This is a genomic window from Arenimonas donghaensis DSM 18148 = HO3-R19 (assembly GCF_000743535.1).
In the GTDB taxonomy this organism is placed as follows: Bacteria; Pseudomonadota; Gammaproteobacteria; order Xanthomonadales; family Xanthomonadaceae; genus Arenimonas; species Arenimonas donghaensis.
Genome location: NZ_AVCJ01000003.1, coordinates 1 through 55,853 on the forward strand (window position 1 = coordinate 1; position 55,853 = coordinate 55,853).

Here is a 55,853-nt window from a genome sequence, read left to right on the forward strand (position 1 = left end):
CTCTTTCGCTACGTCGGCCGCACCTTCGTGCGGAAATACACGTCAATGCGAGCCCGCCGTCGCGTCGAACCTCCTTGTCCGACCCGGGTAGAAGCCAGAACCCACACGATCGCGCCTACAGGTCGACCGACGAGGTCCGATGCCGCGCTGGGCTCGCGCAGAGGTTTATTTCCGCACGAAGGTGCGGCCGACGTAGCGAGAACCCACGAGGCGAGGCAGTGGCCCGCACGATAGCGTCGCCAGGCGTTTGTCCGTATCGCCTTGCGGGACCGGCGGTTCCGCATGCCAGGACGCGAGGGAAAGGGTGTTCCGAACAGCCGGCGAACCCCCATCCACACCCGCCGTGATGATGAGTGCCCCGTTTGCGAAAGAGCGGGCGGGGTGCTCATCAGCGCGGTGGGTGTGGCGATGATGTCTCCGGTCGCCTCGTACAACCTCGCGAAAACCCAGCCCCATATCCCGCGGAACCAAACGCGTGCTTCGGGACTGAAGTCCCTCCCACAAGCAGCACGGGTTACAGGTCTTCGTCGTCGCCGACGAGGCCGAACAGGTCGTGTTCGTCGCTGCCCATGATGCGCACGTCGCAGAAGTCGCCGGGCTTGAGACCCGCCGCTTCGCCGTCCTGGATCTGGACCAGGCCGTCAATCTCCGGGGCATCGGCCATCGAACGGGCGATCGCCAGCTCGCCGTCGATCGCGTCGACCAGGCAGCGCTGCACCGTGCCGACCTTGCGCTCGAGCTTTTCCTCGCTGATCTCGGCCTGCAGCGCCATGAAGCGCGCCAGGCGCTCCTGCTTCACTTCCTCGGGCACCGGGTCGGGCAAGGCGTTGGCTGCCGCGCCGTCCACCGGCGAGTACGCGAAGGCACCGACGCGGTCGAGCTCGGCCTGGTCGATGAAGGCCAGCAGCTGCTCGAAGTCCTCGTCGGTTTCGCCGGGGAAACCCACGATGAAGGTGCTGCGGATGGTCAGCTCGGGGCAGATGGCGCGCCAGCGCTGCACCCGTTCGAGCGTCTTGTCGACGGCGCCCGGGCGCTTCATCAGCTTCAGGATGCGCGGGCTGGCGTGCTGGAACGGGATGTCCAGGTAGGGCAGCAGCTTGCCTTCCGCCATCAGTGGGATGATGTCGTCCACGTGCGGATACGGGTAGACGTAGTGCAGGCGCGTCCACAGCCCCAGCTCGGACAGGCCTTCGCACAGACCCTTCATGCGCGTGGCGTACTCACGGCCGCGCCACTCGCGCGCCGCGTATTTCATGTCGACGCCGTAGGCGCTGGTGTCCTGGGACACCACCAGCAGTTCCTTCACGCCGCCGCGCGCCAGCTTCTCGGCTTCGCGCAGGACCTCGTCGACCGGGCGCGAAACCAGGTCGCCGCGCATCGACGGGATGATGCAGAAGCTGCAGCGGTGGTTGCAGCCTTCGGAAATCTTCAGGTAGGCGTAATGCTTCGGGGTCAGCTTCAGGCCGTAGTCGGGCACCAGGTCGATGAACGGATCGTGCTTGGGCGGCAGCGCCAGGTGCACGGCCGACATCACGCTCGCGTAGTCCTGCGGGCCGCTGATCGACAGCACGTCCGGGTGGGCCTGCTGGATCACTTCCGGGCGCTTGCCCAGGCAGCCGGTGACGATGACCTTGCCGTTCTCGGCCAGGGCTTCGCCGATGGCGTCCAGGCTCTCGGCGACGGCTGAATCGATGAAGCCGCAGGTGTTGACCACCACCACGTCGGCGTCGTCGTAGCTGGGCACGATGTCGTAACCCTCGACCCGGAGCTGGGTGAGGATGCGTTCGGAATCGACGAGGGCTTTCGGACAGCCGAGGCTGACGAAGCCCACCTTGGGCTGGCTGGCGGACATGGGACGCGGGCTCGGAGCGGGGGCGCGGAGTATACCCTCCCCCGCCGCCCCGGCCGGTGTAGGCTAGGCGCCGGGGACAGCTGAAGCAGGGGAACCGGCCATGGGCCAATCAATCTCCATCAACACCCGCCACGGCCGGATATCCGGCTACCAGGCCCGGCCGCACATCACGCCGCGCGGGGCCCTGATCCTGGTCCACGAGATCTTCGGCGTGAACCACTACATCCGCGCCCAGGCCGACCGCTTCGCCAACTACGGCTACATCACCGTGGCGCCGTCCCTGTTCGACCGGGTCCAGCCGCGCACCGAGCTGGGCTACGACGAGGCGTCCGTGGCCAAGGGGCGCGCCATCGCCGACGAGGTGGGCTTCAACGGGGCCCTGGACGGCGTGCGCGGCGCCTACGACATGCTCGAAGCCGAGAACCGGGTCGCCGTGCTGGGCTATTGCTGGGGCGGCAGCGTGGCCTTCCTGGCCAATACCCGGCTGGGCCTGCCGGCGATCAGCTACTACGGTGGCCGCACGGTGCCCCTGCTGGGCGAACGGCCGAAAGCGCCGCTGATGCTGCATTTTGGCGAGGACGACCCGCTGATCCCGCCCGAGGACGTGCAAAAGCACCGCGATGCACTTTCAGCGGCCGAAATCCACGTCTGGCCCGGCGCCGGCCACGGGTTCGACTGCGACCAGCGCCCCGACTACAACGCCCATGCGTCCCAACAGGCGCTGCAGCGCACCCTGATGTTCCTGCAAAAGAACCTGCGCTGAGCATGGCCGACGCGTTCAGCCTGGACCCGCGACTGGCGGCAGATTCGGTCCTGGTGGCAGACGGCCCCTTGTCCCAGCTGCGGCTGGTGGACGATGCCCGCTTTCCGTGGCTGCTGCTGGTGCCGCGCGTCGCCGGCGCGGTCGAGTGGGTGGATCTCGACGGTGGCCACCAGCGCCTGCTGCTGGCCGAAATCAACCAGACGGCCCGCGCACTGCGCGAGGTTGCTGATGTGCAGAAGCTCAACATCGGCGCCCTGGGCAACGTCGTGCCGCAGCTGCACGTGCATGTGGTCGGTCGGCGCAGCGACGACGACGCCTGGCCGGGACCGGTCTGGGGCAGCGGCCGCGCCCGGCCCTATCCCGCGGCCGCCCGCGACGCCCTGGTCGCCCGGATCCGGGGTTTGGCGCCGGCGTGAAGGCGCGCATCGACGCCTGGGGTGACCGTGGATGGCTGGTCACGGTGGACGTCGACAGCATCGAAGCGGCGAACCGGCGGGTGCATGCGCTGCGGGCCGCCATCGAAGCCCGGCGTCCGCCCTGGCTGCAGGACCTGGTCCCCGCCTACGCCAGCCTGGCCCTGGTCGTGGACGGTCACGCGGCCCGCGGCCAGGCGGCCTGCCTGGCAGAGGCCAGGGCCTGGCTGGAACGCCTGTTGGCGTCCGCGCCCGACGCGGAGGCGGGCACGTTGGGTCGCCGCGTCGACATCCCGGTCTGCTACGCACCGGAGTTCGGGCCCGACCTGGGCGCGTGGGCCGCGCACTGCGGCCTGGAGGTCGAAGCCGCGATCAGCCGCCACACCGCTGGCGATTACCGGGTGGCCATGCTGGGTTTCTCGCCCGGCTTTCCCTACCTGCTCGGGCTCGACCCCGCCCTGGCGATGCCACGCCTGGCGACGCCGCGCCCGCACGTGGCCGCAGGCAGCGTCGGCGTGGGGGGCTCCCAGACCGGCGCCTACCCGGCGGCCGGACCCGGGGGCTGGCGCCTGCTGGGTCGCACGCCGCTGCGACTGTTCGATCCGCAGCGCGCCGAGCCGGCCTTGCTGGCACCAGGCGACCACGTGCGCTTCGTCCGTATCGACCGCGCCGGCTTCGACGCCCTTTCGGGGGCCGGAGCATGATCGATATCGACGTCCTGGAGCCGGGTTTGCTCAGCAGCGTCCAGGCGGGACCGCGCACCGGGCTGCGGCACCTGGGCGTGGGCGCCGGCGGTGCACTGGACGGTTTTTCCTGGCAGGTCGGCAACGCGCTTCTCGGCAACCCCGGGAACGCCGCATCCCTGGAGTTCACCCTGCGCGGACCGACCCTGCGTTTTCCCCAGGGCGCCCGGATCGCGCTGACCGGCGCCGACGTCGACGCTTTCGCCGACGGCGAACCCGTGCCCGGCTGGCGCGCCGTGGCGCTGCCGGCGGGCTGCACCTTGCGCCTGGGGGCCTGCCGCCGCGGCGCACGCGGGCTGCTGGCCGTGGCCGGCGGACTGGACGTGCGCGACGTACTGGGCAGCGCCAGCACCGACCTGCGCGCCGGGTTCGGCGGCCTGGACGGCCGCGCCCTGCGCACCGGCGACCGGCTGCGGGCGCGAGGCCTGCCGCCTGCGGTCGACGTTGTGACGACGCAGACTGGCTGGATCGATCCGCATCCGGACATCGACCTGGACCGCCCGGCCCGGGTCCGGCTGCTTCCGGGCGCCGACGCGCTGGCGACGCCGACGCCCTGGCGCGATCCGTTCCGGGTGGCGGCGACCAGCAATCGCCAGGGCCTGCGCCTGGAAGGCACGCCGCTTGCGGTGCGTGATCCGGGCGACCGCCTCTCGTCCCCGGTCATCGAAGGCAGCGTGCAGCTTCCCCCCGACGGAAAGCCGATCGTGCTGCTCGCCGATGCCCAGACGGTCGGCGGCTATCCCTGCATCGGCCACGTCGTGCAGTCGGACCTGCCGCGGCTGGCGCAGCTGCGGCCGGGCGATCGCCTGCAGTTCGAAACGATCGACGCCGGGGGCGCGCTGGCCCTGGCTTGCGGCCAGCGCCAACGCCTGGCAAGAATCAGCCTGGCCATCGAACAGGCGCGCCGGCTTGCCGGACGACCGGGCCCATGAAAGAAGCGCTGGACTTCAATGCCGACGTAGGCGAAGGCGACGACGACGCCGGCGTCCTGCCGTGGGTGAGTTCGGCGAGCATCGCCTGCGGCTTCCACGCCGGAAACCCGGAAACCATGCGCGACACCGTGGCCCTGTGCCTGCGCCACGGCGTCGCCATCGGCGCCCACCCCGCCTTCGACGACCGCGCCGGTTTCGGCCGACGCGAACAGTCGGCGACGCCAGACCAGGTGCATGCCCTGGTCACCTGCCAGGTCCGCGCACTGGCGGCGATCGCGCACGCGGCCGGCGCGCGCCTGTCGCACGTCAAACCGCACGGGGCGCTGTACAACCAGGCGGCGCGCGACCCGGCCCTGGCCGACGCAGTCGCGGCCGCCGTTCGCGACACCGACCCCGGCCTGCGCCTGTTCGGCCTGGCCGGCAGCGCCCTGGTCGAAGCCGGTGCACGCCTGGGCCTGGCGGTGGCGCACGAGGTTTTCGCTGAACGCCGGTACCTTGCCGACGGCCGGCTGGCACCGCGCGGCACCGACGGCGCCGTCATCGACACGCTCGACGAAGCCCTGGCGCAGGTCAGGCAATGCCTGCAGACCGGCAGCGTCACCGCCCTGGGCGGCGAACGGGTGCCCCTGCAGGCCGACACGCTGTGCCTGCACGGCGACCGTCCCGACGCCGCCGCCTTCGCCCGGGGCCTGCGGCAGGCGCTTGAACGACTCGGCCTTCAGGTGCGCGCACCGGGACGCGGGGACGCATGAACTACTGGCCCTTGATCGGCGTCGCCTGGGTGGTGGCCGGCTTCGCGCTCCGGCTCAACCCGGCCCTGACGGTGGTCAGCGCGGGCGTGGTCACGGGACTGGCCGCCGGGCAGTCCCTGTTCGGGGTACTGGCCCTGCTCGGCGACGCCTTCGTCCGCAATCGCTACCTTGGCCTGCTGCTGCTGACGCTGCCGGTGATCGGACTGCTCGAGCGGCATGGTCTCAAGGAACACGCCCAGGCCTGGATCGCCCGGCTTCGCGGCGCCACCAGCGGACGCCTGCTGATCGCCTACCTGGCGACCCGGCAGATCGCCTCGGCCATCGGCCTGACCAGCCTGGGCGGCCACCCGCAAACCGTGCGCCCGCTGCTGGTGCCGCTGGCCGAAGGCGCCGCCGAGGCCCGCCATGGCGAGCTGGACCCGGCGCAGCGGCAGTCGCTTCGTGCCCTTTGCGCAGCCACCGACAACGTCGGCCTGTTTTTCGGCGAGGACATCTTCCTGGCGTTCGCCGGCGTTTTGCTGATCCAGGCGACCCTGGCCGAACAGGGCATCGTGCTCGAACCGATCGTCATCGCGCTGTGGGGCATCCCGACCGCACTGTTCGCCTTCGCCATCCACGCCGGACGGCTGTCGCGGCTGGACGCGCGCCTGGCGCGCGAAGCTGCCCGCCTGCAGCGGCCCGCACCGGCCGCGGGCCCATGATCACGCTCCAGTACATCTACTGGCTGGCGGGGGCCTACCTGCTGGTGCTGGCCTGGCGGGGCGGCCGCGATCGCAGCAATCGCAAGCGCTGGGGCAACGCCGGCTTCTGGGGAATCATGGCGCTGATGTTCCTGGCCGGCGAACGGCTTCCGTCGGCCCTGGCCGGCGCGGCGGTGCTGGCCCTGGCCCTGATCGCCGGCCTGGGCGCCATGGGGCGGGGCGGCGCGCCGCAGGCAAGGGACGACCGCAAGCGGGAGCAGGCGCGAGCGCTCGGCAATCGGCTGTTCCTGCCGGCCCTGCTGATCCCGGGCACCACCGTGGCCCTGGTGCTGGCAGCCAAGTACACCGGCTGGGGCAGCTGGCTGCTGGCCGCGGACCAGACCACCGTGATCGCCCTGGGCCTGGCCTGCCTGGCATCGGTGCTGTCGGCCTGCCTGCTGACCCGCCGCTCGCCGATGTACGCGATCGAGTCTTCCCGGCCGCTGGTGGATGCAATTGGCTGGACGGCGATCCTGCCGCTGATGCTTGCCGCGCTGGGCAGCGTGTTCGCCGCGACCGGCGTCGGCGACGCCGTGTCCTCGCTGGTGCAGTGGGCCATTCCGGTCGAGAACCGCCTGGCCGTCGTACTGGCCTATGCCCTGGGCATGGCGCTGTTCACCATGGTCATGGGCAATGCCTTCGCCGCGTTCCCGGTGATGACCGCGGGCATCGGCATTCCCCTGCTGGTGCAGGGGCATGGCGCCGAAGCCGCGTCGATGGCGGCCATTGGCATGCTTTCGGGCTACTGCGGCACGCTGATGACGCCGATGGCGGCGAACTTCAACCTGGTCCCGGTGGCCCTGCTGGAGCTGGACGACCCGTACGCGGTCATCCGCGCGCAGTTGCCGACGGCGCTGCCGCTGCTCGCGGCCAACGTCGTGCTGATGTACCTGGTCATCTTCCGCTGAGCGCGCGGCGGCCCGATCGCCGCCTCAGGTGCGGGGCAGCGTGACGCCGGTCTGGCCCTGGTACTTGCCGCCCCGGTCGCGGTAGCTGGTTTCGCAGACTTCGTCGGACTGGAAGAACAGCATCTGGGCCACGCCTTCACCGGCGTAGATCTTGGCCGGCAGCGGCGTGGTGTTGCTGAACTCCAGGGTCACGTGGCCTTCCCACTCCGGCTCCAGCGGCGTGACGTTGACGATGATGCCGCAGCGGGCGTAGGTGCTCTTGCCCAGGCAAACCACCAGGGTGTCGCGCGGGATGCGGAAGAACTCGACCGTGCGCGCCAGCGCGAAGCTGTTGGGCGGGATGATGCAGACGTCGGCCTCGACGTCGACGAAGCTGGTCGGGTCGAAGGCCTTGGGGTCGACGATGGTCGAGTTGATGTTGGTGAATATCTTGAACTCGCGCGCGCAGCGGACGTCGTAGCCATAACTCGAGGTGCCGTAGCTGACGATGCGGTGGCCGTCGGCCGCATGCTTGACCTGGCCCGGCTCGAAGGGCTCGATCATGCCCTGCTGCTCGGCCATGCGGCGGATCCACTTGTCGGCTTTGATGCTCATTCGGGGGCTCTTGGGGGATGCGGAGGCGAAAGCCGGGATTCTACCGGTCGCGCGGCCCGGGCGGGCCGCTGCCGGCTCAGGTGTTCTGGATGACGATGTTGGGCAGGCCGATGGCCTTGTTCCGGGCCTGCAGCGACAGCTGCGCGGCGGCGCGGCGGGCGATGTCGCGGTAGGCCAGGGCCAGCGGCGAGGCCGGATCGGCGGCCACGGTCGGAATGCCCGAATCCGCCTGCTCGCGGATGCGGATGTCCAGGGGCAGCGAACCCAGCAGGGGCACGTCGTACTGCGCGGCCATGCGCTCGCCGCCGCCGGCGCCGAACACGTGTTCGGTGTGGCCGCAGTTCGAACAGGTGTGCACCGCCATGTTTTCGACGATGCCCAGCACCGGCACCTCGACCTTGGCGAACATCTGCAGGGCCTTGCGTGCGTCCAGGGTGGCGATGTCCTGCGGCGTGGTGACGATGACCGCACCCGACACCGGCACCCGCTGGGCCAGGGTCAGCTGGATGTCGCCGGTGCCTGGCGGCAGGTCGATGACCAGGTAGTCCAGGCCGTCCCAGCGGGTGTCGTTGAGCAGCTGCTGCAGGGCCTGGGTGACCATCGGCCCGCGCCAGATCATCGGCGTGTCCTCGCCGACCAGCAGGCCGATGGACATGGCCTGCAGGCCGTGGTTTCGCTTGGGCTCGATGGACTTGCCATCGGGGCTGTCGGGCCGGCCTTCGAGGCCGAGCATCTTCGGGATGGACGGGCCGTAGATGTCGGCGTCGAGCACGCCCACGGACGCCCCCTCGGCCTGCAGGGCCAGGGCCAGGTTCACCGCGGTGGTGGACTTGCCGACCCCGCCCTTGCCCGAGGCGACGGCGATGATGTTGCGCACCCCGGGCAGCGGCGTCAGTTCCTTCTGGACTTTGTGCGCCTGGACCCGGGAAGCGACCGAGACGGTGGCCCGGGCGACGCCGGGCATCGCCTCGAGCCGGCCCCGGACCTCGGCCGCCAGGGCCTCGTGCCAGCCGGCGGCCGGATAGCCCAGCTGCAGTTCGACCGCCACCCGGTCGCCATCCAGGCCGATGCCCCTGACGCTGCCCTGCGCGACCAGGTCGCTGCCCGTGTGCGGGTCGACGATGGCGGCCAGTTCGGCGCGTACGGCGTTTTCGTTCAAGGGCATCTCAAGCTCCTGTTTCTACTGCGATTTGGGGCGGCACGGGGGGGCCGCAATTCAGCTTTGCGAATAGGCCGGAAGTCATGATGCATTTCGGCCCACCACTGTGTTACGTTCCGGTTAAGGCTTGGCCGGGGATTCAGGCCCGCCGGAACCGCAACAACCATTAAAGCTTCATAAAACAACGCATCCATTCTAGGGGGTCCAATGACTACTGCTCCAATTGCCGGGTACCGTCGTTCGGTGCTTGCGCGTTCCCTTGCCCTTGCCCTGACCATCCCGTTCGCCTGCGGTGCCGCTTTCGCCCAGGAATCGGCCGATGAGGAAGAGGAAGGTACCGCGGGTACCACCCAGCTCGACACCGTCGAGGTCGTGGGTTCGCGCATCAAGCGCGCCGAGATCGAGGGCCCGTCGCCGGTCACCGTCATCACGGCGGCGCAGATCGAGGCCGAAGGCTTCAACACGGTCTATGACGCGCTCAACACGCTGACCCAGACCACCGGTTCGTTCCAGAACGAACTCTTCCAGTCCGGCTTCACCCCCAATGCCCAGGTGCTGAACCTGCGTGGCCTGGGCCCGGGCCGCGTGCTCACCCTGATCAACGGCCGCCGCGCCGCGGACTATCCGCTGCCCTACAACGGCCAGTCGAACTTCGTGAACCTGGCCTCGGTGCCGACCGCCGCGGTCGAGCGCATCGAGCTGCTCGCCGGTGGCGCCTCGGCCATTTATGGTTCCGACGCGGTCGCGGGCGTGATCAACATCGTGCTCAAGACCAATTTCGAAGGCCAGTACCTGTCGTACCTGACCGGCCGGCCGACCCGCGGTGGCGCCCCGACCAACAACATCCAGTGGGTGGGTGGCAATACCGGTGACAACTGGAGCCTGACCTACGCCGTGGAGTACTACGAGCGTGGCGAGATGTTCGCCTCCGAGCGTGACTTCATGGACTCCTACCGCGACGACCCGAGCGTGGACCCGTCCGCCGCCACCGCCGTGCAGGGCATCCGCCTGCGCAACCGCCTGATCGGCACCGGCGCCAACAGCCAGGTCTGGCAGCCCGGCCAGAACCTCGCCTCCACCTGCTCGCGCTGGGGCGGCGACTTCGAGATCGATGCCCGGCCGACCGGTTCGTGGTGCGGCTACTACGGCTACCCGGCGACCCAGGCCATCCGTAACTCGGACGAGAACATCTCCGGTTACATCTACGGCACCCTGGACATCACCGACAACACCCAGGGCTTCATCAGCCTGAACGTCTGGGACTCGGAAGCCTCCACGGCCTCCAACACCCAGTTCTGGTCGGTGCCCCTGTTCTACGACCCGAACTTCGGCACGATCCTCGACGGCCAGCGCATCTTCACCCCGAATGAAACCGGCGGTGCCGGCGCGCAGCGCACGATCTTCAACGAGCAGTCGGTCGAATTCGCCGTGGGCCTGCGTGGCTCCTTCGCCGACAACCGCTTCACCTGGGACGCCACCCTCAGCCACTCGCGCTACGAGACCAACAACGACCGTCCGCGCTTCCTGCGCCAGAACCTGGAAGACTTCTTCCTGGGCCAGCGCCTGCCGGGCCTGGATCCGGTCTTCAACGCCTACCCGGTGTACCAGCTGAACCAGGATCGTTACTTCAACCCGATCACCCCGGCCGAGTTCCAGGCGCTGTCGACCGTGGTCAAGACCCGGGCCGATTCGAGCTCCTCGACCGCGCAGTTCGTGGTCACCGGCGACCTGTTCGAAATGCCGGCCGGCCCGCTGTCGTTCGCCACGGTGTTCGAGCTGGGCAGCCAGGAATACGAGCTCATCGCCGACCCGCGCATCCTCCCGGGCCAGAACGTCATCTACAACCTGACCGGCACCGGCGGCGGCGGCGAGCGTGATCGCTACGCGATCGGCACCGAGTTCGCGATCCCGCTGCACGACACCTTCAAGGCCACCCTGGCGGCGCGTTACGACCTCTACGACGACATCACCGACGTCGATGACGCGTTCACCTGGAATGCCGGCCTGGAATGGCGCCCGATCGACAGCCTGCTGATCCGTGGTTCCTACTCCACGTCCTTCCGCGCCCCGGACATGCACTTCGTGTTCGCGGATGAGAGCGGCTTCTTCTCCACGGTGTTCGACGAGTACACCTGCCGCAACTCCGGGCAGACCGTGACGCAGTGCGGCAACCAGACTGCGTACAACTACTCGGCCTTCGGCGTCCGCCAGGGCAACCCGCAGCTGGAAGAGGAAGAGGGCGAGTCCTACACCTTCGGCTTCGTCTGGGACGTCGTGGACAACCTGTCCCTGACCGTCGACTACTACAGCGTCGAACTCGAGGGCGTGGTCGGCGACATCAGCTCGTCGTACATCCTGCAGAACGAAGCCGACTGCCGCCTGGGCGTGGACCGCCAGGGCAACCCGGTCGACGGCAGCTCCACCTTCTGCCAGTTCATCCTCAGCAGCGTCATCCGCACCGTGGGTGGCCCGAACGACGGCCGCATCGAGCAGGTCAACCGGGGTCCGATCAACCGCTCCTACCTGTCGAACGAGGGCATCGACGCGACCCTGCGTTACACCCTCGACACCGACCGCTGGGGCAACTTCGGCTTCCAGCTGGGCTGGTCGCACGTGCTGGACCAGAAGTTCGCCGAGTTCCAGAACGAGCCGCGGGAAAGCTACCGCGACGACCTGACCAACTTCGACTTCCGCAGCCGCATGCGTGGCAGCGTGTCCTGGCAGTACAAGGACCTGGACGTCACGGTGTTCGGCACCCGCTACGGCTCGCTGCCCAACTGGGCCGAGACCGGTCGCATCGCGCCCTACCACGTGTACAACCTCAACGTTGGCTACGAGTTCACCGAGAACTTCCGCGCCAGCCTGATCGTGAACAACGTGCTCGACAAGCTCGCTCCGAAGGACGATACCTTCTTCACCTATCCGTTCTTCTGGCGCGCTTACAGCCCGATCGGCCGCGAGGTCTTCGTGCGGGCCGAGTTCACCTGGTAAGCGTTTCGAAACTGGTCGTCTGACCAAGGGCCCGGCGAAAGCCGGGCCCTTTTTTCATGGGATAATGCCGGCCCCACCGACCCGCCCGAGCCCCGATGACGCCCCGCCCTGCCCTGGTCACCACCGCCCTGCCCTATGCCAACGGCCCCCTGCACCTGGGCCACCTGGTCGGCTACATCCAGGCCGACATCTGGGTCCGGGCCCGGCGAATGTCCGGCGGCGAGGTGCACTTCGTCTGCGCCGACGACGCCCACGGCACCCCGATCATGCTGGCAGCCGAAAAGGCCGGCATGGCACCGGAAGAATTCATCAAGGCCATCCAGGCCGGGCACGAGGACGACTTCGGGCGTTTCCGTGTCGATTTCGACCACTACCACTCCACCCACTCGGACGAGAACCGCGAACTCGCCAGCCTCGTCTACACCCGGCTGCGCGACGGCAGCCACGGTCCCAAGGCCATTGCCCGCCGGTCGATCCAGCAGCTGTTCGACCCCGAACGGCAGATGTTCCTTCCCGACCGCTACATCAAGGGCGAGTGCCCGAATTGCGGCGCCGCCGACCAGTACGGCGACAACTGCGAAGTCTGCGGCAAGGCCTATGCACCGACCGACCTGAAGAACCCACGTTCGGTGGTGTCGGGCGCGACGCCCGAGCTGCGCGACTCCGAGCACTACTTCTTCGAACTCTGCAAGTTCGAGGCCTTCCTGCGCCAGTGGCTGGCCGGCGACGTGGCGCACCCGGCGGTGAAGGCCAAGCTGGCCGAGTGGCTCGAAGGCGGGCTGCGCGACTGGGACATCAGCCGCGATGCGCCCTACTTCGGATTTCCCATCCCGGATGCCCCGGGCAAGTATTTCTACGTCTGGCTCGACGCCCCCATCGGCTACCTGGCGTCGTTCAAGGCCCACTGCGCCAAGGCCGGACTGGACTTTGGCGCCTTCACCGACGAGGCACGCAACCCCGCCGGCGCCACACCGACCGAGATGCACCACTTCCTGGGCAAGGACATCATCAACTTCCACGGCCTGTTCTGGCCGGCGATGCTGCACGGCGCCGGGCTCAGGCCGCCGACGGCGCTGCACGTCAACGGCTACCTCACCGTCAACGGCGCCAAGATGAGCAAGTCGCGCGGCACTTTTGTCATGGCCCGCACCTATCTCGACCAGGGCCTGGACCCGGAGGCACTGCGCTACTACTTCGCGGTCAAGACCGGCGCCGGCGTCGTCGACCTGGACCTCAACCTCGAGGACTTCGTCGCCCGGGTCAATTCCGACCTGGTGGGCAAGTTCGTCAACATCGCCAGCCGCTGCGCCGGCTTCATCACCAAGCGGTTCGACGGCCAGCTGGCGCCCGCCCTGCCCGACCCGGCCATGTACGAACGTTTCGTCGCCGGTGCCCGCGACATCGCCGCCAGCTACGCACGCGACGAGTATGGCCAGGCCATGCGCCAGGTGATGGCGCTGGCCGACGAGGCCAACCGCTACATCGACGAACACAAGCCCTGGGTGATCGCCAAGCGCGAGGGCGCCGACGCCGAGCTGCAGGCCGTCTGCAGCCAGGGCCTGAACCTGTTCCGCGTGCTGGCGGCGGCGCTCAAGCCGGTGCTGCCGGGCACGGTCGCGCGGGCGGAAGGTTTCCTGCAGGCCCCGGTGCGGCACTGGGACGACGTCGCCCGTCCGTTGCTCGGCCACGCCATCGCACCCTTCGAAGCCCTGATGACCCGAATCGACCCCAAGCAGATCGACGCCATGACCGAAGCAAGCAAGGAAGACCTCAAGCCCGCCGCCGCCCCTGTGGGAGGGACTTCAGTCCCGAAAGCCAGCGCCGGCAAGAGCACCGGGACTGAAGCCTCTCCCACAGGGGAAAACTTCATCGGCATCGAGGACTTCGGCAAACTCGACCTGCGCATCGGCAAGGTGCTCGAGTGCGGTTTCGTCGAAGGCTCGGACAAACTGCTGCGGTTCCTGCTCGACGCCGGCGAACTCGGCCAGCGCCAGATCTTCAGCGGCATCCGCGCCAGCTACGGCGAACCGGATGCGCTGGTCGGCCGCAACGTCGTCTTCATCGCCAACCTGGCGCCGCGCAAGATGCGCTTCGGCCTGAGCGAGGGCATGATCCTGTCGGCCGGCCATGACGGCGGCGCACTGGCCCTGCTGGGCGCCGACGCCAGCGCCGAGGCCGGCATGCCGGTGCGCTGAGGCCGCCATGGACGACATCGCCCTGCTGCTGGTCGGCGCGGTGTTCGTCAATAACTTCGTGTTGGTGAAGTTCCTCGGCCTCTGCCCGTTCATGGGCGTATCGCGGCGGCTGGACGCTGCCTACGGCATGGCCCTGGCCACCGGCTTCGTGCTCACGCTTTCGGCGGCGCTGGCCTGGTGCGTGCACCACTGGCTGCTGGCGCCGCTGGGCCTGGAACACCTGCGCACCCTGGGCTTCATCCTGGTGATCGCGGCGGTCGTGCAATTCACCGAGACGGTGATGAACCGCCAGAGCCCTCGCCTGTACCGCGTGCTGGGCCTGTACCTGCCGCTGATCACCACCAACTGCGCGGTGCTGGGCGTCGCGCTGCTCAACGTGCAGGCGCGCCGGGGCCTGTTCGATGCGGTCGTCTACGGGTTCGGCGCGGCAGTGGGCTTCGGCCTGGTGCTGGTGCTGTTCTCGGCCATGCGCGAACGCCTTGAAGTCGCCGACGTCCCTGCCGCCTGGCGCGGCACGCCGATCGCCCTGGTCACCGCCGGGCTGATGTCCCTGGCCTTCATGGGCTTCACCGGCATGGTGCCGGCCTGATGTGGCTGTCGGTCGGCGTGGTGGTCGGCCTGGCCGCCCTCCTGGGCGCAGTGCTCGGCTGGGCCACCGTGCGGTTTCGCGTGCAGGCCGACCCGATGGTCGAACGCATCGACCGCCTGCTGCCGCAAACCCAGTGCGCCCAATGCGGCTATCCGGGCTGCCGGCCTTATGCCGAAGCCATCGCCCGCGGCGACGCCGACATCAACCAGTGCCCGCCCGGCGGTGATGCCGGCGTCCGCGCCCTCGCCGAACTGCTGGGCCGCGAAGCCAAACCCGTCAACCCCGAAAACGGCAGCATCAAGCCACCGGTCGTGGCGCTGATCGTGGAAGAGGACTGCATCGGCTGCACCAAGTGCATCCAGGCCTGCCCGGTGGACGCGATCATCGGGGCGCCCAAGCGCATGCACACCGTGGTTCCGGAGCTGTGCACCGGCTGCGAGCTATGCCTGCCGCCCTGCCCGGTGGATTGCATCGAGCTGGTCGCGCCAACGCCCCGGGCCAGCGAATACCGCTGGCCCCGGCCGGCGCCGGCTCAGAGCCGTTCGACGGTGTAGCCGGCCTCGCGCAGCAGGTTCACCAGGCCGTCGTCGCCGAGCAGGTGCAGCGCACCGACGATCACCAGCACGTCCTCGTCCTTGCCGCCGCGCTCCAGGCGCTGCTCCAGCACCGGCAGCCAGGCCAGGTTGCGGTCGCGATTGATGCGCCGGTACAGCTCCGGGTATTCCTCGCGCAGGCGCTGGTTGGTTTCGGCTTCGATGCCGGCGTCGTCGCCGTTGCGCCAAAGCTGGTGAAGCCGGTTGATGTTCTCTTCCATCTTCTCGGCATCCGCCAGCACCTCTTCGAGCGACTGCTGCTGGAGGCGGGGGTCGAGACCGTCGAACAGCGCGATCTGCTGGGCGCCGGTCTCCAGGCCTTCGGTGGGCTTGCCGGCTTCGACGGCCCGGCGGGCGAAATGCCGGTCCAGGCCCAGCGCCGGATCCAGGCCCAGCCGCTGCATCTCGAGCAGCGAAACCGTCAGGCTGACGAACCAGGCCTCGAAAGCCTGCAGGTTCTCGATCGGCACGCCGCGGCGCGCCGACCAGGCTTCGAGCCGGGCCCAGGTCTGGGTCGGCAAGGTGTCCTGCAGGCGCTTGCCATCCTCGCGGCGCGCCGCGGCGCCCATCCGCTGGCCCAGCGCGGGATCGTTCATCTCGGCCGGCGAGAGCTCGAACACCAGCGACTCGGCATCCTCGAAGGCCAGGTCGGTGCTGGCGGCCAGCGGGTAGTCGCCCTTTCGCAGCAGATGGAACGAGCCCAGCAGGTAGACGGCATTGTCGGCGTCGCTGACCTTCCAGAGCAGCGGGCGCGGGGCTTCGGCCCGGGCACAGCCGGCGGCGAACGTGAGGGTCAGCAGGCAGGCGATCCAGGCCAGGCGCATTCAGGGGATCCTTCGGGCTTATTGGGGAAACGGCAGGGGCTTTTTTTCGCCCGCTTCGATGCGCAGGTCCAGCCGGTTCTCCGGCGGCGGCATCGGGCAGGTGGAATACGCGGTGAACGCGCAGGGCGGATTGTAGGCACGGTTGAAGTCGAGCACGGTCATGCCGTCGGGCCCCGCCGGTTCAGCGTAGAGGAAACGTGACGCCGAATAGGTCTCGTGCCCGCTGGTGCGGTCGGCGAAGACGAAAAACAGCTGGCCATCCCCCTCGTCCAGGGCTTCGAGCAGGTAGGCCTTGCCGTCTTTCTCGAAGTGCACCCGGCCGGGGTTCGCCATCGGCTCGACCATGCCCAGCATGTTGACGATGTCCATGGTCCTGCCCTCCGGATGCGCTTCGAAGCGCGCCTCGAAGCGGAAGTCGGGATTGATGTCGAAATAGTCGATGCCCGGGAAGCTGGTCCGCGTGCGAGCCATGGCATTTCGCACCCGCAGGGCGTGCCGCCCCGAACGCTCGATCAGCAGGAAACTGGCGTCGCCGCGGTTGAAGCCCACGACCGTCGGCGTGCCCCGCGCATCGGACACCAGTTCCACCCGGCCTTGGGCCGGTTCGCCGTTGATCCAGACCTCGGCGCCCTTGGCGATGTCCAGGCGCGCGCTGCCGTCCTTTTCCAGGGTGAGCATGCCCAGCTGCGGCGGGCCCAGGTCCAGGCGGGTGCCGTTGTCCTTGGCCGAGCCCACGAACGTCGTGCCCGTGCCGACCCAGTGCAGGCCAACCAGGGACAACCAGCCGTCCGGGCGGGTCAGCCGCTCGACGCGCTGCTCGCGCCACTGGCGTATTTCCCGGACGTAGGCCTGGCGCGCAGCCTGCTCGGCGCGTGCCGCGGATTCGGCGTTGGATTCGGCATCGCCGCCGCCGCAGCCGGCGAGTGCGGCGGACAGGGCCAGACCAGGCAGCAGGATAGTGCGCATCAGCGTCCCCTGAGGAAAAGTTTGTCCAACTCGGATTTGCTCAACTGCACCCAGGTCGGGCGCCCGTGGTTGCATTGGCCGCTGCGCTCGGTGGCTTCCATGTCGCGAAGCAGCGCGTTCATCTCCGGCACCGTCAGGCGCCGGTTCGCACGCACCGACGTATGGCAGGCCAGGGTCGAAAGCAGTTCGTTGCGCGCTTGCTCGAGCTTGCGGCTGCTGCCGTGTTCGCGCAGGTCGGCGAGCACGTCCAGGGCCAGCGCGCGCGGGTCGAGGTCGGCCAGCAGGCTCGGCACGCTGCGGATCGACAGGGCCTGCGGTCCGGCGCGGCGGATCTCGAAGCCGTAGTCGGCCAGCGCCTGGGCATGCTGGTCGGCGGCATCGGCCTCGCGTTCGCTGACCGCCAGCGACACCGGGACCAGCAAGGGTTGGCTGCGGATGCCCTCGCCGTCGAGCGCCGACTTGAGCCGTTCGTAGGTGATGCGTTCATGGGCCGCATGCATGTCCACCAGCACCAGGCCATGGTCGTTTTCGGCCAGCACGAAGACACCATGCAGCTGCGCGAGCGCATAGCCAAGCGGCGGCGCTTCGCCTTCGTTGGCGGCCGCCGCCGGCATCGCGGTGCCGGCCTGCCCCGGCTCGGGTGCGCGATACAGCGAGGCATAGGCCGACATCGCTTCGCGCACCGGCAAACCCAGGCCGCCCTGCCGCGGCGTGAAGCCGCCGCCTCCAGGCGCCGCCACGCCCATCGCCAGCGCCGGGCTTGCCTGCGGTTCCGCGGCCAACCCGGCGCGCGTCGAGGCCAGCGCCTGGTGCAGGGTCCGGTAGATGAACTCGTGCACCAGCCGCTGCTCGCGGAAGCGCACCTCGTGTTTGGCCGGATGCACGTTGACGTCGACCTGGCGCGGGTCGCACTCGAGGAAGAGCACGAAGGCAGGGTGCCGGCCGTGGAACAGCACGTCGGCGTAGGCCTGGCGCACCGCGTGCGCGACGGTGCGGTCGCGCACGGCGCGGCCGTTGACGTAGAAGTATTGCTGGTCGGCGCTCGACCGCGCCGCGGTGGGCAGCCCGACCCAGCCATGCAGTCGCAGGCCTGCGGCGGCATGGTCGATTTCCAGGCACTGGTGGGTGAAGTCTTCGCCCAGGGCCTCGGCGACGCGACGCAGGCGCTCGCCGCCGTCGCGCACCGGCTTGTAGTGCCGGCTGGCGCGACCGTTGTGGCTGATGCGCAGTTCGACCCAAGGACGGGCCAGCGCCAGCGAGCGCAGCCATTCCTCGATGTGTCCGAGTTCGGTGCGTTCGGCGCGCAGGAACTTGCGTCGCGCCGGCACGTTGAAGAACAGGTCGCGCACCTCGACCGTGGTGCCCTCGGGATGCGGATGCGGCATCAGTTCGCCGACGCGACCGCCGTCCACTTCGAGGCGGGCGCCCTGGCTTTCGCCTCGCGGCCGCGCGCTGATCGCGAAGCGGCTGACCGAGGCGATCGACGGCAAGGCCTCGCCGCGGAACCCCAGCGTGGCGACTTCCTCGAGGTCTTCGATCGAGCTGATCTTGCTGGTGGCATGGCGGGAGATGGCCAGGGCCAGTTCCGGTGCCGGGATGCCGCCGCCGTCGTCGCGAATGCGAATCAGGCGAACGCCGCCTTCCTCGAGATCGATGTCCACCCGGTTCGCGCCGGCATCCAGGGCGTTCTCGACCAGCTCCTTGACCACCGACGCAGGGCGTTCGACCACCTCGCCGGCGGCGATCTGGTTGACCAGGGTGTCGGGCAGGGCTTGGATCGGCACGTCGCGCAGGGTCCGGGCGAAAACAGCCCCGATGATAGCAGCGGCGGCGCGGCTTACTCCGGCAGACCAGCCAGGGTGGCGCTGGCGACCGGGATGGTCAGGCGCTCGCCGATCTTCACGGTGTCGCCGTCGAGCCGGTTGGCGGCACGGATGGAATTCATCGGCACGCCGTGGCGCTGGGCGATCAGGCTCAGCGTCTCGCCGCGGCTGACCACGTGCTGGCGGCTGCCGCCCAGGGTGCCCTGGCGGGCCGCGTACCAGGTGCCCGGGGGCGCCTGGTTGGCGAAGTAGTTGCGCACGCCCGACACGATGGCGGTGGCCATCCGGCTGCGATAGGCCGGGTCGGACAGCCGGGTTTCTTCACCGGGATTGGTGATGAAACCGGTCTCGACCAGCATCGAGGGCACGTCCGGCGAGCGCAGCACGACGAAATTGGCGCGCTCGATCTGCTTCTTGTGGGTCTTGCCGACGCCCTTGAGCGCGGCCAGCACTTCGCCGGCGACATCGTCGGAGACGCGCATCGTGGCGTTCTGCGACAGGTCCAGCAGGACCGCCGCCAGGTTCTTGTCGCGCGCGTCCAGCGAGACCCCGCCGACCAGATCGGCGGCGTTTTCCTGGTCGGCCAGCCAGCGCGCGGCTTCAGACGAGGCGCCGCGCAGCGACAGCACGTACACCGACGCACCGCTGGCCGCCTTGTTGTGGGCGGCGTCGGCGTGGATGGAGACGAACAGGTCGGCCTGGGCCTCGCGGGCCTTCTGGTAGCGCTCGTGCAGCGGAATGAAGACGTCGCCGTCGCGCACCATGAAAGCTTCCATGCCCGGGTCGGCATTGACCTGGCGCGCGAGCTCGCGCGCCATCGCCAGGGTGATGTCTTTTTCGTACTTGCGGCTCGGGCCGATCGCGCCCGGGTCCTTGCCGCCGTGGCCGGCGTCGATGGCGATGACCAGCTTGCGCTCACCCGCGCCGATGACGTCCTCGAGCGTGCGCGCCACGGCGGGCGTGCCGCTGGGGCGGTCAGTGGAAAGCAGTTCGACGATCAGGCGGGCGGAGTCGCCCTCGCGTTCGATGCGGCTGCGCGGCTGCACCGCGCCCCCGAGATCGAGCACGACGCGCAGGTCGCCTTCGGCCGGCTTGCCGGTGCGCACGCCGGCGACCAGGCCGTTGGGCGCCGGGGCCCGGAAGCCGCTGGCCACCGACGAGCCCGACAGGTCGAGCACCAGGCGGTGCGGGTTGGCGAGGGTGAAAACCTTGTAGTCGGCCGGGGCCGACAGGTCGAGTACGGCGTGGGTGCCCGACGCCCCTTCGACCAGGGTGACCCCGCGCAGCTGCGCGGCCTGCGCCGCGGACGCGGCGAGCGCCAGCAGGGCGGCGAACGAAACAGCAAGGGCCTGGGGACGACGCATGCGGCCGATTGAAGCACCGCCCGCGCGCTATTGCAAGCACTTTTTCCTTTGTAATCCGATACCTGCCCCACCTTCCTAGGATTTGGGTAAGAAGGTGGCCGGAAACCCACTATCCGGGGGTTTTGCCCAGCCAGGCCTCGCCGCGGGCGCTGGTTGCCTGCAGTCGCGCCACCCGGCCCGTGCCGGCCAGCGCCAGGCTGATACGCAGGTCCGACGGCGGGAGGCCCAAAGCGCCCCGCTCCGGCCACTCCACCAGCCAGAGCCGGGCGTCGGCCAGTTCGTCCAGGCCCAGGAAATCAAGCTCCGCAGCGTCCGCCAGCCGGTAGAGGTCCAGGTGCGCCGCCTCGCCCCCGTCCGGCAGCGCATAACGCTCGACCAGCGTATAGGTCGGGCTCTTGATCGCGCCCTGCACGCCCAGCGCCCGCAGCCAGGCCCGGGCCAGGCTCGACTTGCCCGCGCCCAGGGGACCCTCGAGGAAAACGACGGCACCGGCGGGGGCGGTGGCCGCTAGTGCCCGGCCCAGGGCTTCGGTGGCGGCCGGGTCGGCCAGGAAGTGCTCGCGTTCGCTCATGCCGGGTTCGCCAGCCTGCGCAGGTGGGGAAACAGATCGGAAGGCAGCAGGCCACGTTCGCCGTCCACGCGTGCCGCGGCGTCGCCGGCGGTGGCATGCAGCAACGCGCCGGCGACGCTGGCCTCGAAGGCCGGCAGCCCCTGGGCGAGCAGCGAGGCGATCACGCCCGAAAGCACGTCGCCCATGCCGCCGGTCGCCATGCCCGGGTTGCCGGCGCCCACGACCACCGGATCCCGCCCGGGTGCGGCGACGACGGTGCCGGCCCCCTTGAGCACCACCACGGCCTGGTAGCGCTGGGCCAGCCGGTGCGCGGCGCCAAAACGGTCCGCCTGCACCTGCGCCGTATCACAGGCGAGCAGGCGGGCCGCCTCGCCGGGGGGCGGGGTCAGCACGGCCCCGGGCACGGGCACCGGCCGGACCGCCAGCAGGTTCAAGGCATCGGCATCGAGCACCAGCGACTTGCCGGCACCCAGCGACGCGTCGAGCAGCGATCTTCCCCAGTCCCCCTGCCCCAGTCCGGGGCCGACGGCCACCACGCTGGCGCGTTCGAGCAGCGGTGCCAGGGCGGTGGCGTCCTCGACGGCATGGGTCATGGCCTCCGGGCGGGCCGCGACCAGGGCCGCGACGCCCTCGCGGCGGGTGGCGACGCTGGCCAGGCCCACGCCGGTACGCAGGGCGGCTTCCGCGCACAGGCGCACGGCGCCGCCCATGCCGACCTCGCCACCGATGCACAGCACGTGGCCGTGTTCACCCTTGTGCGCATTGGCGTGGCGCGGCGCCAGCCAGGCCGACAGGTCGGTGTCACGCACCAGCCAGGCCGAGGGTGGGTCCTGGCCGGTGTCGATCGCCGGCAGGCCCAGGCGGTCCACCCTGACTTCGCCGCAGGCGTCCCGGGCCTGGCCGGTGTACAGGCCCTGCTTGGCGGCGATGAAGCTCAGGGTGACGCGTGACTGCACCACCACCCCGGGCACCCGGCCGCGGTCGGCGTCCACGCCCGAGGGCACGTCCAGCGCCAGCACCGGGCGGCGACTGGCATTGATTCGTTCGATCAGCGAGCGCACCGCGTCCGAGGGCGGCCGCGACAGTCCGATACCGTAGATCGCGTCGACCCAGACGTCGACGTCGGGCAGCATCCCGTCGAAGGACTCGACCCGGCCACCGGCGCCGCGCCAGGCCGCGAGCGCCTCGCGCGCGGGATCGCGGCGCGGATGGCCGCCCGGCGCACAAACCACGTGCACGGTGCAGCCCGCCTCGCGCGCCAGGCGCGCCAGCACGTATCCATCGCCGCCGTTGTTGCCCGGACCGCAGGCCACCCCGATGCGCCGCACCTGCGGCCATTGCGCGCGCAGCAAGGCCCAGGCGGCCGTACCGGCACGGGTCATCAGTTCGTAGGCCGGGATGCCCCACTGCTCGATCGCGCGGCGATCCATCGCGCGAACCTGGTCGCCGCGGTAGAGGGGGAACATGTCGGCCATGGCGGGATTCTATACTTGCCGGCATGCATGACCGCGCCGACATGGATCAACTGGCCCTCGCCATCAAGGCCTGGGGCAGCGAGCTTGGCTTCCAGCAGGTCGGCATCGCCGGCATCACGCTCGACCAGGACGCCGCGCACCTGCGCGACTGGCTGGCCAAGGGACAGCACGGGCGCATGGACTACATGGCGCGCCACGGCGACAAGCGCGCGCGCCCCGAGGAGCTGGTGCCGGGCACCGTGCGCGTGGTGTCGGTGCGCCTGGATTACGGCACCGCCGACGACGGCGCCGCCTGGGACACGCTGGCGGAAGGCGAACGCGCCTACGTGGCGCGCTACGCCCTGGGCCGGGACTACCACAAGCTGATGCGCAACCGCCTGCAGAAGCTGGCCGACCGGATCGCCGAAGAAACCGGGCCCTTCGGCTATCGCGCGTTCGTGGATTCGGCGCCCGTGCTCGAACGCGCCCTGGCCCGCGACGCTGGCCTGGGCTGGATCGGCAAGCACAGCTGCCTGATCAACCGCAGCGCCGGCAGCTGGTTTTTCCTGGGCGAGATCTACACCGACCTGCCGCTGCCGGTGGATGCGCCCGCCAGCGCCCATTGCGGCACCTGCACGCGCTGCATCGAGGTTTGCCCGACCGGCGCCATCGTCGCGCCCTACCGCGTCGACGCCCGCCGCTGCATCAGCTACCTGACGATCGAACTGCGCGAAGCCATCCCCGAAGAACTGCGTCCGCTCATCGGCAACCGCATCTTCGGCTGCGACGACTGCCAGCTCGCCTGTCCCTGGAACAAGTTCGCCCAGCGCCACGACGAACCCGACTTCCGCGCGCGCAACGACCTGGACCAGGCCAGCCTGGCCGACCTGTTCGCCTGGGAGGAAGACGAGTTCCTGCGGCGCACCGAAGGCTCGGCGATCCGCCGCACCGGCCACGAAGGCTGGCTGCGCAACATCGCCGTGGCCCTGGGCAATGCCCCGACCACGCCAGGCGTGCTGGCGGCGCTGGCCTCGCGGCGGGACCATGCCAGCGCGCTGGTGCGCGAACACGTCGCCTGGGCGCTCGCCCGGCACGAAGGCCGCGATTAGCGGCGCGAGCGGATTTCCGCGATGAGCGCCCGGGTGACAGGGTCGGAGGGCTCGGCGTCACCGGCCACCGCCGGCAGCAGTTCGCCGGCGATTTTCTTGCCCAGCTCGACACCCCACTGGTCGAAGGCGTTGATGCCCCAGAGCACCGACTGCACGTAGACGCTGTGCTCGTACATCGCCAGCAGCGCACCCAGCGAATAGGGATTGAGTTCGTCGAGCAGGAACAGGGTGTTCGGGCGCCCGCCGGGATAACGCTTGTGCGGGTCGTCGGAGGGCGCGCCGTTGGCCAGCGCCTCGGACTGGGCCAGCAGGTTGGCCAGCAGCGCGTGGTGGTTGTCGTCGAAACCGTGCGCCGGCCGCACCACGCCGATGAAATCGGCCGGCAGGATGTCGGTGCCCTGGTGCAGCGCCTGGAAGAAGCTGTGCTGGGCATTGGTGCCTGCGCCGCCCCACAGCACCGGCACCGTGTGCACCGGCACCGGGCTGCCGTCGAGCCGCACCGATTTGCCCAGGCTTTCCATGACCAGCTGCTGCAGGAAGCCCGGCAACAGCGCCAGGCGCTGGTCGTAGGGCATCACCGCGTGGCTGGCGGCACCCAGCGCGTTGCGGTTCCAGACCGCGAACAGGCCGTGCCAGGCCGCCAGGTTGCGCGCCGGCGGCGCTTCGCGCACGTGCTGGTCCATCATCGCCGCGCCTTCGAGCAGGCGTGCGAATCCGTCGTGGCCGATGGCGAGCTGCAGCGCGAACCCCACCGCCGACCACAGCGAATAGCGGCCACCCACCCAGTCCCACATCGGCAGCACGCGATCCGGGGCGATACCGAAGGCTTCGGCACGCGCGACGTTGGCGCTGACTGCGTACAGCCGCTCGCTGCCGCCCAGCCAGTCGCGCAGGATGCCGCCGTTGAGCAGGGTTTCCTGCGTGCCGAAACTCTTGGACACCAGGATCCCGGCCGTGCGCCCCGGGTCCAGGTCGGCAAGCAGGTGACGTGCGGCGCTGCCATCGACGTTGGTCAGGAAATGCACGCGGAAACGACCGTCATGGAAATCACGCAAGGCGTCCACGGCCAGGCGCGGACCCAGGTCGCTGCCCCCGATGCCGACGCTGACGATGTCGGTGACCGGCCCCTGGGCCAGGGCCGCGTGCAGCGCGTCGACGCGCTCGCGGCCGGCACGGGCCTCGGCGGCGGCGGCGCGCGCCGGTTCACCGCGGCCGACGTCGCCGCGCAGCGCACTGTGCAGGGCCGGGCGGCCTTCGGTTGGATTTACGATTTCGCCGTCGAACAGGGCCGCCAGTGCCTTCGCCAGGCCGGCACCGGTCGCCAGCGACTGCAGCTGGCCCCAGGCGGCATCGTCGATGCGCTGGCGCGCGAAGCTGGCGTGGATCGGCCCGACCCGCAGCGCCCAAGTGCCGGCCCGCGCCGGTTCGGCGGCCATCAGGGCCGAAAGCGGGGTCGCCGCCAGGCGATCGCCGTGCTGCCTGAGTTGCTGCCAGTGCGCGGCGCTCAGCATGGATGCCCCGGGAAAGTGGCCGTCGCGATCATGGTTCGTCGAAAGCCAGGTTGTCGATCAGCCGCGTGCGGCCCAGCCGCGCCGCGATCAGGGCCAGCAGGCCCGGTTCGTCGGGCGACCGCGGCCGCGACAGGTCGGCACGCCGCACTTCGGCATAGTCGACCGTGAAGCCCGAGGCCTCCAGGCGCGACAGGGCTTCGTCCTCGATGCCGCGCACCGGCAGCCCCTGGCGGGCGGCATCGCGCATGAACCGCAGCGTCTGGTGGATATGCGTCGCGGTCTTGCGCTCGTCGCCCTGCAGGTACTGGTTGCGCGAACTCATCGCCAGGCCGTCGGCTTCGCGCAGCGTCGGCGCCGGGATGATCTCGACCGGGAAGCTCATTTCCCGCGCCATGTAGCGGATGACCTGCAGCTGCTGGTAGTCCTTGCGCCCGAACACGGCGAGGTCGGGCTGGACCATGTTGAACAGGCGCGCCACGACCTGGGCGACACCGTTGAAATGGCCAGGCCGGTGCGCGCCGCACAGGATGTCGGTGATGCCCGGCACGTGCATCTGCACGCAGCCCATGGTGCCGAAGGGGTACATCTGCTCGACGTCCGGCAGGAACAGCGCATCGCAGCGGTGCGTCGCCAGGCCGTCGATGTCGGCCTGTTCGGTGCGTGGATAGCGCGCGTAGTCCTCGTTGGGACCGAACTGCGTGGGATTGACGAAGATGCTGGCGACGACCTTGTCGGCATGCCGGCGGGCCAGCTCGACCAGGGCGAAATGCCCGGCATGCAGGTTGCCCATGGTCGGCACGAAACCGACGCTGGCGCCTTCCCGGCGCCACTGGCGAAGCTGCGCGCGCAGGGACGCCAGCGAGTCATGGGTCTGCATCATTGGTATCCGTGTTCGGGGCCGGGGAAACTGCCGTCGCGCACCGCGTCGGCATAAGCGCGCAGCGCGCCTTCGATGGAGCCGCCTTCGGCCAGGAAGTCCTTGACGAAGCGCGGGCGGCGATGGCCGCTGTTGAGGCCCAGCAGGTCGTGCAGGACCAGGATCTGGCCGTCGCAGGCCGGGCCGGCGCCGATGCCGATGGTGGGGATGGCGATGTCGTCGGTGATGCGCTTTGCCAGCGCCGAGGGCACGCATTCGAGCACCAGCATGTCCGCACCGGCGTCCGCGACGGCGCGTGCATCCGCCGCCAGGCGTTCGGCCGCGGCCTGTTCGCGGCCCTGCACCTTGTAGCCGCCCAGGCGCAGCACCGACTGCGGGGTCAGGCCCAGGTGCGCGCAGACCGGGATCTCGCGCTCGGACAGGAACCGGATGACGTCGAGCTTGTTGCCGGCGCCCTCGAGCTTGACCATCGCAGCTCCGGCCTGCAGGAAACGCGTGGAGGCATCGAGCGCGCGCTCCGGCGTGGCGTCGGCCTGGAACGGCAGGTCCGCGACCAGCAGCGCCGACGACAGCCCGCGGGCCACGCAGGCGACGTGGTAGGCGATGTCGGCGACGGTGACCGGCAGCGTGCTGTCGTGGCCCTGGCAGACCATGCCCAGCGAATCGCCGACGAGCACGAAATCCAACCCGGCGGCGTCGACGGTGCGGGCGAAGCCGGCGTCGTAGGCCGTCACCGAGACGATGCGCCGCCCCTCGGCCTTCATCTTGCGCAGTCCGGGCACCGTCAGGCGCGCACGCGGCGCGGCCTTTTCATCGTTGGCGTACATGGCGGCGTCCAGGGTGGGGAGCGCCTAAGGTATCGCTTGAATGCCCGAGGCATCCACCCTGGCGAGCAGTTCATCCACCCTGCCCCGCCCCGGCACGACCAGGCCGGGGGCGATTTCAGCCAGGGGCACGAGCACGAAGGCGCGCTCGTGGAGGCGTGGGTGTGGAAGCTCCAGGCCGGGCAGTTGCAGCGACTGGTCGCCGAACACCAGCAGGTCCAGGTCGAGCGGGCGCGGCCCCCAGCGTGCAGCGTCGTTCTCGCGCACGCGGCCGAAGCGGCGTTCGATATCCAGCAGCAGCGCCAGCAGGCCGGGCGCCGGGTGCGTGGATTCCACCGCCAGGGCCGCGTTGATGAAATCGGGCTGGTCGGTGCGGCCCCAGGCCGGGGTGCGGTAGTTGCGCGAGCGCGCCAACACCCGGACGCCGTCGCTGGCATCAATGGCCGCGACGGCGGCATCGAGCGTGGCCAGGACGTCGCCCTGGTTGCCGCCGAGGGCGATCCAGGCCGGCACCGGCCCGGAGAGACTCACTCCGATGCGCCCCCGCTGCCACCCGGCTTGCGCCGCCGGCGGCGCGGGCGGCGACGCGGCGCGTCGTCGGCATCGGACTCGCCGGCGTCGCCGGCCTCGTCGTGGGCGCCGCGTGGCAGGGTCTTCGGCGCGAGCCGGCCGGCGAGCTGCTCGGGCGCCTGGGCCTGGGCCTCGCGCCAGAACGCCAGGTCGTCGGCGACCTCGGGCGTGGCGCTGGCGCGCAGCTCCAGGAAATCGAACGCGGCGCGGAAGCGCGGATGCGCCAACAGGCGGAACACGCGCTTGCGCACGCGCTGGGTGAATCGCGGCTGCAACAGCCAGATCTCCTGCATCGGCAGTGAGAACCGCCGCGGCAGCGCGATGCGCTGGGCCTGGTGCAGGGTGACCCGGTCCGCGGCGCGCTGCTGGGCGACGCCGCTGTCCACGCCCTGGTTCTGCAGCACGGCGAGCTCGCGGCAGTAAGCCGGCCACAGCAGCGCGGCGAACAGGAAAGCCGGCGTCACCGGTTTGTCCTGGGCGATCCGGTCGTCGGTGTTGCGCAAGGCCTGCAGCAGCATCGTGCGCAAGGCGCCGCTGCGATTGGTGGCCAGGGCCTTGGCGGTTTCCGGGAACAGCGCCGGCAGCAGGCCAAGGCGCTCAAGCGTGAGGAAGCTCTTTTCGGCATGCCCGGCCAGGAACATCTTCAGGCATTCGTCGAACAGGCGCGCCGGCGGGGCCGACGACAGCAGGCCGGCCAACTCGGGGATGGGGTCGGCGGCTTCCGGCGCGATGCTGAAGCCGAGCTTGGCCGACAGCCGCGCCGCGCGCAGCATGCGCACCGGGTCTTCGCGATAGCGCTCGACCGGGTCGCCGATCAGGCGCAGCACGCGGTCACGCACGTCGGCGTATCCGCCGACGAAGTCGCGCACGGAAAAATCCTCGACCGTGTAGTACAGCGCATTGGCGGTGAAATCGCGCCGGACCGCGTCATCCTCGATCGTGCCGTAGACGTTGTCGCGCAGCAGCCGGCCACCGTCGTCGGTCTGGCGGTCGTCGGTGTCGTTGGAGCTGTTGGCGCGGAAGGTGGCGACCTCGATTATCTCGCGCCCGTAAACGACGTGCGCCAGCCGGAAACGCCGGCCGATCAGGCGGCAATTGCGGAACAGGGACTTGACCTGCTCGGGCGTCGCGTCGGTGGCGACGTCGAAGTCCTTGGGGTGGCCACCGGCCAGCAGGTCGCGCACCGCGCCGCCGACCAGGTAGCCCTGGAAGCCGCCGTCGCGAAGCCGGTAGAGCACGCGCAAGGCGTTGGGACTGATGTCCTTGCGGGAGATGCCGTGCTCGGCGCGCGGCACGACCAGGGGCGGGTTCTGGCTTGAAATGGCGGTGTCCGTCATGAAGGCTTTGGGCGGCGCGGGAACCCTGCGCGGCGGGCGGGTGCCCGGGACCGTGCGGCTTCCCGCGGGCGAACAAGCCCGCTATACTAGCGCCCGCGTCACCGCTTCGCCATCCGCGCTCCCTTCGTCTAGTGGCCTAGGACACGGCCCTCTCAAGGCTGGAACAGGGGTTCGAGTCCCCTAGGGAGCGCCACCCATTCCGAAGGCCCGGCCATGCCGGGCCTTCTTCGTTGCGGGCGCCGGGCGCTAGAATCGGCGGCCTGACTCGCCAGAACCGGAAAACACCATGCCCTTCGTCGTCACCGAGAACTGCATCCGCTGCAAGTACACCGACTGCGTCGAGGTCTGCCCGGTCGACTGCTTCCACGAGGGCCCGAACTTCCTGGTGATCGACCCCGAGGAGTGCATCGACTGCACCCTGTGCGAACCCGAGTGTCCGGCCAACGCGATCTATCCCGAGGACGACGTGCCGGCTGGCCAGGAGGGCTACATCGCGCTCAACGCCGAACTGTCCCGGGACTGGCCGGTGATCACCACCCGCAAGGACCCGCTGCCGGATGCCGCCGAGTGGGACGGCAAGACCGGCAAGCTCGGCGAACTCAAGCGCTGAGGCGGGCGCCCGGGTTCAGCCCAGGCGGGACTTGAGGATCGCCAGCAGTTCGGTCGCCACGCCGGTGCGCACCGGCTGGCCGTCCGGGCCCAGCGCCACGACGCGGGTCTGGCCGTCGGCTTCCTGGGCACGCACCAGCACCGTGACACCCTTGTAGCTGACCTCGTAGCTGTTGAGCACTTGCGCCCGGTCGCCGATGGTCACGCCGTCGATCTTGCCCAGGGCAATGCCGATGCGGCGCCAGCTGCTGGCCACGGAATCGGCCAGCGTGAACGACTCGATGCCGCCGACCACCGCCTGGCCACCCGCACCCGAAGGCACGCCCTCGCCCACCGGCACGCCGGCGGCACCCGGACGCGCGTCGGGGATGACGACGCCACCGGTGGTGGCGGGCACGTCCAGGCCCGGCGGCACTTCCAGCGGCTGGTTCTGGCGACTGGCCTGGTATTCCGCCTCGTTGCCCCACTTGGCGCGGATCCAGCTGCAGCCACTGGAACCGAGCACGGCCACGGCGAGGGTGGCGATCAGCAGCGGGCGGAAGGAAAGCTTGGGGGCGGTCATGTGTTTCTCCTGGGGAGCGGCGCGCAGGGGCGCGCACGCGGGGGATTCAAGGCGACAAGGTTACTTCAGTTCGGATTCGATCTGCTCGCACAGCGCCGCCATGGCCTCGGCCGCCGCGGCATGTCGCGGCGACAGCGGCAGCAGCGGCAGGCGCAGGCCATGGCCGATGCCCTGCAGGGCCAGCAGCGCCTTGACCGGGATCGGGTTGGGCTCGACGCCCAGGAAGTCGTAGAGCGCCGCCAGCCGTGCATCCAGCGCCTGCGCGTCGCCGGCCTGGCCGGACCGGGCCAGGCGGCACAGCCGGGCGAAGGCCGCCGGCACGACATTCGAGGCCACGGAGATGACGCCGGCCGCGCCGCCCAGCATGGCCCCGACGAAGGTCGGGTCGTCGCCGCTGAGCAAGGCGAAGTCGTCGCCTGCCAGGGGGTACAGGGCCTGCCAGCGCGCGTCGTCGCCGCGTGCCTCCTTCAGGCCGATGATGTTCTCGTGGTCGCGCAGCTGCGCCACCACGTCGGGCGACATGTCGCAGCCGGTGCGCCCGGGCACGTTGTAGAGCACCACCGGCAGGCCACCCGCTTCGGCAACGGCCCGGTAGTGCGACACCAGCCCCTCGGGTGTCGGCCGCACATAGGGCGGCGTGACCACCAGCGCGACGTCGGCGCCGCCGTCGCGGGCCAGGCGGGTCTGGGCGATGGTCTTGGCGGTGTTGGAGAGCCCGGTGCCGGCCAGCACCGGCACCCGGCCGGCGACCTGTTCGACGGCGGCGCGAAGCAGCGCGGTGTACTCGCCGTCGGTGAGCGCGGCGGCTTCGCCGGTGGAGCCGGCGACGACCAGGCCGGCGGTGCCGGCCTCCAGCTGCCGCCCTATCAGGCGCGACCAGGCCGCGAAGTCGGGTTCGCCGGCGACCGTGAACGGGGTCGCCAGCGCGGTGATGCTGCCTGAAAGTTGCAAAATGAGTGCCTAGCGGGGACTGGCCACGATCTTACTTGCGGCCCCAAAGCAGCGGCAAGTATGCTGGCCATGACCTCCAGGCGCGCCCCCTGCCGCGCCACCACGGACCACCGCTTTGACCGACCCCGCCGCGCGCCCGACCGCCAACGAGAACCACCTGCTGATCAGCGCGTACACCACGCATCCGCAGTCGCCACTGCTGTCGGTCAGCCGTCGCATTTCGGACAGTGGCTGCAACCTGGTGGATGCCCGGCTCACCACCGTCGGCCGCGACGTCTCGGTAACGGCGCTGGCGGTGGGCTCCTGGGACGCCGTCGCCAAGCTCGAGGCCATGCTCGGGCGCCTTGAACGCGAGGACGGTTACAAGCTGGTCTGGTACCGTACCGGCCCCAAGGCCCTGCAATCGAACCTGCTGCCCTACATCGTCGAGGTGGTGGCGGCCGACAAACCAGGCATCCTGTTCCAGCTGGCGGATTTCTTCGACCGCCAGGGCATCACCGTCGAGAACCTTCACAGCTCGCGCTACCGCGCCATGCAGACCGGCGCCGACATGTTTTCGGCCCAGGTCACCATCGGCATCCCGGCCAACATGCACATCGCCGCCCTGCGCGACGACTTCCTCGAGTTCTGCGACCACCTCAACCTCGATGCCATCATGGACCCGATGAAATTCTGAGGACGCGATGACCGAACCCGGCGACAAGATCCCCGATCTCGACATCACCCTGGCCAACGGCGGCTCCGCCCGCCTCTCCGACTACCGCGGCAAGTGGCTGGGGCTGTACTTCTACCCGAAGGATTCCACGCCCGGCTGCACGACCGAGGGACAGGACTTCAACGCCTTGCTGACCCGGTTCCGCCGCGCCGGCGCCGAAGTGCTTGGTGTTTCCCGCGACTCGGTGAAGTCGCACTGCAACTTCATCGCCAAGCAGGGATTCCGCTTCGACCTGGTGTCGGACCCCGATGAGTCGCTGTGCCGGGCCTTCGGCGTCATCAAGGAAAAGAACATGTACGGCAGGAAGGTCATGGGCATCGAGCGAAGCACCTTCCTGATCGACCCACAGGGCCGCGTCGCCGAAAGCTGGCGAGGCCTCAAGGTCCCCGGACACGCCGAGTCCGTGCTCGAAGCCCTGAAGAAGGCCAGCAAGACCAAGTGAACCACCCCCGCGCAAACCCGCACCGCCGTCTCGCCCCGCGAGCCACGGCGGTGCGTCGCCGTGCCCCTGTGTCCCTTCCCAACATGAGAATCCCATGACGAGAAGCAAGCGGATCTACGTTCTGGACACCAACGTGCTCATGCACGACCCCACTGCCCTGTTCAAGTTCGAAGAGCACGACGTCTTCATTCCGATGATGGTCCTGGAGGAGCTCGACAACGGCAAGAAGGGCCACTCCGAAGCCAGCCGCAACGCGCGCCAGGTCAGCCGGTTCCTCAACGAGATCATCGTCGCCCACGGCAGCGACAGCATCGGCGACGGCGTCCGGCTGGCGCGTCCCCAGGGCCTGCAGCTGCGGGCGCCGGAAGCCATCGGCCGGCTGCTGTTCCAGCTCAAGCCGGTGGAAGTGGGCAAGCGTTTCGGCACGGTGCTGCCGGACAACCAGATCCTGGGCTCGATCCTGCAGCTGATCGAGGACAACCCCGGCGTGCCCGTGGTCCTGGTGTCCAAGGACATCAACCTGCGCATCAAGGCCTCGATCTGCAACGTCAAGGCCGAGGACTACGAGAACGACCGCGCCATCGACGACTTCAACCTGCTCTTCACCGGCGCCACCGAACTGCCGGACGATTTCTGGGAACGGCACGAAGGCAGCCTGCGCAGCTGGACCGATCGTGGCCGCACCTTCTACGAGGTCGCACGCCAGGACGACGACGGCTGGTACCCCAACCAGTTCCTGTACATGCCCGGCGACGACGAAGTGGAGATGAAGGTCGCGCGCCTGGACGAGGAAAAGGCGGTGCTGCAGATCGTCGACGATTTCCGCAACCCGCAGCACCAGGTCTGGGGCATCAATGCCCGCAACCGCGAGCAGAACTTCGCGTTCAACGCACTGATGGACCCGGAGATCGACTTCGTCACCCTGCTCGGCACCGCCGGCACCGGCAAGACCCTGCTGGCCCTGGCCGCGGGCCTGACCCAGACCATGGACGTGCAGCGTTACCGCGAGATCATCATGACCCGCGCGACGGTCAGCGTTGGCGAGGACATCGGCTTCCTGCCCGGCACGGAGGAAGAAAAAATGACGCCGTGGATGGGCGCGCTGACCGACAACCTCGAGGTGCTCACCCACACCGAGGACCATGGCAGCTGGGGCCGGGGTGCCACCAACGAACTGCTGGCCAGCCGCATCAAGATCCGCTCGATGAACTTCATGCGTGGCCGCACCTTCCTCAATCGCTGGGTCATCGTCGACGAAGCGCAGAACCTCACGCCCAAGCAGATGAAGACCCTGGTCACCCGCGCTGGCCCGGGCACCAAGATCATCTGCATGGGCAACGTCGAACAGATCGACACGCCCTACCTCACCGAAACCACCTCGGGCCTCACCTACGCCGTCGACCGGTTCAAGAACTGGAACCACAGCGCCCACATCACCCTGCGCCGCGGCGAGCGTTCGCGCCTGGCCGACTACGCGTCCGAGGTGCTCTAGCGCCATGGCCGAACGGCTGGCGACCTGGGTCTGGGTGGGCGCCGCTGCCCTGGCCTTCGTCGCCGGCATGGTGAACGTGGTGGGTTACCTGGGCTTCGAGCACCAGGCCATCACCCACCTCACCGGCACCACCACCCTGCTCGGCGCGGCCCTGGCACAGGGCCAGGGCGGCGCCGCGTTGCAGTTGGCGGGCATGGTCCTGGCCTTTGTCGCCGGTGCCGCCCTGAGCGGCCTTTTGATCCAGGACAGCGTGCTGCGCCTGGGTCGCCGCTACGGCGTGGCCCTGACCCTCGAGGCCCTGCTGCTGGCGGCCGCGGTGCCGCTGTTCCAGCGCGGGCAGTTCAGCGGACCGCTGCTCGCCGCCGGCGCCATCGGCCTGCAGAACGCCATGGCGACCACGTACAGCGGTGCCGTCGTCCGCACCTCGCACGTCAGCGGCATGTTCACCGACCTGGGCATCATGATCGGCCATGCCCTGCGCGGCCTGCCGCTGGCCCGACGCCGGCTCTGGCTGTGCCTGGTGATCATCAGCGCCTTCCTGGCCGGCAGCGGCGCGGGCGCGTTCGCCTTTGCAAACGCCGGCTATGCCGCGCTCTATCTGCCCGCGTTGCTGACGGGCGTCACCGGCGTCGCCTACGCGCTCCGACGGCGACGCGAGGGCTGAGGCCGGGGTACCCTTCGCCGGGCATCCGAACGGTCCCTTCCAGCCATGCCCGAAACCCGCCCCGTCTGCGCACTCACCATCGCCGGCTCCGATTCCGGCGGCGGTGCCGGCATCCAGGCCGACCTCAAGACCTTTGCCGCCCATGGCGTGCATGGCCTGAGCGCGCTGGCCGCCCTCACCGCCCAGCACACCCGTGGCGTCACCGCCGTGCACGTGCCACCGACGGCCTTCCTGCGCGAACAGATCGACGCCTGCTTCGCCGATTTCCGGATCGGCGCGGTCAAGCTGGGCATGCTGGCCAACGCCCGGGTCATCCACGCCGTGGCCGACGCGCTCGAGGCGCACCGGCCTGCGGCCGTGGTGCTGGACCCGGTGATGGTCGCCACTTCGGGCGCCAAGCTGCTCGAGGACGCCGCGCTCGAGGCGCTCCGGCGGCGCCTGCTGCCCCTGGCGACGGTCCTGACCCCGAACATCCCCGAGGCCGAACTGTTGCTGGGCCACCCGGTCTCCGACGAGGAAGCCGCCGAAGCCGCCCTGGTCGAATTGCTCGCGCTGGGACCCGGCGCGATCTTGCTCAAGGGCGGCCACCTGCCCGGCAGCGGGGCGATGGTGGACCGGTTCGACGACGGCGAAGCGCTGCTGGAATTCGAACACCCGCGACTGGACGTCGAAGGCCACGGCACCGGCTGCACCCTGGCCTCGGCCATCGCCGCCAACCTCTGCCGCGGCACGGGCCTGCGCGAAGCCTGCGCCAACGCCACCGACTACGTGCACGGGGCGCTCCGGGCCGCGTACCGGCCCGGCAAGGGGTCGGTCGCGGTGCTTGACCATTTCTGGCGCCGCCGCGGCGACGCCGGATGAAATTCCGGGCGGCAGGCGCGATGGTCCTGGCACTGGCACTGGCACTGGCCGTGCCCGCCTGCCGCTCCCCAGGTCCAACGAGCGCCGCGCATGCCCAACCCTCCGGCCCGGCCCCCTGGCCAGAGGCGGAAGCCCTTTTCCACCAGGAGCCGCGCTGGCTGGGCGGCGACGCGTCGCTGTCGATACCCTTGGAGGGCGACCGGATACTCTGGCTGTTCGGGGACAGCTTCATTGCCACGCCGCCACGACTCGACCGGCGCAGTGCACCCATGGTCCGCAACTCGGTGGCGATCCAGAATGGTCGCGACCCGGCACGAGCCAGGATGGACTTCCACTGGGGATCGACCCCGGACGGATTGCCCTCCGAGTTCTTCCCCGGCGGGCCGGACCATTGGTATTGGCCCGGCCATGGATTGCAGTTGCCCGATGGTCCGTTGCTGGTCTTCCTGTTCCGCATGGTTGAAACCCCGGGACGCGACCTCGGTTTCGCGGCACGGGGTTACGCCCTGGCCATCGTGGCCAATCCCCGCGATTCGGCCGGGGCATGGCGCGTACGCATCGTCGATGCGCCGCCGGCTCCGTTCGACGCCGCGCCCGCCACGGCGGTGGTGCACGAACAGGGATACGTGGTGGCGCTGGCCATTCGGCAGCAGGGAACGCATGCCGGCGCCCTGGTGCGCTACCGGCCCAGGCACCTGGTAATGGGCGACCTGGCCGGTGCCGAGTGGTGGGCGGGCGTGGATCGAGGCTGGGTCCGTGAACCGGCCCTCGGTCCTGACGGTCCGGCCTGGGTCATGGACGACGCCGGCGCAGAGGCCTCGGTGCATCGGGACGCCTGCACGGGTCGCTACGTCCACGTCGCGAGCTACGGGTTCGGAGATACTGAAATCGGCATGCGCGATGCCCCGGCGCTGGTCGGACCCTGGAGCAAGCCACGCAGGGTCTACCGCCCGCCGGAATCAGACCGGCCGGATGCATTCGTGTACGCCGCCAAGGCGCACCCGTGGCTGGGCGGGCCGGACGAGGGGGCGGCCGTCACCTACGCCACCAATCGCTTCCGGTTCGAGGACCTGGTCGAAGGCCCGGGGGCCTATGACACCTACTGGCCACGGGTCCTGCGCATGCCCGGCTGCTGAGCCGGCGCTGGCGCCGCGGGAGCAGGCCGGGCTAGCATCGTCGGCATCACGATCCCCTTCCGGAGCCAACCATGCGCAGCGGCAATCCCGCTCTGAACAAGAACACCTTCCTCGACGTCGGCAGCGGCCAGGTCGTCTCGCGCGACGCCAGCCAGGTGATGACGCTCAGCGGCACGGTCAACAAGACCGGCCTGCTGCTGCTGATGTGCGTCGCCACGGCGGTCTACACCTGGAACCTCTACACGGGCCCGGAAAGCATGGGCGTGCTGATGCCCTACCTGCTGGTCGGCGGCATCGGCGGTTTCATCGTCGCCATCGTCACGGTCTTCAAGAAGCAGTGGGCACCGATCACCGCGCCGCTGTACGCGCTGCTCGAGGGCCTGTTCCTGGGCGGCATCTCGGTCTACTTCGAATCGATGTTCCCGGGCATCGTGATGCAGGCGGTGATGCTGACCCTGGGCGTGCTGGCGGCGCTGTTGATGGCCTACAAGTCGGGCCTGATCAAGGCCACCGAGAACTTCAAGCTCGGCGTCGTCGCCGCGACCGGCGGCATCGCGCTGCTCTACCTGATCAACATCGGCATGCGCATGTTCGGCTTCGAGGGCATGGGCTTCATCCATGATTCGGGCGCGATGGGCATCGCCTTCAGCCTGTTCGTGGTGGTGATCGCGGCCCTGAACCTGGTCCTGGACTTCGACTTCATCGAATCGGGCGTCGAGGCCGGCGCACCCAAGTACATGGAGTGGTACGGCGCCTTCGGCCTGGTCGTCACCCTGATCTGGCTCTACCTGGAAATCCTGCGCCTGCTGGCCAAGCTGCAGTCGCGCGACTGACGCCGATGAAGCGGGTGCTCAACGTCGGCGGCGGCAGCAAGGACATCCCGCTGCCGCCCCAGTACGCCGGCTTCACGCAGGTACTGCTCGACATCGACCCCACCGGCCAGCCGGACATCTGCTGCGATGCCCGCGAGTTGGCGACGCTGGAGGCGGCGCAGTTCGACGCCGTGTATTGCTCGCACAATCTCGAGCACTACCACCGGCACGAAGTGCACGGGGTGCTGGCCGGGTTCCGGCACGTGCTCAAGCCGGACGGGTTCGCCCAGATCCGCGTGCCGGACATCCCGGCGGTAATGAAGAGCGTGGTCGAGCGCGGCCTGGACCTCGAGGACACGCTCTACGACTCGCCGGCCGGGCCCATTTCGGTGCTCGACGTCGTCTACGGCCTCGGCCGTCAGATCCAGGCCAGCGGCGTCGACTTCTACGCGCACAAGACCGGTTTCTCCAACCGCAGCCTGACCCGCGCGCTGGAGCGGGCCGGCTTTAGCCGCAGCTTCAGCGCCCTGGGCAACTTCGAGATAAACGCGCTGGCCTTCACCGGCGAGCCTTCGCCGGAAGCGCGCGCCCTGTTCGGCCTGCCCGGATGATCGAACGCCTGCGCTCGCTGCTGCGATCCCTGCGCCAGCGCCTGTGGGCGAAGCCGCTGGCGGCCTGCCTGCTGTCGGTCGTCGGCGTGGGGCTGGCTTCGGCGCTGGACAACAAGTGGCTGATGGAGAAGCCACCCGAGGTGTCGGCCGAATCGATTGAATCGCTGCTGTCGATCATCGCCTCGAGCATGCTGGTGATCGCCATCTTCGCCGCCGGCGCCATGGTCTCGGCCTATGCCTCGGCCAGCAACAACGCCTCGCCGCGCTCGTTCCCGCTGGTGCTGGCCGACGACGTTTCCCAGAACGCGTATTCGATCTTCGTGGGCGCCTTCATCTTCGGCGTGGTCGGGCTGGTGGCCTTGCAGAACAACAGCTTCGGCACCACGGGGCGCTTCGTGCTTTTCATCGAAACGGCCCTGGTGTTCGCGATGGTCATCCTGACCTTCGTGCGCTGGGTGGACCGCATCGCCCGGCTGGGCCGCCAGGGCAACACGATCGACCAGGTCGAACAGGCCGCCGCCGATGCCATCCGGCGTTATCGCCGACGCGCGGGTCCCGGGGACCAGACGCTGGACGGTCCGCACTCGGTCGTCGCGGCCGACACGGTGGGCTACCTTCAGGAGGTCAAACTGGAGGCCTTGCAGGCGTGTGCCGAAGCCAGTGGCCAGGCCCTGGAGGTGCTGGAGTTGCCCGGTGCGTTCATCGTCGCCGGCCAACCCCTGCTGCGCGCCTATGGCGGTGATGCGCCGGCCGAAGGCGAATGGGCTGACCGCTTGCGCACGGCCTTTCGCATCGGCAGTGCGCGCGAATTCGATGAAGATCCGCGTTTCGGCCTGGTGGTGTTGTCCGAAATCGCGGGCCGCGCCCTGTCCCCCGCCGTGAACGACCCTGGCACGGCGATCGACGTGCTGGGCCGGATCGTCCGGCTGTTCACGCTGTGGGAAGAGTCCGGGCGGGATCCCCCGCATCCGCCCTGCGCACCGGCCGTGCGCCTCCCGGCGCTCACCAGCGCCGACCTGGTCGAGGATGCCTTCACCGCCACGGCCCGCGACGGTGCCGGCAGCATCGAAGTCGTCTGCCGCCTGCTCAAGGCCCTGGAGGCCGTCGCGGACCTGGGCGACACGGTCCTCGCAGGCGCCGCGCGCCAGCAGGCCCGCGAGGCCCTGGCCATGGCGGAAGCGAAGCTACCCCTGCCCGAACACGTCGAGCGTGCCCGGCACCTGGCGCGGTTCGCCGCACCGTCCCCGCAAGCGTAGGCAGGCTGGGATCGCGTAATTGAAAAGGGCGCCCGGAGGCGCCCTTTTCGTTCATCGCGCCCGCAGGCTCAGCCTTTGGCGCGGGCGGCAATGGCCTGGGCGAAGGACTGGGTGGTGCCGCTGCCGCCGAGGTCGGGCGTCAGGTTGTCCTTGGCCGCCATGGCGTCGACGATGGCCTTGCGCAGGCGCGCGGCCGCCTCGTTGTGGTCGAGGTGGTCGAGCATCTGGGCGGCGCCGAGCAGCAGCGCCACCGGGTTGGCGATGCCCTTGCCGGCGATGTCGGGAGCCGAGCCGTGCACGGCCTCGAAGATCGCCGCCTCGGTGCCGATGTTGGCGCCCGGGGCCAGGCCCAGGCCACCGACCAGGCCGGCGCAGAGGTCGGAGATGATGTCGCCGAACAGGTTGGTGGTGACGATCACGTCGAACTGCTCGGGGCGCATCACCAGCTGCATGCAGGTGTTGTCCACGATCATGTCGTTGCACTGGATGTCCGGGTACTCGGTGGCCACCTGGCGCGCGACCTTCAGGAACAGGCCGGAAGTCGACTTGAGGATGTTCGCCTTGTGCACCACGGTCACCTTCTTGCGGCCGGTGCGGCGAGCCAGGTCGAAGGCGTAGCGCACGATGCGCTCGGAGCCGCGACGGGTGATCTTCTGGGTGAGCGTGGCGGTTTCGCCGTCGGCGGTGAGGTTCTGGCCCTCGCCGATGTAGGCGCCCTCGGTGTTCTCGCGCACCGTGATCAGGTCGATGTTCTCGTAACGCGACTTGGTGTTCGGGAAGCTGATCGCCGGACGCACGTTGGCGTACAGGTCGAAGCGCTTGCGCAGCTCGACGTTGATCGAGGAGAAGCCTTCGCCGACCGGCGTGGTCAGCGGGCTCTTGAGCGCCACGCGATGCTTGCGGATGGCGTCCATGGTGGCGGCGGGCAGCAGTTCACCCTGCTTCTCGTAGGCCACCAGGCCGGCCTCGACGAAATCGTAGGAAAGCCCCAGATCCAGCGCGTCGAGCACCTGCAGGGTGGCGTCCATGATTTCCGGGCCAATACCGTCGCCGCGGATCACCGCAATCGTCTGGGTCATAAAATCCTTCTTTTTTCAACTGGTTATGGCGACAGAGCAGCCGCCAAAGGCGCGATATTATGCCTCAAACCGGGAGGACCCGTGCGATTGGACCTTGGTTGGGGGGCGGTCAGTGACCGTGTCCGGGCGGCTCCGCCGCGCCCTCGGCCTGCCCGGCTTCGAGTTGGTCCAGGAAATCCACCGCCCGGCGCAGGTGCGGGATGACGATGGAGCCGCCGACCACCAGCGACACGCTGAAAGCCTCGAAAAGCTCCTCGCGGCTCACCCCGGCCTGCTTGCATTGGGCCACGTGGTAGGCAATGCAGTCGTCGCAGCGCAAGACCATCGACGCCGTCAGGCCCATCAGCTCCTTGGTCCTGGTGTCGAGCGCGCCAGCCCGGTAGGTCTGGGTGTCGAGCGCGAAGAAGCGACGAACGACCTGGTTGTCCTCGGCCAGGATGCGTTCGTTCATGCGCTTGCGGAACTGGCTGAACTCGCGGACGCGATCGTCCTCGCCGGCGCTCATGCCTGGGCCTCCAGCAGCGGCGCCAGTCCGCCGGCGCGGTCCAGGGCCACGAGTTCGTCGTAGCCGCCGACATGGGTTTCGCCCACGAAGATCTGCGGCACCGACGTACGCTGGGTCCGGGCCATCATCTCGCGGCGGCGTTCGAGGTCCAGGTCGACCCGGACCTCCTCCCACTGCGCGCCGCGGGACTTGAGGAAATTCTTGGCCGCCACGCAGTAGGGGCAGATGGCGGTGGTGTACATCACGACCTTGGACACGGGGTTCTCCGGGTTGATATCGCCAAGTCTGGGGCCGCCGGGCGGGTATTTCCAGCCATTGGCTGCAACACTCAGGCACGGACCGGCGGATTAACCGCGGGTTCACCCGCGGCGGACCGCTCAGCCGCTATGCTTTGCTTCCCCTGCCCGGAGCCTGCCTTGCGCATCCTCGCCACCGCCGCCCTCAGCCTGGCCATCACCCTGGCCGTCGGCGCCCGTGCGCAGGACACCAGCCTGCCCGACATCGGCTCGTCGGCGGCGGAGATGATCGACCCGGGTACCGAGGCCGAATACGGGGCCTACCTGCGCTACGAACTGCGCCGCCTGGACATGCTCGTCGAAGACCCGCTGGTGGACGACTGGCTGCAGTCGATGGGCTACCGGCTGGCCGCGGCCAGCGACGTGCCCAGGCACGGGTTCACGTTCTTCATGATGCGCGACCGGCAGATCAACGCTTTCGCCACCCTGGGCGGCTACATCGGCATGAACGCCGGCCTGGTGCTGACCGCCGAGACCGAAGCCGAGGTCGCCGGCGTGATGGCCCACGAAATCGCCCACGTCACCCAGCGCCACGTCCTGCGCGCCTATGAACGCGCCAGCAAGGACCAGGTGCCGATCATGCTGGCCATGCTCGGCGCGATCGTCGCCGCCCAGGCCGTGGGCGACAGCGGTGGCCAGGACAGCTCCAGCTCCAATGCCTCGATGGCCGCCGTGGCCGGCGCCATGGCCCTGATCCAGCAGCGCCAGATCGACTACACGCGCTCGAACGAATCCGAAGCCGACCGCATCGGCATCCAGACCCTGTCCCGGGCCGGCTTCGACCCCAATGGCATGGCCGACTTCTTCGAACGCATGCAGCGGGCCAACCGCGGCAACTCCGGTGGCTACCAGCTGCCGGAATACCTGCGCACCCATCCGGTCACCACGACCCGCATCAGTGAAACGCGGCAGCTGGCCAACCGCATCGGCGGCGCCGCCGGCCGCCAGCCCACCGCCGTGCGCACGCCGGGATCGCTGCTGCTGCCAGGCGAACTGAGCCTGGCCACAAGCGGCGGCAGCGCCTTCGACCGCGACCACATCTTCCCCTGGGCCCGCGAACGCCTGCGCGTGCTCAGCGCCAGCAGTGCCCGCCAGGCCCTGCTCGAATACGAGGCCCTGGCCAAGGTGGCCGACCCGGACGACAGCGACGCCTTGCAGTACGGCCTGGCCCTGGCCCAGCAGCGTGCCGGCCGGCCGCGCGAAGCCGCGACCACGCTCGACGCCCTGCTTGAACGCCACCCGGGCGACCTGTGGCTGGAACTGGCCCGCGCCGAATCCGCCGCCCGCTACCGCCAGCCTGCCGAGGCCAGCGAACGCTTCGAGGCCCTGCTCAAGCGCCACCCGGAGAGCCGCGCGGTAAGGCTTTCCTACGCCGAGGTCCTGGGCGAGCGCGCCACGCCCGAGGCCGGCCGGCGCGCCCAGGACGTGCTGCGCCCGCTGGTGCCGACGGCCGGTGACGACCCCCTGTTCCAGCGCAATTTCGCCCGCGCCAGCGAACTGGCCGGCGACGAAGTCCGGGCCGGCGAAGCCTATGCCGAGGCCGCCTTCCTGAACGGCCGGGCGGTGGACGCGCTCAACCAGCTCGAGCGCCTCAAGCAGCGCGAAGACCTGAGCTACTACCAGCGGGCCCGCATCGAGGCCCGCATGGCCGCCATCACCCCGGTGGTGCTGGAAATGCGACGCCAGGGCATCCGCGCCGAAGAGCAGCGCCCGGACCAGCGCTGACACCTTTTCCGGCCGGTGTCACGCAGGGGTCACAAAAGTTTTATCTACTTGCACCCGACCCCACCCGATGACACGGTACGCCAGTGCAAAAGCGCATTCTTATTGTTGATGACGAACCCGCCATCCGGGACATGGTGGCCTATGCCCTGCGCAAGGCGGACTATGAACCCGCCCACGCCGGCGACGCCCGCGAGGCCCAGGTCGCGATCTCCGAGAAGGTGCCCGACCTGATCCTGCTCGACTGGATGCTGCCCGGCACCTCCGGCCTGGAGCTGGCCCGGCGCTGGCGCAAGGACGAGCTGACCCGCGACGTGCCGATCATCATGCTCACCGCCCGCGGCGAAGAGAACGACCGGGTTTCTGGCCTGGAGTCGGGCGTCGACGACTACGTCGTCAAACCCTTCAGCGCCCGCGAGCTGCTGGCCCGCATCCGGGCCGTGATGCGCCGCGCCCGCGACGACGAGGACGACGGTTCGGTGGCGGTCGGCGCCCTGCGCATCGACGGCGCCGCGCATCGCGTGTTCGCCAGCGACCAGCCGCTGCACGTCGGCCCGACTGAATACCGGCTCCTGCATTTTTTCATGACCCACGCCGAGCGCGTCTATACCCGCACCCAGCTGCTCGACCACGTCTGGGGCGGCAACGTCTACGTCGAGGAGCGCACCGTGGACGTGCACATCCGGCGCCTGCGCAAGGCGCTTGAACCCTTCGGCCTGGACACCATGGTGCAGACCGTGCGCGGCGCCGGCTACCGCTTCTCGGCGGCCGCGGACTGAGGCCGGCCAGCACATGAGCGTTTCGATCCTGCTGCGGCTGGCCTGGCGCCAGTCCCTGATTCGCCTGCTGCTGTTTTACGCCGCGGCGCTGGGGCTGGGCGTGCTTCTGGGGGAGCCGTGGTGGGCGCTGGGCCTGGCCACCTGCGTGGTCGCCGCGCGCGCCTACTGGCGGCTTTACCGGGTGCTGCGCTTCCTGGATTGGCGCAAGCAGCTGCGCACCGTCGACGGGCAGGGCCTTTGGGCGGCGCTGGAGACCCTGATCCACCGCCGCCAGACCGAGAACCGCCGGCGCGGACGACGCCTGGTGGGGCTGCTGCGCGCCTACCGCCAGGCCGCCACCGCCATGCCCGACGGTGCCCTGGTGATCGGCCGCCGCGACGGCCGGCTCGTCTGGTTCAACAAGACCGCCCGGCACCTGCTGGGCCTGCGCTATCCGCAGGCCCTGGGCGAGCCGCTGGTCGAGACCTTCGGCGCCCAGGCGCGGGTGCGCGAATGGCTGGCGGCGGGACACACCGACGAACCGCTGACCGACCTGGCCAGCCCGGCCGACCCGATGGTCCGCATCAGCCTCCGGCTGATCCCCTACTCCAGCTCGCAGTGGCTGGTGGTGGTGCGCGACGTCAGCAAGCTGATGCGGCTTGAACAGGTGCGCCGGGACTTCGTCGCCAACGTCTCGCACGAACTGCGCACCCCGCTGACCGTGGTGCACGGCTACCTGGACATGATCGAGCCGGCGGAACACCCCGAGCTGGCGACCATGGTCGAGGAAATGCGCCGCCAGTCCCAGCGCATGACCCAGCTCGTCGAAGACCTGCTGACCCTGTCCCGGCTCGAGGCCCAGGAATCGCTGCCCGAAGAATCCCTGGCGATGGCGCCGATGCTGGTGACGCTGCGCCGCGAAGCCGAAGCCCTGAGCCAGGGCCGGCACACTGTGCGCGTGGAGGACACCGCGGGCTGCGACCTCACCGGCTCCACCAAGGAGCTGCACAGCGCTTTCTCCAACCTGGTGTCCAATGCCATCCGCTACACCCCGACCGGGGGCCAGGTGCTCATCCGGTTCGAGCCGGTGGCCGGTGGTGGCGTGCGCCTGGCCGTGCAGGACACCGGCTACGGAATCCCGGAACAGCACCTTCCGCGCATCACCGAGCGTTTCTACCGGGTTTCCACCAGCCGCTCGCGCGAGTCCGGTGGCACCGGCCTGGGCCTGTCGATCGTCAAGCACGTACTGAGCCTGCACCAGGCCCGGCTGGAGGTGCAGAGCGAGGTCGGCCGCGGCAGCACCTTTGCCTGCGTTTTCGGGCCGGCCCGGGTCAGGATGCGCCCGGCGCCGGGCAGCGCGGGCGCCGACGAAGGCCCGGAAGACGTAAGCTAAGGGCATGAGTCCCGAACCCGCCGACACCAGCGCCGCGCCGGCCGACCCGCAAGCGCCCGAGCTCTACCTCAACCGCGAACTCTCGCAGCTGGAGTTCAATTTCAGGGTCCTGGCCCAGGCCAAGGACCCGCGGGTGCCGCTGCTCGAGCGGCTCAAGTACCTGTGCATCAGCTGCACGAACCTCGACGAATTCTTCGAGATTCGCGCCGCCACCGTGCGCACCGCGCTGCAGTTCGGCGGGCCGCTGCCGCCGGACGGCATCCAGCCGTCCCGGGCCCTGGAGCTCATCCACGACAAGGCCGCCGAACTGGTGGCCGAGCAGTACCGCTACTGGAACGAGGCCCTGCGCCCCGAGCTCAATGCCGCCGGCATCCGCATCCTCGCCAATTCGGCCTGGAACGCGCGCCAGCGCAAGTGGCTGCACCGTTATTTCCGCGACGAATTGCTGCCGGTGCTTTCGCCCCTGGGCCTGGACCCGGTGCATCCGTTCCCGCGCATCCTCAACAAGTCGCTCAACGTCGTGGTGGTGCTGGAAGGCAAGGACGCGTTCGGCCGCAACGGTGGCATGGCCATCGTCCGCGCGCCGCGCTCGCTGCCGCGCATCATCCAGCTGCCGCCGGAAATCTCCGGCGGCCAGCATGATTTCGTGCTGCTTTCGGCGGTGCTCACCGCCTTCGTCGACGACCTGTTCACCGGCATGCGGGTCAAGGGCGCCTACCAGTTCCGCGTGACCCGCAACTCCGAGCTGTTCGTCGACGAGGAGGAAGTCGAAAACCTCGCCAGCGCGCTCAAGGACGAACTGGCCAGCCGCGGCTTCCGGCCGGCGGTGCGGCTCGAGATCGCCGAGAACTGCCCCCGGCCGATCGTGCACACCCTGCTGCAGAACTTCGGCCTGAGCGAAAACGCGGTGTACCGGATCAACGGGCCGGTCAATCTCAACCGGGTCACCCAGGTCTACGACCTGGTCGACCGGCCGGACCTGAAGTTCCCGGCCTTCAAGCCCGGACCCGTGGCGATCGACGAAGAATCCCCGTTCGAAACCCTGCGCCAGCGCGACGTGCTGCTGCACCACCCCTACCAGGGTTTCCAGTCGGTGCTCGACCTGCTCCAGCACGCCGCCAACGACCCGGACGTGCTGGCGATCAAGCAGACGCTCTACCGCACCGGCAAGGACAGCAAGATCATCGACCACCTGATCACGGCCGCCCGCAACGGCAAGGACGTGACGGTGTGCGTCGAACTGCGGGCGCGTTTCGACGAAGAAGCCAACATCCACCTGGCCGACCAGCTCCAGGAGGCCGGCGTGCAGGTGATGTACGGCGTGGTGGGCTACAAGACCCACGCCAAGATGATGTTGATCGTGCGCCGCGAGGGCAAGAAGCTGCAGCGCTACGTGCACCTGGGCACCGGCAACTACCACGCCGGCACTGCCCGCGCCTACACCGACATCGGCCTGATGAGCTCGCATCCCGATATCGCCGCCGACGTGCACGACATCTTCCAGCAGCTGTCCGGGCTGGCGCCGGCGATCAAGCTGCGCAAGATGATGCAGTCGCCCTTCACCCTGCACAAAGGCATCCTCGCCCGCATCGAGCGCGAGGCCAAGCTGGCGCGCGCGGGCAAGGGCGGCCACATCATCGCCAAGATGAACGCGCTCAACGAGGCCCAGGTCATCCGGGCGCTTTACGAGGCATCCCAGGCCGGCGTGAAGATCGAACTGATCGTGCGCGGCGCCTGCTGCCTGCGCCCCGGCGTGCCCGGGATGTCCGAGAACATCACGGTGCGTTCGGTGGTCGGCCGTTTCCTGGAACACAGCCGCGTCTACTGGTTCGGCAACGGCGGCAAGGCCGAGACGTTCTGCTCCAGCGCCGACTGGATGGAGCGCAACCTGCTGCGCCGGGTCGAGACCTGCTTCCCCATCCTCGACCCGCGCCTGGCCGAACGCGTCTACGACGAGGAGTTGGCGAACTACCTCAACGACAACCAGCAGGCCTGGGAACTGCGCGAGGACGGCAGTTATGTCCGCGTCTCGCCGGCCGCCGACGAGATGCCCTATTCTGCCCAGGGCGCGCTCCTGGCCAAACTTTGCGGATGACCCGATGCCGATCGAAGCCACGCCACCGCTGAAGGACGGCGACCTGCTGGCAGCGGTGGACCTGGGATCGAACAGCTTCCACATGGTCGTCGCCCGCTACCTGATGGGCCAGCTGCGCATCGTCGACCGCATCAAGGAAACCGTGCGCCTGGCCGAAGGCCTGGACGGCCAGGGCGGCCTCGACCCGGCGGTCATGCCGCGCGCACTGGACTGCCTGGCCCGCTTCGGCCAGCGCATCCGCAGCCTGCCGGCGCCGCGCGTCCGCGCCATCGCCACCAATACCGTGCGCCAGCTGGCCAATCCGCAGGCCTTCCTGATGCCAGCGGAAACCGCCCTGGGCCACGGCATCGAAGTGGTGGCCGGACGCGAGGAAGCCCGCCTGATCTACCTGGGCGTCGCCCACGGCAATCCGCCCGACCCCGGCAAGCGCCGGCTGGTGATGGACATCGGCGGTGGCTCCACCGAAGTCATCATCGGCGAGGGCCTCGAGGCGGTGGAGCGCGAAAGCCTGCAGATGGGCTGCATCGCGACCACCCGGCGGTTCTTCGGCGACGGCCGGATCAACCGCAAGCGCTGGAAGGAGGCCCGCATCGAACTGGCGGCCGAGTTCCAGCAATTCGCCGAGGCCTACCGCCGGCGGGGCTGGCAGGAAGCCATGGGCTCGTCGGGAACCATCAAGGCGATCTGCGACGTGTCGGTGAAGATGAAGCTCACCAAGGTCTCGATCACCGACGCCAGCCTGGCGACCATCCGCGACAAGCTGCTCGACTTCGATACGCTCGACAGCATCAAGCTGCCCGGGCTGTCGTCCGAACGGCGTCCCATTTTCGCCGGCGGCCTGCTGGTGCTGGACGCGGCCTTCGGCGCCCTTGGCATCGAACGCATGTATGTCAGCGACCACGCCATGCGCGAGGGCGTGCTGTACGACCTGATCGGCCGCAACCGCCAGGACGACCCGCGCGCGGAGTCGATCCGGGCGCTTCAGGTGCGCTACGACATCGACCCCGAACAGGCGGCCCGCGTGGAAGCCACGGCGATGAGCCTGTTCGACCAGGCCGAGCTGCCCTGGGGCCTGGACGCCGACAACCGGCGCCTGCTGGCCTGGGCCGCGCGCATCCACGAAATCGGCCTGGCCATCGCCCACAGCCAGTACCACCAGCACGGCGCCTACCTGGTCGAACACTCGGACATCGCCGGTTTCTCCCGTACCGAACAGCAGACCCTGGCCGCGCTGGTGCGCAACCAGCGCCGCAACTTCAACCCGGCCAGCTTCGACAAGGTGCCCGACCGCCTGATGGCCAATATCCAGCGCTGCGCCTTGCTGCTGCGGCTGGCGGTGCTGATGCACCGCAGCCACGACAGTGACCCGCTGCCGGTGGTGGAACTGGACGTCGACGGCGACGAACTGCTGCTGCGCCTGCCCAAGCGCTGGCTCGATGGCCATCCGCTGACCCGGCTGGACCTGGAAACCGAGCGCGAACTGCTCGAGGGCTTCGGCCACAAGATGGTGCTGCGCACCCTGTGAGCCCGTAACACCCGCGTCATGCGCTGGTCATGGGCCTGGCACATGCCGGCGGCAACCTGCCGCCATGGACAAGCGCCTGCACATCGAACTGGTCACCGAAACCTATCCGCCCGACGTCAACGGCGTGGCCCTGACCGTGCACTCGCTGGAACAGGGGCTGCGCGGACTGGGCCACGCCGTCGGCGTGGTCCGTCCCGAGCGCGAGCACGACGGGCCGCGGCCCGATCCGATGCTGATGCTGGTCGAAGGCGCCCCGATCCCGCGTTATCCGGGCCTGCGTTTCGGCTTGCCGGCCGGGCGCCGGCTCCTGGCGCGCTGGCAGGCGCAGCGGCCGGACGCGGTTTATATCGCCACCGAGGGTCCGCTGGGCTGGTCGGCGCTGCGGGCGTGCCGACAGCTTGGCATCCCGGTCGCCACCGGCTTCCACACCCGCTTCGACGATTACGTCGGACGCTACGGCGCGGGTTTCCTCAGCCCCTGGGTGTTCGCCTGGCTGCGTCGTTTCCACAACCGCGCCGACGCCACCCTGGTGCCGACGCGGGAGCTGCGCGACCAGCTCGCGCAGCAGGGCTTCCGGCGGGTCGCGCACCTGGGCCGGGCGGTGGACACCGAAGCCTTCCATCCGCGCTTCCGCGACCCGGCGCTGCGCCAGCGCTGGGGCGCGGCGGTCGATGCGCCGGTGCTGGTGCACGTGGGCCGGATCGCCCCGGAGAAAAACCTGCCGCTGGCCGTGCGCGCCTATCGCGAACTGCAGAAGCACCGCCCCGATGCGCGCTTTATCTGGGTCGGCGACGGCCCGGCGCGCGCCGGCCTGCAGGCGGCGAACCCGGACTTCCTGTTCGCTGGCGTACTGCGCGGTGAACACCTGGCGCGACACTTCGCCAGCGCCGACCTGTTCTGTTTCCCCAGCCTCTCGGAAACCTTCGGCAACGTGACGCTCGAAGCCATGGCCAGCGGCATCGCCACCATCGCGTTCGACTATGGCGCTGCCCGCGAACACCTGCGGCACGGGCTGCACGGGGCCGCCGTCGAGGTGGGCGATGAGCCGGGCTTCGTCCGGGCACTGCTGGCCACGGCCACCGGCGAGGGCCTGCGGCACCAGGGCGACGCAGCCAGGCGTGCGGTCCAGCACCTGCACCCCGACCAGGTGGCGAAGGACTTCGCGGCCCTGCTCGGCGGGCTGGGCGGTCATCGGGAGCAGGCGGCGTGAACGCCCGGGTCCGTCGAATGTCGGACCGCGAACACGCCTGGTGCCTGGTAGCCAACCGCTGGGGCACGCGCGCAGTCGTGCGCGCCTACTTCCGCGCGGTCAGCCGCCTCGGCGACGGCGCCTTCTGGTACGCGCTGATGGCCGCTCTGGTCGTCCTGGACGGTTGGCGCGGCCTGGCGGTTTCGGCGCAACTGGCCGCGACCGGCCTGGTGGCGCTGCTGCTGTACCGCAAGCTCAAGCGCTGGACCCGGCGCCCGCGCCCCTTCGCCGCCGATGGCCGCATCCGCGCCTGGATGGCGCCGCTGGACGAATTCAGCTTCCCGTCCGGCCACACCCTGCACGCGGTAGCGTTCACGACGGTTGCCCTCGCCCACTACCCGGCCCTGGCACCGCTGCTGCTGCCCTTCGCTGCAAGCGTCGCGGCATCGCGCGTGGTCCTGGGCCTGCACTACCCCAGCGACGTACTCGCCGCCACCGGCATCGGCCTGGCCCTGGGCAGCCTCTCCCTGCTGATCCTGCCCCTGTAGCAGTCCCATCAAGGGACTTCAGTCCCCGGCTCTGGTCTTGCCTTGCGGCAAGAACGGCGTCGCCGCTCAGGACATTCGTGGGTGGAGGCGCCGCGCCTTCGCCCCGGCCGACACGCCGTGAACCCATCCATGGGGGCTCGTCGTCGACATCCATGTCTCCGACGGTCGGCCGGGGCGAAGACGCGACACCTCCTCAAGAAATCGTCGTTGGCGAGGTGAGAGCGGCATTTGCTCGAGGACCCGGTCGCGACTTGCGCCCGTGGCACTTGGCTCTTGGCTCTTGGCTTCTCGCTCTTGCTTGCCAGCCGGCCACCGAACCCTATCGAGGAGGTAGCGTGCGGTCGCCCTGGCCGACCTTCGGAGACAAGGACGTCGACGAAGAGCCTGCATGGAGGTACTTGCGGCGTGTCGGCCAGGGCGACCGCACGCTGCCTCCACCCGCGGATGCAACACGCGCCCAAGCCCTTCTTGCCGCAGGGCAAGACCAGAGAGCGGGGCTGAAGTCCCACTCACGCCGAAGAGAAAGAGCAGCAGCTGAAGGGAGCCCTACGCTGCCAGGGGGCGCGTCCAGAAGGTCAGCGGTTTTTCGGAGGGCGTACTTTCGCCGAGTTCGCGCCAGGCCAGGTGGACGGTGAGTCCGGGCTGGCGCTGGTAGCCACGCTTGGCCCAGAAGTCTTCGTTGCCGCGGTGGCCCGGGGGGCGCCGGGGATCGTCCGCGGGACGGTCGACCGCGCAAAAGGCCGTGAGGCGGAAACGACCCAGCGCCGAGGCATGGGCCTCGCGTTCGTCGAAAAAACGATGACCCAGGCCGCGTCCGCGCCAGGCCGGCAGCAGCACCGATTCGCCGAAATAGAAAACCTCGTCCACCGCCCGCCCTGCCTCCAGGAAGGGCTTCTGGAACTCGGGGCTGTCGTCCGCCAGCGGCAGGCCGGTCGAGGCGCCGATGACCTGGTCGCCGTCGAAGGCCAGCACCACCACGCTGTCGGCGGACCTCACGTAGGCCTGCAGGTATTCGCGTTCGTATGCGGCGTCGCCGTCGTACAGATAGGGCCAGTCGCGGAACACCTGCGTGCGCAGCGCCGCGACGGCCTCCAGCCAGGGCACGAGGCCCTGGCCCGTCACCCGCCGCAGGCCGATGCCGTCGCTCACTTCCCGGCCTGCGCCTTGATCCACGCGTCCACGCGCTGCTCGAGCAGGCTCAGCGGAAGGTCGCCGCCGGTCAGCAGCAGGTCGTGGAAAGCCGCCAGGTCGAAGCGATCACCCAGGCGCGTCTTTGCCCGTTCGCGCAACGCCAGGATCCTGTTCATGCCCACCTTGTAGGCCAGGGCCTGCCCCGGCATCACCAGGTAGCGTTCGATTTCGGCGACCACGTCGGTCTCGGGCATGCCGGCTTTTTCCAGCATGTAGGCGATGGCCTGCTCGCGCGTCCAGCGCTTGTCATGCAGTCCGGTGTCCACCACCAGCCGCACGGCGCGCATCATCTCGCCCTGCAGGCGGCCCAGGTTGTCCAGCGGCTCGTCCTGGAAGCCCAGCTCCCAGGCCAGCTGCTCGGTGTACAGCGCCCAGCCTTCCGAAAACGCGGTGAACGGCAGCACCTTGCGGAAGGTCGGCACGCCGGTCAGTTCCTGCTGGATCGTGGTCTGGAAGTGGTGGCCCGGAATGGCCTCGTGGTAGGCCAGCGTGCGCATGCCGAAGCGCGCCACTTCCGCGGTGTTGCGCAGGTTGATGAAGAACTTGCCGGGGCGCGAGCCGTCGAAGGCCGGCGGCTGGTAGTAGGCGCCGGGCGCGGTCTTTTCGCGGAACTCGGGCACGCGCTCCACCTCGACGCCCTGCCGGGGCCGGACGTTGAAGACACCGTCCAGGCCGGCATCGATTTCTTCGATGATGGCGGTGAAGTCGGCGATGATCGCGGCGCGGCCTTCATCGGTGTCGGGATACAGCTGGTCGGGCCGCGTGGCGATCTGCTGAACGCGCTCGCCGATGCTGCCTTCGACCAGGCCTTCGCCGACCAGGATGGCGTCCATTTCGGCCTCCAGGCGCGCGACCTCGTCCAGGCCCAGCTGGTGCACCTGCGCCGGCGTCATGTCGGTGCTGGTGTGCATGCGCACGGACCAGGCGTAGAACGCCTCGCCCTCGGGCAGGGCCCAGACGCCGTGGTTGCCCCGGGTCTTGGGCAGCAGGCCGGCGTAGTAGTCGATGAAACGCTGGTAGGCCGGATAGACCTGCCCGGCGACCGCCGACCGGACCTGCTTGAGCAAGTCCTCGCGCTCGTCCGGTGCCACGGCGTCGGCGTCGAGCTTGGCCAGCCGTTCGTCGAAGGACGTGTAGAGGATGTTGTCGGTCGGCGCGGCGCCGATGAAGGCGCGCATTTCCGCCAGCACCTTCTCGACCACGAAGGTCGGCGGCAGGATGCCCGCCTGCTCGCGCTCGTGCAGCCCGGCCAGGACCTGTTCGGCCATCACCGGGAACTGCCGCAGCCGCGCGACGTAGTCGTCGGCGTCGCCGCGCGAGCGAAGCCCGTGCTGGGCGGCCATGAAGCTGGGCAGTTCGCTTTGCACGCCGAACAGCTGGTTGAGCGGGTAGTTGTGCTGGTAGAAGCGTTCGCCGTCCTGCTGGATGGCCAGGAAGTATTCGAGGATGTCGTAGGACAACTGGCTGCCCGGGTCCAGGTCGCCGCGGTCGTAGTCGCGCAGGGTGGCCAGGTCCTCGCGCAGCTTTGCCTGCATGGCCCGCGCCTGCGCCGGCGACCGGTCGGACAGTTCGTCGCCGTACCAGTTCAGCCACGGCGGCAGCATGCCCAGCGAGGTCAGCAGCTCGGGGTCGTCCAGGGCGTATTCGATGAACACCCGCTCGTAGAACCAGCCGATCTTCAGCGGCTTGCCGTAGGCGGTGTGCAATCCCAGGCCCGTGGCGGCAAGCAGGACGGCCAGCAGCGCCCAGGCGATGAACTTGAACAGGGTCTTCATGGGGTTCTCCCGGTTTGCCGGAACCTTAGCAGAGCCCGCCCGCCCGGCACGCCCGGGAGCTACACTGCCGGCCATGAACTACCGTCACGGATTCCACGCCGGCAACCACGCCGACGTGCTCAAGCACCTGGTCCTGGTCGCCCTGCTCGATGCGCTCAAGCGCAAGCAGGCCCCCTTCTTCGTGCTCGACACCCACGCCGGGCGCGGCCAGTACGACCTGGCCGGAAGCCACGCCCAGCGCACCGGCGAAGCCGCCGATGGCGTCAAGCGACTGCGCGCGGCGAACGCCTCCGGGCCGCCGGCGCTGGCCGCCTACCTGGCCGCCATCGACGCCTGCCGGGGCCGGGGTGGCGACATCTACCCCGGTTCGCCGCTGCTGGTGGCGCGGGCGCTGCGCGAACAGGACCGACTGGCCGCCTGTGAACTGCAGCCCGAGGAAGCCGCGGCGCTCAAGGACGTACTCGCCGGCGACCCGCGCTGCCACGTGCACCAGCGTGACGGCTACGCCGCCATCAAGGCGCTGCTGCCGCCGCGCGAAGGCAGCACCCGCTTCGCCCGCGGCCTGGTGCTGGTCGACCCGCCCTACGAGGCCCAGACCGACGAATACCCGCTGATCACGGCCGCGCTGCGCGATGGCCTGGAACGCTTCCCGCAGGGCATCTTCGCGCTGTGGTACCCGATAAAGCAGCGGGCCCCGCTGCAGCCGCTGATGCGCAAGCTCGGCCACCTGCCGATGAAGTCGGCCCTGGCGATCGAGCTGCTGGTGCGACCCGATGACTCGCCGCTGCGAATGAATGGCAGCGGCATGGTGGTCATCAACCCGCCCTGGCAGTTCGAACGCGCGGTCGAACCGGCCCTGCGCCCCCTCGCCCAGGCCATGGGCGAAGCCGGCGCCTCCTGGCGCCTCACCTGGCTCAAGCAGGAAAAAACCTGACCATGTCCACGCCCAAGCACGCCCGCTACGAATCCCGCGGCCCGGTGCCGCACGACGTCATCCACCCGGTGCAATTCGAACTCGCCGACCCGGCCGAGGGCGAATGCCGGGTGGTCGTGCTGGCTGCCCCGGTCAACCCGTCGGACGTGCTGACGCTGACCGGGGAATACGGCCAGCTGCCGCCGCTGCCGGCGGTCGGTGGCAACGAAGGCGTCGGTCGGGTCGAGCAAATCCAGGGCCAGGCCCACGGCCTGGCCGAGGGCGACATCGTGCTGTTGCCGGTGGGTTGCGGCAGCTGGAGCACGCACCTGAACCTGCCGACGAAAGCCCTGGTCAAGCTGCCCCACGACGTGGACCCGGTGCAGCTGTCGATGCTGACGGTCAATCCGCCCACCGCGGCCCTGATGCTGTCGGACATCGTCGACCTGCAGCCCGGCGACTGGGTGGTGCAGAACGCGGCCAACTCCGCCGTTGGCGGCTACCTGCTGCAGCTGGCGCGCAAGCGCGGCATCAACGTGCTCAACGTGGTGCGTCGCAGCTCCGCCGTGGAGGCGGTGCGGCAGGCGGGCGGCGAACACGTGCTGGTGGATGCCGACGACCTGCCCAAGCGCGTGCGCGACCTGGTTGGCGACGTCCCTGTCCGGCTGGCCGTCGACTGCGTCGGCGGCGTGCACACCGAGCACCTGGCACGCTGCCTGGTGCCCGGTGGCACGGTGGTGAACTACGGCGCCATGAGCGGCGACCGCTGCATGATCTCGCCGCGCTACCTGGTGTTCAACGACATTCACCTGCGCGGCTTCTGGCTGGCCCAGTGGTTCCGCCAGGCCAGTCCGGAGCGCCGCCAGGCGCTCTTCGCCGAACTCGCCGGCCTGGTGGCCGACGGCACCCTGCATGCCCGGATCCAGGCCAGCTACGGCATCGAGCACGTGCGCGACGCGATCCAGGCCGCCGCGTCCGGGGCCCGCGACGGCAAGATCGTGATCGAGCCCAATGGCCCCTCGCGCGCGGCGATCTGAAGCGCCGCGCGCCCTGCCCTACTCGTAGCGCAGGGCTTCGATCGGATCCAGGCCGGCGGCCTTGGACGCCGGCATGATGCCGAACACCACGCCCACCAGGGCCGAGAAGCCGGCCGCCGCCGCCACCACCCACAGCGGCACCTGCGCCGGCGGGAAGTTCGGGATGGCCGAGGCCACCGCGATGCCCGCGCCATAACCCAGCGCGATGCCGATCAGGCCACCGAGCAGGGCCAGCAGGCCGGCCTCGAGCAGGAACTGCACCAGGATGTCCCGGCGCGTCGCGCCCAGCGCCTTGAGGATGCCGATCTCGCGGGTACGCTCGGTGACCGACACCAGCATGATGTTCATGATGCCGATGCCGCCGACCAGCAGCGAAATGCTGACCACGCCGGCCACGACGGCGGTGGCGGTGCCGGTGATCTGCTCGAACTGCTTGACGAAGGAATCCGCGGCCTCGACCCGGAAGTCGTCGTCCTCGCCGGGCCGGATCTTGTGCGCGGTGCGGATGGCGCGCTTGACCCGTTCCCGCAGGGGTTCGACGTCCTCGATGTCGGTGGCGGTGAAGCTCACGCTCATCCGGGGCCGCACTTCGTTGCCGGTCATGGCGCGGCCGACGTCGAAGGGAATGATCACCAGGTTGTCCTGGCTGAAGCCCAGCAGTTCGCCGCGCTTCTCCAGCACGCCCACCACCTTGAACCACTCGGTGCCGACGCGGATGTATTCGCCGATCGGGTCCTCGGGCAGTTCCAGGTCCTCGATCGCCTTGGTGCCGACGACGGCCACCCGGCGCCGGCTCTTGTCGTCGCTGTCGACGATGAAGCGGCCGTCCTGGGTGTAGAGCCCGCGCACGACGGTGAAGTCCGCCGTGGTGGCGATCACCTGGGGCAAGGCGGTGCGGCCCCGAAAGCCGACGCCCGTGGCGGGCACGGCCATCATCGGCACGACGTCGCCCACGCCGGAGATGCGGTAGCGCAGCAGGTCGACGTCGTCGAAACTCAGGCGGTTTTCCTTGCCCAGGCTGGCGTCGGCGAACGAGGTATAGGCCTGCAGGGTAAGCGTATTGCTGCCCAGGTCGGCGAACTGGTCGGAGATCGAGCGCGAGAAGCCCTGCACCAGCGACACCACGGCGATCACCGAAGCCGTGCCGATCAGGATGCCCAGGGTGGTCAGGAAACTGCGCATCCGGTGCGCCATCAGGCTGGTCAGCGCGGCGCGGAAGGCTTCGAGGAAGGCGTACATGTCAGGCCACCTGCGCCGGCGAG

At 69.5% G+C, this 55,853-nt stretch carries 54 protein-coding genes and 1 tRNA gene (1 of these 55 running past the window's edge); 32 read left to right on the forward strand and 23 right to left on the reverse strand.

From position 1 onward, the window contains the following. Positions 1–514: 514 nt before the first annotated feature. On the reverse strand, positions 515–1,852 hold the full coding sequence (gene rimO / locus N788_RS03195; protein WP_034220885.1) for a 30S ribosomal protein S12 methylthiotransferase RimO: 1,338 nt from the start codon (positions 1,850–1,852) through the stop codon (positions 515–517). Positions 1,853–1,952: 100 nt separating this feature from the next. Here rimO and N788_RS03200 point away from each other — a divergent pair, with 100 nt between their 5' ends. The 7 genes from N788_RS03200 to N788_RS03230 are packed head-to-tail and all read left to right on the forward strand — an operon-like array spanning position 1,953 to position 7,103. Continuing rightward, positions 1,953–2,615 carry a dienelactone hydrolase family protein gene (locus tag N788_RS03200; protein ID WP_034220886.1) on the forward strand — a complete coding sequence of 221 codons (663 nt, stop codon included), beginning with the start codon at positions 1,953–1,955 and terminating at the stop codon, positions 2,613–2,615. Between the two features lie 2 nt (positions 2,616–2,617). Continuing rightward, on the forward strand, positions 2,618–3,031 hold the full coding sequence (locus N788_RS03205) for an HIT family protein (RefSeq protein ID WP_034220887.1): 414 nt from the start codon (positions 2,618–2,620) through the stop codon (positions 3,029–3,031). Beyond that, positions 3,028–3,732 (forward strand): 5-oxoprolinase subunit PxpB, encoded by a 705-nt coding sequence (gene pxpB / locus N788_RS03210; RefSeq protein ID WP_051924310.1) that lies wholly within the window; start codon positions 3,028–3,030, stop codon positions 3,730–3,732. Before N788_RS03205 ends, pxpB begins: the two co-directional genes overlap by 4 nt. Continuing rightward, a complete protein-coding gene (locus N788_RS03215; protein WP_034220889.1) occupies positions 3,729–4,703 on the forward strand; it encodes a 5-oxoprolinase subunit C family protein in 975 nt (324 codons plus the stop codon). The genes pxpB and N788_RS03215 overlap by 4 nt, the downstream gene beginning before the upstream one ends. Beyond that, complete coding sequence (locus tag N788_RS03220) at positions 4,700–5,455, forward strand: 5-oxoprolinase subunit PxpA (protein WP_034220893.1); 756 nt, start codon at positions 4,700–4,702, stop codon at positions 5,453–5,455. Before N788_RS03215 ends, N788_RS03220 begins: the two co-directional genes overlap by 4 nt. Next, complete coding sequence (locus tag N788_RS03225; RefSeq protein ID WP_034220894.1) at positions 5,452–6,156, forward strand: DUF969 domain-containing protein; 705 nt, start codon at positions 5,452–5,454, stop codon at positions 6,154–6,156. Before N788_RS03220 ends, N788_RS03225 begins: the two co-directional genes overlap by 4 nt. Next, on the forward strand, positions 6,153–7,103 hold the full coding sequence (locus tag N788_RS03230; protein ID WP_034220896.1) for a DUF979 domain-containing protein: 951 nt from the start codon (positions 6,153–6,155) through the stop codon (positions 7,101–7,103). The genes N788_RS03225 and N788_RS03230 overlap by 4 nt, the downstream gene beginning before the upstream one ends. 24 nt (positions 7,104–7,127) lie before the next feature. Here the strand turns inward: N788_RS03230 and dcd are convergent, their stop codons facing one another. Both dcd and apbC read right to left on the reverse strand, forming a co-directional pair. Beyond that, entirely contained in the window at positions 7,128–7,697 is a 570-nt protein-coding gene (dcd, locus tag N788_RS03235; protein WP_034220897.1) for a dCTP deaminase, read from the reverse strand. Between the two features lie 76 nt (positions 7,698–7,773). Beyond that, a complete protein-coding gene (gene apbC / locus N788_RS03240) occupies positions 7,774–8,862 on the reverse strand; it encodes an iron-sulfur cluster carrier protein ApbC (RefSeq protein WP_034220899.1) in 1,089 nt (362 codons plus the stop codon). A 201-nt stretch (positions 8,863–9,063) separates the two neighbouring features. Between apbC and N788_RS03245 the strand changes: the two genes are divergently transcribed. The 4 genes from N788_RS03245 to rsxB all read left to right on the forward strand — a co-directional run bounded on the left by N788_RS03245 (position 9,064) and on the right by rsxB (position 15,185). Next, entirely contained in the window at positions 9,064–11,847 is a 2,784-nt protein-coding gene (locus N788_RS03245) for a TonB-dependent receptor plug domain-containing protein (RefSeq protein WP_051924311.1), read from the forward strand. Positions 11,848–11,942: 95 nt separating this feature from the next. Further along, complete coding sequence (metG, locus tag N788_RS03250) at positions 11,943–14,042, forward strand: methionine--tRNA ligase (protein ID WP_034220902.1); 2,100 nt, start codon at positions 11,943–11,945, stop codon at positions 14,040–14,042. A 7-nt stretch (positions 14,043–14,049) separates the two neighbouring features. Then, the gene (gene rsxA / locus N788_RS03255; protein WP_034220904.1) at positions 14,050–14,631 is read left to right on the forward strand and encodes an electron transport complex subunit RsxA; all 582 of its coding nucleotides are present in this window, start codon (positions 14,050–14,052) and stop codon (positions 14,629–14,631) included. Beyond that, complete coding sequence (gene rsxB / locus N788_RS03260; protein WP_034220906.1) at positions 14,631–15,185, forward strand: electron transport complex subunit RsxB; 555 nt, start codon at positions 14,631–14,633, stop codon at positions 15,183–15,185. The genes rsxA and rsxB overlap by 1 nt, the downstream gene beginning before the upstream one ends. On the opposite strand, the gene N788_RS03265 is transcribed toward rsxB, so the two are convergent. The 6 genes from N788_RS03265 to N788_RS03290 all read right to left on the reverse strand — a co-directional run bounded on the left by N788_RS03265 (position 15,164) and on the right by N788_RS03290 (position 22,247). Then, positions 15,164–16,048 (reverse strand): TraB/GumN family protein, encoded by an 885-nt coding sequence (locus N788_RS03265; protein ID WP_034220908.1) that lies wholly within the window; start codon positions 16,046–16,048, stop codon positions 15,164–15,166. The two genes, rsxB and N788_RS03265, sit on opposite strands and share 22 nt — an antisense overlap. 18 nt (positions 16,049–16,066) lie before the next feature. After that, the gene (locus tag N788_RS03270) at positions 16,067–17,014 is read right to left on the reverse strand and encodes a DUF1684 domain-containing protein (protein ID WP_034220909.1); all 948 of its coding nucleotides are present in this window, start codon (positions 17,012–17,014) and stop codon (positions 16,067–16,069) included. After that, a complete protein-coding gene (gene mutL, locus N788_RS03275) occupies positions 17,014–18,798 on the reverse strand; it encodes a DNA mismatch repair endonuclease MutL (protein WP_034220910.1) in 1,785 nt (594 codons plus the stop codon). The genes N788_RS03270 and mutL overlap by 1 nt, the downstream gene beginning before the upstream one ends. Before the next feature lie 53 nt (positions 18,799–18,851). Next, positions 18,852–20,201, reverse strand: coding sequence for an N-acetylmuramoyl-L-alanine amidase (locus N788_RS03280; protein WP_034220911.1), 1,350 nt, complete (start codon positions 20,199–20,201; stop codon positions 18,852–18,854). 109 nt (positions 20,202–20,310) lie between these two features. After that, positions 20,311–20,772 carry a tRNA (adenosine(37)-N6)-threonylcarbamoyltransferase complex ATPase subunit type 1 TsaE gene (gene tsaE / locus N788_RS03285; RefSeq protein WP_034220912.1) on the reverse strand — a complete coding sequence of 154 codons (462 nt, stop codon included), beginning with the start codon at positions 20,770–20,772 and terminating at the stop codon, positions 20,311–20,313. Beyond that, the gene (locus N788_RS03290) at positions 20,769–22,247 is read right to left on the reverse strand and encodes a bifunctional ADP-dependent NAD(P)H-hydrate dehydratase/NAD(P)H-hydrate epimerase (RefSeq protein ID WP_034220914.1); all 1,479 of its coding nucleotides are present in this window, start codon (positions 22,245–22,247) and stop codon (positions 20,769–20,771) included. Before N788_RS03290 ends, tsaE begins: the two co-directional genes overlap by 4 nt. Before the next feature lie 23 nt (positions 22,248–22,270). Between N788_RS03290 and queG the strand changes: the two genes are divergently transcribed. Continuing rightward, positions 22,271–23,335: a tRNA epoxyqueuosine(34) reductase QueG gene (gene queG / locus N788_RS03295; protein WP_034220916.1), complete on the forward strand. Its 1,065-nt coding sequence runs from the start codon at positions 22,271–22,273 to the stop codon at positions 23,333–23,335. Here the strand turns inward: queG and pgi are convergent. The 5 genes from pgi to pcnB are packed head-to-tail and all read right to left on the reverse strand — an operon-like array spanning position 23,332 to position 28,454. After that, entirely contained in the window at positions 23,332–24,846 is a 1,515-nt protein-coding gene (gene pgi / locus N788_RS03300) for a glucose-6-phosphate isomerase (protein ID WP_034220917.1), read from the reverse strand. The two genes, queG and pgi, sit on opposite strands and share 4 nt — an antisense overlap. Before the next feature lie 28 nt (positions 24,847–24,874). Beyond that, complete coding sequence (gene panC / locus N788_RS03305) at positions 24,875–25,726, reverse strand: pantoate--beta-alanine ligase (RefSeq protein ID WP_034220918.1); 852 nt, start codon at positions 25,724–25,726, stop codon at positions 24,875–24,877. Beyond that, positions 25,723–26,550 (reverse strand): 3-methyl-2-oxobutanoate hydroxymethyltransferase, encoded by an 828-nt coding sequence (panB, locus tag N788_RS03310; protein WP_051924312.1) that lies wholly within the window; start codon positions 26,548–26,550, stop codon positions 25,723–25,725. Before panB ends, panC begins: the two co-directional genes overlap by 4 nt. Positions 26,551–26,574: 24 nt before the next feature. Beyond that, on the reverse strand, positions 26,575–27,084 hold the full coding sequence (gene folK / locus N788_RS03315; protein WP_425476473.1) for a 2-amino-4-hydroxy-6-hydroxymethyldihydropteridine diphosphokinase: 510 nt from the start codon (positions 27,082–27,084) through the stop codon (positions 26,575–26,577). After that, the gene (gene pcnB, locus N788_RS03320) at positions 27,075–28,454 is read right to left on the reverse strand and encodes a polynucleotide adenylyltransferase PcnB (protein ID WP_034220920.1); all 1,380 of its coding nucleotides are present in this window, start codon (positions 28,452–28,454) and stop codon (positions 27,075–27,077) included. Before pcnB ends, folK begins: the two co-directional genes overlap by 10 nt. 117 nt (positions 28,455–28,571) lie before the next feature. On the opposite strand from pcnB, the gene N788_RS03325 reads away from it, so the two are divergent. Next, a tRNA-Glu gene (locus tag N788_RS03325) sits at positions 28,572–28,647 on the forward strand. 93 nt (positions 28,648–28,740) lie between these two features. Further along, complete coding sequence (fdxA, locus tag N788_RS03330; RefSeq protein ID WP_034220922.1) at positions 28,741–29,064, forward strand: ferredoxin FdxA; 324 nt, start codon at positions 28,741–28,743, stop codon at positions 29,062–29,064. A 15-nt stretch (positions 29,065–29,079) separates the two neighbouring features. Here fdxA and N788_RS03335 read toward each other — a convergent pair whose 3' ends face one another. Next, positions 29,080–29,625, reverse strand: coding sequence for a hypothetical protein (locus N788_RS03335; RefSeq protein WP_051924313.1), 546 nt, complete (start codon positions 29,623–29,625; stop codon positions 29,080–29,082). 60 nt (positions 29,626–29,685) lie between these two features. Beyond that, positions 29,686–30,576, reverse strand: coding sequence for a 4-hydroxy-tetrahydrodipicolinate synthase (gene dapA, locus N788_RS03340; RefSeq protein ID WP_034220924.1), 891 nt, complete (start codon positions 30,574–30,576; stop codon positions 29,686–29,688). Between the two features lie 115 nt (positions 30,577–30,691). Here dapA and N788_RS03345 point away from each other — a divergent pair, with 115 nt between their 5' ends. The 9 genes from N788_RS03345 (at position 30,692) to N788_RS03385 (ending at position 38,565) form a co-directional block, all read left to right on the forward strand. Then, positions 30,692–31,252: a glycine cleavage system transcriptional repressor gene (locus N788_RS03345; RefSeq protein ID WP_034220926.1), complete on the forward strand. Its 561-nt coding sequence runs from the start codon at positions 30,692–30,694 to the stop codon at positions 31,250–31,252. A gap of 7 nt (positions 31,253–31,259) precedes the next feature. After that, positions 31,260–31,733, forward strand: a complete 474-nt coding sequence (locus tag N788_RS03350; RefSeq protein WP_034220931.1) for a peroxiredoxin — start codon at positions 31,260–31,262, stop codon at positions 31,731–31,733. A gap of 94 nt (positions 31,734–31,827) precedes the next feature. Then, the gene (locus tag N788_RS03355) at positions 31,828–33,225 is read left to right on the forward strand and encodes a PhoH family protein (protein ID WP_034220933.1); all 1,398 of its coding nucleotides are present in this window, start codon (positions 31,828–31,830) and stop codon (positions 33,223–33,225) included. Between the two features lie 4 nt (positions 33,226–33,229). Continuing rightward, positions 33,230–33,889, forward strand: a complete 660-nt coding sequence (locus N788_RS03360) for a YoaK family protein (RefSeq protein WP_034220935.1) — start codon at positions 33,230–33,232, stop codon at positions 33,887–33,889. 45 nt (positions 33,890–33,934) lie between these two features. Next, positions 33,935–34,750, forward strand: a complete 816-nt coding sequence (gene thiD / locus N788_RS03365; protein WP_034220937.1) for a bifunctional hydroxymethylpyrimidine kinase/phosphomethylpyrimidine kinase — start codon at positions 33,935–33,937, stop codon at positions 34,748–34,750. Continuing rightward, on the forward strand, positions 34,747–35,886 hold the full coding sequence (locus tag N788_RS14290; RefSeq protein ID WP_084695866.1) for a DUF4185 domain-containing protein: 1,140 nt from the start codon (positions 34,747–34,749) through the stop codon (positions 35,884–35,886). Before thiD ends, N788_RS14290 begins: the two co-directional genes overlap by 4 nt. Positions 35,887–35,957: 71 nt before the next feature. After that, positions 35,958–36,719, forward strand: coding sequence for a Bax inhibitor-1/YccA family protein (locus tag N788_RS03375; protein WP_034220940.1), 762 nt, complete (start codon positions 35,958–35,960; stop codon positions 36,717–36,719). A 5-nt stretch (positions 36,720–36,724) separates the two neighbouring features. Further along, positions 36,725–37,309 carry a class I SAM-dependent methyltransferase gene (locus N788_RS03380; RefSeq protein WP_034220942.1) on the forward strand — a complete coding sequence of 195 codons (585 nt, stop codon included), beginning with the start codon at positions 36,725–36,727 and terminating at the stop codon, positions 37,307–37,309. Next, on the forward strand, positions 37,306–38,565 hold the full coding sequence (locus N788_RS03385) for a DUF2254 domain-containing protein (protein ID WP_034220944.1): 1,260 nt from the start codon (positions 37,306–37,308) through the stop codon (positions 38,563–38,565). The genes N788_RS03380 and N788_RS03385 overlap by 4 nt, the downstream gene beginning before the upstream one ends. 68 nt (positions 38,566–38,633) lie before the next feature. Here N788_RS03385 and N788_RS03390 read toward each other — a convergent pair whose 3' ends face one another. The 3 genes from N788_RS03390 to grxC form a co-directional block, all read right to left on the reverse strand. Continuing rightward, positions 38,634–39,644, reverse strand: coding sequence for an isocitrate dehydrogenase (locus N788_RS03390; RefSeq protein ID WP_034220945.1), 1,011 nt, complete (start codon positions 39,642–39,644; stop codon positions 38,634–38,636). Positions 39,645–39,753: 109 nt separating this feature from the next. Beyond that, complete coding sequence (locus N788_RS03395) at positions 39,754–40,149, reverse strand: carboxymuconolactone decarboxylase family protein (protein WP_034220947.1); 396 nt, start codon at positions 40,147–40,149, stop codon at positions 39,754–39,756. Then, positions 40,146–40,391, reverse strand: coding sequence for a glutaredoxin 3 (gene grxC, locus N788_RS03400; RefSeq protein WP_051924314.1), 246 nt, complete (start codon positions 40,389–40,391; stop codon positions 40,146–40,148). Before grxC ends, N788_RS03395 begins: the two co-directional genes overlap by 4 nt. 144 nt (positions 40,392–40,535) lie before the next feature. Here grxC and N788_RS03405 point away from each other — a divergent pair, with 144 nt between their 5' ends. From N788_RS03405 to N788_RS03435, 7 genes are all read left to right on the forward strand, one after another. Beyond that, positions 40,536–42,170, forward strand: a complete 1,635-nt coding sequence (locus N788_RS03405) for a M48 family metalloprotease (protein ID WP_051924315.1) — start codon at positions 40,536–40,538, stop codon at positions 42,168–42,170. 83 nt (positions 42,171–42,253) lie between these two features. After that, complete coding sequence (phoB, locus tag N788_RS03410) at positions 42,254–42,946, forward strand: phosphate regulon transcriptional regulator PhoB (RefSeq protein ID WP_034220953.1); 693 nt, start codon at positions 42,254–42,256, stop codon at positions 42,944–42,946. A 13-nt stretch (positions 42,947–42,959) separates the two neighbouring features. After that, positions 42,960–44,318 carry a phosphate regulon sensor histidine kinase PhoR gene (gene phoR / locus N788_RS03415; protein WP_051924316.1) on the forward strand — a complete coding sequence of 453 codons (1,359 nt, stop codon included), beginning with the start codon at positions 42,960–42,962 and terminating at the stop codon, positions 44,316–44,318. Between the two features lie 4 nt (positions 44,319–44,322). Then, entirely contained in the window at positions 44,323–46,413 is a 2,091-nt protein-coding gene (gene ppk1, locus N788_RS03420) for a polyphosphate kinase 1 (RefSeq protein ID WP_034220954.1), read from the forward strand. 4 nt (positions 46,414–46,417) lie between these two features. After that, positions 46,418–47,938 carry an exopolyphosphatase gene (ppx, locus tag N788_RS03425; protein WP_034220956.1) on the forward strand — a complete coding sequence of 507 codons (1,521 nt, stop codon included), beginning with the start codon at positions 46,418–46,420 and terminating at the stop codon, positions 47,936–47,938. 76 nt (positions 47,939–48,014) lie between these two features. After that, positions 48,015–49,148, forward strand: coding sequence for a glycosyltransferase family 4 protein (locus tag N788_RS03430; RefSeq protein ID WP_152560359.1), 1,134 nt, complete (start codon positions 48,015–48,017; stop codon positions 49,146–49,148). A 17-nt stretch (positions 49,149–49,165) separates the two neighbouring features. Beyond that, positions 49,166–49,675 (forward strand): phosphatase PAP2 family protein, encoded by a 510-nt coding sequence (locus tag N788_RS03435; RefSeq protein ID WP_034220970.1) that lies wholly within the window; start codon positions 49,166–49,168, stop codon positions 49,673–49,675. Positions 49,676–50,221: 546 nt separating this feature from the next. Here N788_RS03435 and N788_RS03440 read toward each other — a convergent pair. Together N788_RS03440 and N788_RS03445 are read right to left on the reverse strand one after the other, a co-directional pair. Further along, on the reverse strand, positions 50,222–50,824 hold the full coding sequence (locus N788_RS03440) for a GNAT family N-acetyltransferase (RefSeq protein WP_051924317.1): 603 nt from the start codon (positions 50,822–50,824) through the stop codon (positions 50,222–50,224). After that, positions 50,821–52,641, reverse strand: coding sequence for a DUF885 domain-containing protein (locus tag N788_RS03445; RefSeq protein ID WP_034220973.1), 1,821 nt, complete (start codon positions 52,639–52,641; stop codon positions 50,821–50,823). Before N788_RS03445 ends, N788_RS03440 begins: the two co-directional genes overlap by 4 nt. Positions 52,642–52,714: 73 nt before the next feature. On the opposite strand from N788_RS03445, the gene N788_RS03450 reads away from it, so the two are divergent. Next, positions 52,715–53,575: a 23S rRNA (adenine(2030)-N(6))-methyltransferase RlmJ gene (locus N788_RS03450; protein WP_034220976.1), complete on the forward strand. Its 861-nt coding sequence runs from the start codon at positions 52,715–52,717 to the stop codon at positions 53,573–53,575. Positions 53,576–53,577: 2 nt separating this feature from the next. Further along, positions 53,578–54,591: a zinc-dependent alcohol dehydrogenase family protein gene (locus tag N788_RS03455; RefSeq protein ID WP_034220978.1), complete on the forward strand. Its 1,014-nt coding sequence runs from the start codon at positions 53,578–53,580 to the stop codon at positions 54,589–54,591. Between the two features lie 18 nt (positions 54,592–54,609). Here the strand turns inward: N788_RS03455 and N788_RS03460 are convergent, their stop codons facing one another. Together N788_RS03460 and N788_RS03465 are read right to left on the reverse strand one after the other, a co-directional pair. Beyond that, positions 54,610–55,830, reverse strand: a complete 1,221-nt coding sequence (locus tag N788_RS03460; protein ID WP_034220981.1) for an ABC transporter permease — start codon at positions 55,828–55,830, stop codon at positions 54,610–54,612. Between the two features lies 1 nt (position 55,831). Next, on the reverse strand, positions 55,832–55,853 hold the 3' portion of the coding sequence (locus N788_RS03465) for an ABC transporter ATP-binding protein (RefSeq protein WP_034220984.1). The gene runs 674 nt beyond the window's last position; 22 of the gene's 696 nt are visible here — the last part of the coding sequence; its start codon lies off the right edge, out of view; it ends in the stop codon at positions 55,832–55,834.

Coding starts and splice junctions, on each gene's coding strand:
- rimO (WP_034220885.1), bottom strand. CDS start 1,852: ATGTCCGCCAGCCAGCCCAAGGTGGGCTTCGTCAGCCTCGGCTGTCCG.
- N788_RS03200 (WP_034220886.1), top strand. CDS start 1,953: ATGGGCCAATCAATCTCCATCAACACCCGCCACGGCCGGATATCCGGC.
- N788_RS03205 (WP_034220887.1), top strand. CDS start 2,618: ATGGCCGACGCGTTCAGCCTGGACCCGCGACTGGCGGCAGATTCGGTC.
- N788_RS03215 (WP_034220889.1), top strand. CDS start 3,729: ATGATCGATATCGACGTCCTGGAGCCGGGTTTGCTCAGCAGCGTCCAG.
- N788_RS03220 (WP_034220893.1), top strand. CDS start 4,700: ATGAAAGAAGCGCTGGACTTCAATGCCGACGTAGGCGAAGGCGACGAC.
- N788_RS03225 (WP_034220894.1), top strand. CDS start 5,452: ATGAACTACTGGCCCTTGATCGGCGTCGCCTGGGTGGTGGCCGGCTTC.
- N788_RS03230 (WP_034220896.1), top strand. CDS start 6,153: ATGATCACGCTCCAGTACATCTACTGGCTGGCGGGGGCCTACCTGCTG.
- dcd (WP_034220897.1), bottom strand. CDS start 7,697: ATGAGCATCAAAGCCGACAAGTGGATCCGCCGCATGGCCGAGCAGCAG.
- apbC (WP_034220899.1), bottom strand. CDS start 8,862: ATGCCCTTGAACGAAAACGCCGTACGCGCCGAACTGGCCGCCATCGTC.
- N788_RS03245 (WP_051924311.1), top strand. CDS start 9,064: ATGACTACTGCTCCAATTGCCGGGTACCGTCGTTCGGTGCTTGCGCGT.
- metG (WP_034220902.1), top strand. CDS start 11,943: ATGACGCCCCGCCCTGCCCTGGTCACCACCGCCCTGCCCTATGCCAAC.
- rsxA (WP_034220904.1), top strand. CDS start 14,050: ATGGACGACATCGCCCTGCTGCTGGTCGGCGCGGTGTTCGTCAATAAC.
- rsxB (WP_034220906.1), top strand. CDS start 14,631: ATGTGGCTGTCGGTCGGCGTGGTGGTCGGCCTGGCCGCCCTCCTGGGC.
- N788_RS03265 (WP_034220908.1), bottom strand. CDS start 16,048: ATGCGCCTGGCCTGGATCGCCTGCCTGCTGACCCTCACGTTCGCCGCC.
- N788_RS03270 (WP_034220909.1), bottom strand. CDS start 17,014: ATGCGCACTATCCTGCTGCCTGGTCTGGCCCTGTCCGCCGCACTCGCC.
- N788_RS03280 (WP_034220911.1), bottom strand. CDS start 20,201: ATGCGTCGTCCCCAGGCCCTTGCTGTTTCGTTCGCCGCCCTGCTGGCG.
- tsaE (WP_034220912.1), bottom strand. CDS start 20,772: ATGAGCGAACGCGAGCACTTCCTGGCCGACCCGGCCGCCACCGAAGCC.
- N788_RS03290 (WP_034220914.1), bottom strand. CDS start 22,247: ATGGCCGACATGTTCCCCCTCTACCGCGGCGACCAGGTTCGCGCGATG.
- queG (WP_034220916.1), top strand. CDS start 22,271: ATGCATGACCGCGCCGACATGGATCAACTGGCCCTCGCCATCAAGGCC.
- pgi (WP_034220917.1), bottom strand. CDS start 24,846: ATGCTGAGCGCCGCGCACTGGCAGCAACTCAGGCAGCACGGCGATCGC.
- panC (WP_034220918.1), bottom strand. CDS start 25,726: ATGATGCAGACCCATGACTCGCTGGCGTCCCTGCGCGCGCAGCTTCGC.
- panB (WP_051924312.1), bottom strand. CDS start 26,550: ATGTACGCCAACGATGAAAAGGCCGCGCCGCGTGCGCGCCTGACGGTG.
- pcnB (WP_034220920.1), bottom strand. CDS start 28,454: ATGACGGACACCGCCATTTCAAGCCAGAACCCGCCCCTGGTCGTGCCG.
- fdxA (WP_034220922.1), top strand. CDS start 28,741: ATGCCCTTCGTCGTCACCGAGAACTGCATCCGCTGCAAGTACACCGAC.
- N788_RS03335 (WP_051924313.1), bottom strand. CDS start 29,625: ATGACCGCCCCCAAGCTTTCCTTCCGCCCGCTGCTGATCGCCACCCTC.
- N788_RS03350 (WP_034220931.1), top strand. CDS start 31,260: ATGACCGAACCCGGCGACAAGATCCCCGATCTCGACATCACCCTGGCC.
- N788_RS03355 (WP_034220933.1), top strand. CDS start 31,828: ATGACGAGAAGCAAGCGGATCTACGTTCTGGACACCAACGTGCTCATG.
- N788_RS03360 (WP_034220935.1), top strand. CDS start 33,230: ATGGCCGAACGGCTGGCGACCTGGGTCTGGGTGGGCGCCGCTGCCCTG.
- thiD (WP_034220937.1), top strand. CDS start 33,935: ATGCCCGAAACCCGCCCCGTCTGCGCACTCACCATCGCCGGCTCCGAT.
- N788_RS14290 (WP_084695866.1), top strand. CDS start 34,747: ATGAAATTCCGGGCGGCAGGCGCGATGGTCCTGGCACTGGCACTGGCA.
- N788_RS03375 (WP_034220940.1), top strand. CDS start 35,958: ATGCGCAGCGGCAATCCCGCTCTGAACAAGAACACCTTCCTCGACGTC.
- N788_RS03380 (WP_034220942.1), top strand. CDS start 36,725: ATGAAGCGGGTGCTCAACGTCGGCGGCGGCAGCAAGGACATCCCGCTG.
- N788_RS03385 (WP_034220944.1), top strand. CDS start 37,306: ATGATCGAACGCCTGCGCTCGCTGCTGCGATCCCTGCGCCAGCGCCTG.
- N788_RS03390 (WP_034220945.1), bottom strand. CDS start 39,644: ATGACCCAGACGATTGCGGTGATCCGCGGCGACGGTATTGGCCCGGAA.
- N788_RS03395 (WP_034220947.1), bottom strand. CDS start 40,149: ATGAGCGCCGGCGAGGACGATCGCGTCCGCGAGTTCAGCCAGTTCCGC.
- grxC (WP_051924314.1), bottom strand. CDS start 40,391: ATGTACACCACCGCCATCTGCCCCTACTGCGTGGCGGCCAAGAATTTC.
- N788_RS03405 (WP_051924315.1), top strand. CDS start 40,536: ATGCTTTGCTTCCCCTGCCCGGAGCCTGCCTTGCGCATCCTCGCCACC.
- phoR (WP_051924316.1), top strand. CDS start 42,960: ATGAGCGTTTCGATCCTGCTGCGGCTGGCCTGGCGCCAGTCCCTGATT.
- ppk1 (WP_034220954.1), top strand. CDS start 44,323: ATGAGTCCCGAACCCGCCGACACCAGCGCCGCGCCGGCCGACCCGCAA.
- ppx (WP_034220956.1), top strand. CDS start 46,418: ATGCCGATCGAAGCCACGCCACCGCTGAAGGACGGCGACCTGCTGGCA.
- N788_RS03435 (WP_034220970.1), top strand. CDS start 49,166: ATGTCGGACCGCGAACACGCCTGGTGCCTGGTAGCCAACCGCTGGGGC.
- N788_RS03445 (WP_034220973.1), bottom strand. CDS start 52,641: ATGAAGACCCTGTTCAAGTTCATCGCCTGGGCGCTGCTGGCCGTCCTG.
- N788_RS03450 (WP_034220976.1), top strand. CDS start 52,715: ATGAACTACCGTCACGGATTCCACGCCGGCAACCACGCCGACGTGCTC.
- N788_RS03455 (WP_034220978.1), top strand. CDS start 53,578: ATGTCCACGCCCAAGCACGCCCGCTACGAATCCCGCGGCCCGGTGCCG.
- N788_RS03460 (WP_034220981.1), bottom strand. CDS start 55,830: ATGTACGCCTTCCTCGAAGCCTTCCGCGCCGCGCTGACCAGCCTGATG.